The following is a 54,272-nucleotide window of genomic DNA, read 5'->3' on the forward strand; positions in this document are numbered from 1 at the left end:
CACTGTTCGGGAGCAAGAACGGCCTGGTGGTCGCCCTCGTCGGCGATTACCCGCGGCCGTACTTCAGGGCACTGTTCGCCGGCCTCGGTCAGGGCGTCACCCTCGGCCTCGCCCCTGGTGCCGACGAGCAGTTCTTCGCCGACACCGCCCGCGCTCTGGCCTCCGACATGTCCCTCGTCGATCACGGTACGGACGCTTCGTAGTCGTCAGTCGCGATGAGGAGACTGGCTCGGAGCGACGCCGGTCCCGACGTCGTACTCGCGCCGGCGCGCTGCCCGCATCGCCGCTCCCGGGACGGCGGCCCTGACGGTCGCTCCCTTTGATCGGCAGCGCCTTCCGCCTCCGCCGAGTCGATCTTCGTCGCGTTGCCGTGGCGATGCGCTTCCGGACGTACCGGCCGAAGGCCTGAGCCCAGTCGGCCCGGAGGCGGTCGAAGATGCGCGCCGACGCCAGACACTCCGTACCTCGATCGGTGAGTCGTACGATCTTGCGCCGTGCGTCGCGCGGGTCCGTGCCCCGTTCCACGTAGCCCAGGCGCTCAAGCGTGTCGATCGTCTTGCCGGCGGCCGAGCGGATGCCCTGGTCCTGGCCGGCCCGGTCAGGGCAGCAATCGGCGGGTAGAGGTCCAGGCCAAGAGTTGCTCACGGGTGCGTCCAGGTGCCAGGTAGCCGAGCAGGGTCTCCACATGGGCCGTCAGGTTCTTGTGCCACCGAAGCCGGCGGATCTGCTCGATGGCCAGGTCGCGCCACCCGTCGGCGAGCGCGGCAGCCTGGGCGGGTGTGATCGTCAGTGCGTCAAGCGTGTCGGCCGCCAGCGCATCGGGGCTCCAGTCGGGGTCCGTGTCGTCCGGACCGAGCCTGTCGATCACCCACATCCGGAGCATGAAGTCCTGATGGGTCACCCGCGTCCGCGTCAGGTCCCCCTCACCGTCGGCGAGCATGAGCCGGTTGGCGAGCAACGACAGCTTCGCCCACTGGCGGCGGCCTTCTCGCGGGTGGGCGGAGTCGTAGGCATGTCCCTGCGCCGCGACGCGTGCTGTCTCAAGCTGCTGACCACGGGCATTCTGGATGAACGTCGCCAGCTGCTTGAGTGTCCACGTGCTCGGATCGCGCCCGAGGCCTTCTCGGTCTGCGTCGCTGCTCACGGTCCGTGCTCCTACTCGTAGGTATGCCGAGGCCGTTCGGTGCCGTCTGTACCCGCGGGTTGAGCTGGGTTCCATCAGTGGTCCCGTCGATCCTGTCCGCGGGGGTGGCCGATCAGTGAGCGCAGCTTCGGCACTGTGGTTCCGGCCGCACTGAGCCCTGCCAGGACGGCGCCCGCTGTGGGAACGCCGCTCAGCGCGGTGAGGACGCCTGCCACTGTACCGATGGCGAAGGCGACGAGGAGGACCACGGTGGTGTGCAGGGGGAGGAACTGCGGGTCTGCTTCGGGGCCGCCCGGGCCGGGTTGAGCCGGCGGCGGTGTCATCTGCGTCATGCCGGCACCTTCGCCCGAAACATGTGCTGCGCTGCATCAATCGAACAAGGTGAGGTCTAGGTCGACCAGGATCACTCGCCACGGAACATGCCGGTCGTTGTTCTGGGCCGTTCCGTCGTGTTCGGTTCCTTTCCGGACCCTTGGGCCTGACCTGCTGCCCAGAGGGACACCTGGGGGCGGCGTGGCAGGCAGCGGTAACGGTGCGGGTTCGCGGGGCGGTTACGAGGGAGCGCTTCGGAAGCTGGGACAGGAACTCAGAGACCTGAAGCAGGAGCGTCGCGCTCCGTCGTACGACCAGATCTGCGCACGCGGGAAGAAGATGTGCGGCGAGCAATCGGCATGGTCCAAGTCCTCGATGAGCGAGGTGTTCGCGGGACGACGGGCCGGCTTCCCTGGACCGCCTGCTGTGGCTGGTACGTGCCCTGCTCTCCTACGACGACGGCGAAGAGGTGAATCCGCCCGAGCGCCGTGATCCCCAACTGCGGGTCTGGAAGGACTGGTGGGACGCCTTGGAGGACGCGCGTGCCGCTACCCGCCGCCCGCCTGCAGCCGACGACACGAAGGCCATGTCCCGAGCCAATCCGATTCCGGCTGCGGTGATCACCCGCTCCGACCTGCCGGAGCAGGTCCCAAGGCCGCAGAGGGCGATTGGTACCCATCCGGTTCCGCCCGGGGCGTCCTGCCCGCCGTCGCTGGGCGGGCGTGCCCTTCGGGCACATCTCGCTGCCGGAAAACCCGTACAACTCATGCCCTTCCCGTCCGAATGCGGATCCCTCTTGTGCCTGGGTCTCTCTCCGGGCGACGCCCTGATGGCCGCCGGCAGCACGGACGGAGTCGTGCGGTTGTGGGATCCCGTCACCTGCGAACCGGCTGGTGAGTTCCACACCGGACACGATGTGGACGTCCACACAGTGCAGTTCTCGCCGGACGGCGCGCTCCTGGCCGCCGGCATCGCCGACGGCGTCGTCCGACTCTGGAAGGTGGCAGACCGCGAACCCGTCGAACACCCGCCCTTCGGCCAGATCGGTGCCGTGCACGCGGTCGCCTTTTCCCACGACGGCACCCGCTTCGCCGTCGCAGGCGCTGACCTGATGGTGCGGCTGTGGAATCCTGCCACAGGCCAGCTGGCCGGTGAACTCACCAGTGGCCACGACACGGTGTACGCGGCGGCGTTCTCGCCCGACGGTGCTCACCTCGCCACCGGCAGCGCGGAGGGCGGCCCCCGACTGTGGAACGTGGCAAGCTGTCAGCCGGAGGACAAGCCACTCGACACCCCCCTCGGAGCCGCCGTCCGCACGGTGAGTTTCTCACCACCCGACGGCGCTCTGCTGGCCGCGGCGGGTGATGACGGGGTGGTACGTCTGTGGAACATGGCGAGCCGTCAGCCAGTTCGTGAACTCCTCACCGGCAGCGACGAACCCTTGCGCGCGATCGCGTTCTCCCCGGACGGCGGCCTCCTGGCGAGCGCGGGCGACGACGGAATGGTACGGCTGTGGGACCCCGTCTCCGGACGGTCGGCCGGTAAGCTCCCCACCGGCTGCGACGGGTCACTGCGCGCGATCGCGTTCTCCTCCGACGGCAGCCTCCTGGCGAGCGCGGGCGACAGAGTGGTGCACCGGTGGGCGCTGCGGGTCAACGACGCCTGGACACTGCGCCAAACCAGGACCTGAAGCGCAGGCACTGCGCACCTTGGCCAGGTGCACGATTCCGACACTGGCTGGTGCCGAGACACGCCGCCAGGCGGCGGTTGGGCTGAGTCAACTGGTACGGCGATCTTTCCGGCTCGAGCGGGACGCTGCCCGGGTTCGGGGGTCGGCTCCGGTGAGGCAGAGCCCGCCATCCCGGCCGATCCCAGGCGGCCGCCGGTGATCGTCGGTGTGCAGGGGGGTGAGGATGTCCCTGCCTCGGACGTGGCCCACCTCCGTGGCCCAGCTCCTCACCCTTCCGCCTGCCGGGATCCACGCCGGGGTCCGGCTCCCGCCGAGCGGTCGGCGGGAGCCGCTGCCGCTCGGTATGCCCGACCCCCCGTCTGACTCGTACACGTGTTTGACCTCAGGAAGTGGGGGCTACCCGTACCAGGAAGCCTGCGACGCAGCGAGGGACAGCGTCGAGGGGACCACGCAGAACCAGATGACAAGGGGCTGGCCGCGATGACGGTGGCGACGCAGCAGAGTGGTGGGGGCGGTTCCAGCGGCCTCTACGACGTTCTGGAACTCATTCTCGACCGTGGGCTGGTGATCGACGCGTTCATCCGGGTCTCCCTTGTCGGTATCGAGATACTCAAGATCGACATACGGATCGTGGTCGCCAGCGTCGACACCTACCTTCGCTTCGCCGAGGCGTGCAACCGCCTCGACCTGGAAGCGGGGCCGCGCAAACCGGCCGGGCTCACCGAGCTCACGGGGCAGCTCACCGAGTCCGGCGCCCGCGGCAAGACCAAGGGGGCCCTGTCCGGGGCGGCGGAGACGATCTCCGATGCCTTCCAGCAGGCACGGGACGAGGGCCGGGAGCGTCAGGGCGACCGGGCACGCAGAAGAGGGGAATGACAGATGAGCGCCTACGTCTACGGGATCGTCCGAGCCTCGCACCCGCCCCTCCCCGAGGATCTGGACGGCATCGGAGACCCCCCGCGGCCGGTACGCGTGCTGCGCCAGGGCGAGCTGGCCGCCATCGTCAGTGCCGCCCCCGATCAGCTGCGGCCCAAGCGCCGTGACCTGCTCGTCCACCAGCGTGTACTGGACGAAGCCGGAGCGGGAGGCGTGGTACTGCCCATGCGGTTCGCCAGCGTCTCCGCGGACGACGACACGGTGACCACCGTGCTCGCCGAGCGGGCGGAAAACCTCCTCGAGCGGCTACGAGCTCTGGACGGCACAGCGGAGTACAACATCAAGGCCAACCACGACGAAGAGGCCGTGCTCCGCCTGATCATGGCGGACAACGACGACCTCCGGTCCCTGGCGGAAGCGAACCGCGAGGCCGGTGGCGGTACACAGGAGCAGAAGATCCAGCTCGGGGAGCTGATCGCCGCCGCGGTCCAGGCACGCGAGGCGACCGACGCGGAGTCGCTTCAGCATGCGCTGACGCCGATGGCCAAGGAAGTCAGCGCCGGGCCGCAGGGCACCGGCTGGCTGGCCAACCTCTCCTTCCTGGTGGACCGCGGTTCAGCGGAGCGATTCCTGGCGGCGGTCGACGAAGTCCGCCGGGAGCATCCGCATCTCGAGCTGCGGGTCAACGGTCCGCTGCCGCCCTACAGCTTCGTCGACACCCCCTCGTCCCGGCACCCCGAAGGCGACACCGCGCAAGCGTTCGGAGCCACGGCAGCCCAGCCGAACGCGTAAGGCGCGTTGCCGAACCAGGGAACGGCGGGCCCACTCATGGCCGTCTCCAGCTCATTCACGCCGTGAATGACGCCGATCCGGGATTCGGATCGTGCGGAGGATGGCGGCGCGTATCCGGACACCGCATAGTCGTGCCTACCCGCACGCCGCTTCCCGGATCCGTCGCCGGCGTGCTGCCCTCTCTCAGCGCTCAGCATGCCGTGCGCCGTCGGCTCGTGTGACGGCATGCGCGCTTCCGCAGCTGCCCCTGGAGACCCCATGCCCGCTTCCGTGCCCCTGACTTCGGCCAAGGCCGAGCAGACCGGCCCGCCGCCCGTCACCGTGTCGGGTCCGGCTCACCTGCTCAGGGTGACTCTCTTGATGGCGGGCAGCTGTCTGCCCATCCTCGGGGCAGTGCTGCTCGCGCCCGTACTGCCGAAGATGCAGCACCACTTCGCCTCGACGCCGGGCGCCAAGGCGCTGGTACCCCTCGCACTGACCGTTCCGGCCCTGTCGCTGGCGCTGTTGGCTCCGTTCGCCGGAGTGATCGTGGACCGGTTGGGCCGCAAGCGCCTGCTGATCGTGGCGACCGTCCTGTACGCGGTGTTCGGCACGGCCCCGCTCTACGCCGACTCGCTGGGTGTCATCATCGTCAGTCGTGCCCTGGTCGGTGTCACCGAAGCCGCGATCATGACCTGCTGCACCACCCTGATCGGCGACTACTACACGGGTCAGCGGCGCGTGAAGTACCTGGCCCTGCAGACCATGTGCGCCTCCGCCTCGGCCACCGCCTTCTTCGTGGTCGGCGGAGCCGTCGGTGCCGCAGGTTGGCGAGTGCCGTTCTGGATCTACGCCGTAGCCCTGGTGCTCGCTCCGGTCATGGCCGCCACTCTGCCCGGCCCGGTGGCCCGCGAGACCGTCGACGACAGCTCGTCGAGGCCCCGCCGTTCCTCCCCCTGGCGGCAGTTGGCAGGCATCTGCGCGCTCACCTTCTTCGGTGCGATGGTGTTCTACACGGTCCCGGTGGAGATGTCGTACCTGCTCGACGGCCTCGGTGTGACAAACCCCGGCGTGATCGGCCTGGCGACCGCGGTGGCGAGCGCCGCCACCGTGGGGGGAGCGGTCACCTTCGCCCGGCTGAAGCGTTCCCCGGATCCGATGCTGCCCGCCGTTCTCCTGGTCTGCGCGGTCGGCTTCGCGGTGATGTTCCTGGCGAACGGCACCGCGCTGCTGGTCGTGGGAGCAGTGATCAACTGTGTGGGCACGGGCATGCTGCTGCCCGCGCTCCTGACCAGCGCCATGGCCCGTCTGGAGTTCGAGGACCGCGGACGGGGAACGGGGCTCTGGACGGCGGCGTTCTTCGGCGGCGAGTTCGTCTGCCCCCTGGTGCTGTTGGCCGTGGAGTCGGCGGTCGGCTCGCTGGCCGGGGCCGTGGGCGTGCTGGGGCTGGCCGCCTTCCTTGTCGCGGCGGGGCTGTGGGGGGCCCGCCGGCGCGCCAACTCAATGAACCCTCGGTCGCTGCCGGAACAGCCGGCCTGAGGGCATGCCGGCCGACGGCACCGGACGCCGCCGACGACTTCGCAGGTGCCGGCCCGGTCAGGGTCGGGCTGGCACCGACGCCGAGTCGTGTGCCGTCGGCCCGGCACCTTGGGGCACCGGACCAGTGAGCGTGGCGCCTACTTCCGCGGCTTTGTGCCGGAGCCAGATGTGCGCAGCGTCCTGGGCGTGCACCGGGTGCCACCACAGCGCCTGCTGCACGGGCACCGCCTCGAACGGACAGGGCAGGGCACGGACTCCTGCGGAGCGGACCGCTCTGCGGGCCAGGCGCTCCTGGATCATCGCCACCCGGCGGGTGCCCTCGACCATGTGGGGCAGCAGCTGGAAGGTCTGCACGGAGACCTCCACCCGAGGGCTGATGCCCAGCATGCTGAGCTGGCGGGCGGCCGGCGCGTCGTAGGGGCGCTGGTAGACGGCCCAGGGGAGACGCGCCAACTGCTCGAGGGTGAGTTCGTCACCGACCTCGGGGTTGTCGTCGGCAACGAGGCACAGCCAGCGGTCCTGGTGCAGGTCGACGGAGGGGAAGCCGTCGATGACCCCGTGCGGCATCAGCAGTCCGTCGACGGTGCTCAGCACGTTGGCGGTGTTCTCCACGACGGAAGGCGTCGGGTGCTGGAAGGTGAGCCCGATGCCCGGGGCTTCCTCGTGCAGGGCACGGGCGAGGGCGGCGCCGAAGACGGCCGTGCCGTAGTCGGTGGCCAGGAGGGTGAAGTGCCGGTTCTCGGCGGCCGGGTCGAAGTCGGCCTGGCTGGCGAAGACCCGTTCCAGCAGATCGCATGCGGTCGCGCTGCGGTCGCGCAGCGCGGTGCCGAGGGGCGTCAGCTCGTAGGTGTTGCCGGTCCGTGCCAGCAATTCGTCGTCGAAATGGCGGCGCAGCCGGGACAGGGCCGCGCTCATGGCCGGCTGGCTCAGCCCGATGCGTTCGCCGGCCCGGGTGACGTTGCGCTCCTCCAGCAGCGCACGCAGGGCGACGACCAGATTGAGATCGAGTCGGGACAGGTTCACCGGGCACCACCTCGCAGGTAAGAGGCATCCACGTCATGGATCTGGTGCATCCGCAGGATTGATTTCCGCGATCCACCGAACAGGGTCAGAGTAGACCGCAACCCAGCAGGAGGACATCTGATGGCAACGCTCACGCAACCTGTCGGCCCGTTCGCGCTCGGCACATTGTCCGCCGAGGGCGGGGCCGCGTTCCCGGGTCTCGTGACCGCGGGCGGGGTGCTCGACCTGAGCAGAACCCTGGAGTGGGCGCCGGCCGACATACGTGCGGTGCTGGACCGATGGGAGCAGGCCCTTCCTGTCCTGCGGGCCCTCGCGACCGGAGATGCCACACCCTGGCAACCGTTGGAGGGACTGCGGGTGCACGCCCCGGTCGAGCCCCGTCAGATCTTCCAGTCCGGTGCCAACTACCGGCAGCACGTGATCGATCTGGAGGTCGCCCACCGCTCCCCCGACGACCCGCGCACGGTCGAGGAGGCGCGGGCGGAGATCGCGGCGGTCATGGACCGGCGGGCGGCCGAGGACCTGCCGTACGTGTTCATCGGCCTGCCGAGCACGGTCGCCGGTCCGTACGACGACGTCGTGCTCCCCGCCTGGGCACAGCAGCCGGACTGGGAGCTGGAGTTGGCGGCGGTGATGGGCAGGGCCGCACATCGGGTGTCGGTCGAGGAAGCGCTGGAGTACGTCGCCGGGTACACGATCGCCAACGACCTCACCGACCGGGCCACCGTCTTCCGGCGGGACATGAAGGCCATCGGCACCGACTGGTTGCGCTGCAAGAACGCGCCCGGTTTCACCCCGCTCGGCCCGTGGCTCGTACCGGCGGAGTCCATCGCGGACCCGGGCGATCTGCGGGTCACCCTCACACTCAACGGTGAGACCATGCAGGACGAGTCGACCAAGGACATGCTCTTCGGAATCGCCCGCCTGGTGTCGTACATCTCCCAGACCGCACGACTCCTGCCCGGTGACCTCGTGTTGACCGGAAGCCCGGCCGGAAACGGCATCCACTGGGGACGGCTGCTGCGGGACGGCGACGTCATGGAGGGATCCATCACCGGGCTCGGCGTCCAGCGCACGCGCTGTGTGGCGGAGGGCGCCTCGTGAACCGGAACGCCCCCGAGGGGGCGATCGCCGAGGCGGCCAAGTCGTACTCCAACTGGGGTCGTTGGGGGGACGACGACGTGCTCGGCACGCTCAACTTCCTCGACGAGGCCAAGCGTCGCGAGGGCGCGGCCCTCGTACGGCGCGGGGTCAGCTTCTCCCTGTCCCAGCGGTTCGACATGAACGGCCCGCAGAAGGGCTGGCGCCGGCGCACCAACCCGGTGCACACGATGCTGGACACCGGTACCGACGCGGCGCTCGGCAACCAGGGCTTTCCCCACGGCATCGGCGGCGCCGACGACGTGATCGCGATGCCGCTCCAGTGCTCCACCCAGTGGGACGGGCTCGGACACATCTTCGACCACGGGTTCGCCTGGAACGGCCGCCGGGCCGACAAGGTGGTCACCTCCGACGGTGACCTCGTCACCGGCATCGAGCACATGGCGCCGTACGTCGCGGGGCGTGGCGTGCTGCTCGACGTGGGCCGGGTGATCGGCGCGGACGGCGAACTGCCCGACGGCTTCGCCGTCACCGAGGAGCACCTCATGCGGACCGCCGAGGCACACGGGGTGTCCGTGGGACGCGGCGACATCGTCCTCGTCCGGACCGGGCAGCTCTCCCGAGCCCGACGCGACGGCTGGGGAGACTACGCCGGCGGGCCCGCGCCGGGACTGTCCTTCACCACCGCCGGCTGGCTGCACGGCACGGAGATCGCCGCGATCGCCACCGACACCTGGGGCTTCGAGGTACGGCCGAACGAGTTCGAGCACGCCTTCCAGCCGCTGCACCAGGTCGTCATCCCGAACATGGGGCTGCTGATCGGTGAGATGTGGGACCCGGAGACGCTCGCCACGGACTGCGCCGCAGACGGTGTGTACGAGTTCTGGCTCACCGCCGCCCCGCTGCCCATCACCGGCGCGGTCGGCTCCCCTGTCAACCCGATCGCCGTCAAGTGACACCCCCGGCCGCCGGATGCGCCCCTCCACGGACAGCACCGGCGCATCCGGCCCCATCGCACCGCACCCGGCCCGCGTTCCCCACCGGGCGAGTCGCACCCCCGCCGCCCGAAGCCGTGCGGCCCGACCGGGAGGTATCCCTCCATGACTGACTCTCTCAGCCGTTCCGTCCTCGTCATCGGCGGGGGCACCGCCGGCAACGCCGCGACCATCCTGCTGCGCCGCGCAGGTGTCGCCGTGGACCTGGTCGAGGCCAAACCGGACTGGAACGTGGCTGCCGGGTCCGGTATCACCCTCCAGGGCAACGCCCTCAGAATCCTGCGCGAGCTGGGGGTCTGGGAGAAGGTGAAGGCCTCCGGGTTCGCCTTCGGTTCGCTGGGCGTGACCGCCCCGGACGGCACCGTCCTGTTCGTCGCCGAGGACATCCGGACCGGTGGCCCCGACCTGCCGGCCACGCTCGGGATGCAGCGCCCACGACTCCAGCGGATCCTCATCGACGCGGTGCGCGCCTCGGGTGCCGCGTTGCGCCTGGGCACCACCGCCGAGAGCCTGGCTCAGGACGTCGACGGCGTGTCCGTGCGCTTCAGCGACGGCACCGAGGGCCGCTACGACCTGGTGATCGCTGCCGACGGCCTCAACTCGGCGACCCGCGCCGCGATCGGCATCCCGGACCGGCCGGAGCCCACCGGCATGGCCATCTGGCGCATCGCCGCTCCCCGTCCCGACGGCATGGAGCGCACCGACCTCACGTACGGCGGCCCGGCGTACATCGCGGGCTACTGCCCCACCAGCGAGGACACCATCTACGCCTACGTCGTCGAGGGATGCCGCGACCGCGCCTCGATCCCGACGGAGTCGTACGCGGACGAGATGCGCGGGCTCGCGCAGGGCTACGGCGGTTTCTGGCCCGAGATCGTGAAGCACATCGACGACCCGGCCGCGGTCAACTACACCTGGTTCGACCGCCACCTGGTCGAGGGCCCCTGGCACCGCGGGCGGGTCGTGCTGATCGGTGACGCCGCCCACTGCTGCCCGCCCACCCTCGCCCAGGGCGCCGCGATGTCCCTGGAGGACGCCTCCGTCCTGACCGAACTGCTCACCACACGCGGCGACTGGGACGACCAGCTCCTCACCGACTTCCGTTCCAGACGGCTGCCTCGTGTGCGCATGGTCGTCGACGCCTCCGTCCAACTCGGCCAGTGGATGCTCGACGGGGTACGCGACGCGGACGTGCCCGGGCTGATCGGCCGCACCATGACAGCGCTGAAGGAACGCCCGTGACCGCGCCCGCTTCGACACCGACGATCGACGTCCACGCCCACGTCCTGCTCCCGGAGGTCGACGAGGCCGTTGCCGGTCTCCCCGGTCTCGCCGCGGCCCGCGCTCTCGACGCCCGCCGCGGCGGCCCGGCTGCCCTTGCCGTGAACGGGCCCATGGTCGGCGCGCGCGTTCCCCGTCTGACCGACGTCGCCGTGCGCCTCGCGGCCATGGACGCGGTCGGCGTTGACGTGCAACTGGTGAGCCCCTCGCCGTCGCACTACCACTACTGGGCCGAGCCCCGACCGGCCGAACGCGTGTGCAGGCTGGCCAACGAGGGCACCGCCGCGCACTGCGCGAAAGCCCCCGAGCGGCTGCACGGCCTCGGCCTGGTCCCGCTCCAGCACCCCGGCCTCGCGGTCGACTTGCTCGACCATGCTCTGGACCAGGGACTGAAGGGCGTGGAGATCTCGTCGCACGCACCCGGTCGCGAACTGTCGGATCCCGCCTACGAGCCCCTCTGGTGCCGGGCCGAGGAGACGGGTGCCCTCCTCTTCCTGCACCCGTTCGGCTGCACACTGGATGAACGCCTGGACCAGTGGTACCTCTCCAACACCGTCGGCCAGCCCGCCGAGAACGCCGTCGCCCTCTCCCACCTGATCTTCTCCGGCGTCCTGGACCGCCATCCGCGTCTGAAGCTGATGGCCGCGCACGGCGGCGGCTATCTCCCCACCCACCTCGGCCGCTCCGACCACGCCTGGCGAGTCCGCCCCGACGCCCGTGGCTGCGCCCAGGAACCCAGCAGTTACTTGAAGCGCCTGTACTTCGACTCCCTCGTGCACGACCCGCACGTACTGAGGGAGCTGATCCGGGCCGCCGGCCCTGGCCGGGTCCTGCTCGGCTCCGACTTCCCGTTCGACATGGGCACGGAAGATCCGCTCGCCGCGCTGCGCGCGGCTGACCTGTCCGACTCCGACCTTCATGCCGTGCGCGGTGGAAACGCCGCCGTGCTGCTCGGCCTCGCCTGAGGAGAATCCCGTGAGCAATCGTTGGATCACCCATCTGCGGCACGTCGACCTCGCCGTGCCCGACTACGACAAGCAGCTCGACTTCTACGCCGGCGTCTGGGGCCTGACCAAGGTCGCCGAGGACTCCGGGATCTCCTTCCTCGCCGCCGAGGGCAGCCCCGAGCAGTACGTCGTGCGGCTTCGCAAGGCCGACGAGAAGCGACTCGACCTCGTCTCGTACGGGGCGGGCAGCCCGGCCGACGTCGACGCCCTCGCCGAACAACTCCTCGCCCGGGACGTCCAGTTCGTCTCACAGCCGGGCAAGGCCGACACCCCCGGCGGGGGGTACGGCTTCCGCTTCTTCGACGTCGACGGTCGCACCATCGAGGTCCTGGCCGACGTCGAGGCCCGCCGGCACCGCAGGATCGAGGAGAAGGAGTCGATCCCGGTCCGCCTCTCGCACGTGGTCCTCAACTCCCCCGACCTGAACAGGACCCGGGAGTGGTACGAGACCCGTCTCGGCTTCCGGCTCTCCGACACGCTCAGTTCGCCGCACATGGGTGAGGTGATGCACTTCATGCGGATCTCCAGCCAGCACCACTCCATGGCCATCGCCAAGGGCCCGCACACCTCGCTGCACCACGTCTCCTTCGAGATGCGCGGCCTGGACGAGTACATGCGCGGCTCCGGCCGCGTGATGCGGGCCGGCTTCACGAAGATCTGGGGCCCGGGTCGGCACCTGGCGGGTGACAACACCTTCACGTACTTCCTCGACCCGCACGGCAACACGGTGGAGTACACGACGGAGTTGGAGGAGCTGGACGAGGACAGCTGGCACCCGCACGTCTACGACTTCTCCCAGCCCGAGGTCACCGACCAGTGGGGCACCGCGAACCCGATGAACGAGCTGGTCGCCAAGGAGTCGTTCAACGACGTCGACCGCGGCGTGTTCGTCGCCCCGCCGGTCTGATCCCCTCGCCGACAGGAATCCGATGCGCTTCGCCACGTACGAGTACCGCAACCGCCGTCGGGTGGGCGCCGTCAAGGAGGACGGCACGCTCTGTCCGCTGCCCGCCATCACCTCCCTCACCGGCCTCCTCGCCGAGGGCGGCGGCCTGAACCGCCTCCTCGACACGGGCGCGGCGACTCTCGGTGTCCCGGCGGGCCCTCATGTCTCCGAGGTCCGCCTCCTGCCGCCCTTCCAGCCGCCCACCGTGCGGGACTTCGTCACCTTCGAGGAACACGTCGAGGGCGTACGGCGGTCCGTCGACGGCGCCGCCGGAGTGCCCGAACAGTGGTACGCGGCCCCGACCTTCTACTTCGCCAACCCGTACGCGATCCACGGCCCGTACGACGAGATCCCGATGCCGCCGGGGTCGGGTGCACTCGACTTCGAGCTGGAGGTCGCCGCGGTGATCGGGAAGGAGGGCCGTGACCTCACACCCGGGCAGGCCCGTGACCACATCGTCGGCTACACGGTCCTCAACGACTGGTCGGCCCGCGACCTCCAGTCCGCGGAGATGCGCGTGGGCCTCGGGCCGTGCAAGGGCAAGGACACCGCCACCACCCTCGGCCCGTACCTGGTGACCGCCGACGAGTTGGAGCCGCACCGCGACGCGGACGGCTTCCTGCGCCTCGCCCTGACCGCCGAGGTCAACGGCAAGGTGGTCGGCGAGGACCTGCTGTCCAACATGAGCTGGACCTTCGAGGAGATGGCCGCCTACGCCTCGCGCGGCACCTGGGTGCGCCCCGGCGACGTTCTCGGTTCCGGGACCTGCGGCAACGGCGGTTGCCTCGCCGAGCTGTGGGGCGTACGAGGTCTACAGGATCCGGCGCCGCTCAAGCCTGGCGACACGGTCACGCTCACCGTCGAGGGCATTGGCACCATTTCCAACACGGTGGTGGCCGGTACTGGTCCCGTGCCTGTCACGGTCGCCCGGCGCCGTACCCGGGAGCGGCCGTGACCAGGGACATCCATCCCGGGCGGCTCCTCGGCAAGGTCGTCGTGGTGACCGGTGGGGCCCGCGGCCAGGGCGCCGCGGAGGTCGAGGCGCTGACCCGCGAGGGCGCCCGGGTGATCGCCACCGACGTGGCGCGGGCACCGGGTTGCCGCCGCCTCGACGTCACCAGCGAGAGCGACTGGGCGGAGCTCGCCGCCGAGATACGCGAGGCACACGGCCAGGTGCATGGCCTGGTCAACAACGCAGGCGTCACCTGGCGTGCCCGCGTCGACGACGTACGCCCCGAGGACATGGCCCGCGTCCACGCGGTCAACGTCACCGGTCCGCTGCTGGGCATCCAGCACCTGCTGCCGTTGATGCGCCCCGGGGCATCGATCGTCAACATCGGATCCTCGGCGGCGCTGACCGCCCACTACCCCGTCGCGTACACGGCCAGCAAGTGGGCGCTGCGCGGCCTGACGAAGACGGCCGCCATGGAACTGGGGCACCGCGGCATCCGTGTGAACACCGTCCACCCCGGTTTCATCGAGACCGACATGACCGCTTCGGCAGCACCCGCCTTCCGTGAGGTGAACCTCCGCGAGACACCCCTCGGCCGCACCGGCACGGTGGACGACATCACCCCGCTCGTGGTGTTCCTGCTCTCCGACGACGCGTCCTTCATCACCGGAGCGGAGATCCCGGTCGACGGCGGCTTCACCGCGCACGGTGGTGCCAAGGCGATCTCGGACGCCCTGCGCACAGACGCCTGAGCAGCGGCGACCACCGCTTCCTGCATTCGCCCTCCTATGGGCCTGGCGTGGTGATCGCCGCGGAAACCTGGTCTTCCGCAGGTGGGCAGTCAGTGCTGCGGGTGAGGATGCGCGTGGAAGAGGGACCGCCGCTGCCTGGTGGCGGTGCCCCGGGTCAGACGACCGGCTTCGACGCGCAGCTGGATGGCGTGGACCACCTCGACCACACCCAGCACGATCGCCATGATCCCCGTCACGAGAGTGAGGGTGGCGATCGAGCCGAACGGGGCGACGATCAGCACGATGCCTGCCAGCAGGGTGATGACGCCCAGGAACAGCTGCCAGCCCCGCGCCGGCATGTCCGGGGACGACCCCGCGGCAGCCGTCATCATGATGCCGCGCAGCAGCCAGCCGAAGCCGATCCAGAGCGCGAGCAGCAGGATCGATTCCAGGGTGCCCCGGAAGCAGACGAGCCCGAGAAGTACGCACAGTGCGCCCGCGATGAAGTGCAGGGCTCTCAGGTGTCCGGGGACGTGCGTGCCGAACGCCGCAGCCAGCTGGAAGACGCCGCTGACCAGCAGGAAGATGCCGAAGAGTACGCCGACCACCCTTAGCGTCTCACCCGGCCAGGCCAGGACGACGACGCCGAGAGCTATCGATGCGAGACCGACGGTGAACAGGGCCTGCCAGCCGAAGTTCGCCAGGGCACTCAGGGCCTCGGTCCCGGACGGGGTGTTCTGTGGCCGGGGCTCGGCCGATGGGCTGTTTCCGGGGGTTTCAGAGGGGAATGTCATGCCGTCCACCTCCTCCTTCATGGCACAACGCAGCCAAAGTCAGAGCACTATCATCGTCGCCCATTCGGGCCCGTCGTGCCCGGCGAGGAATAGCGGCGGCCAAGCAGAATCGGAGGTTACGCCATCCGGTCCGAGCCGCCCTTGGGCAGGTGGTCGAAGATCGGTACTTGGCCGGTATGTGCCTTGCCGGCCCGCTGCGACACCCGCCGTCGGTACTCCACCGACGGCCGCCCGAGGCCCGACGGAAATCCTCGGCCGCCCGGCGCAGGAGGTCGCGTTCCATCTCCGCGCTCTTGCTCCACTGCCGCAAGATCTCGTGGCTGACGCCGAGTTCCGGGGCGATGCGTGAGATGGTCCGGCCCCGCGAAGGGGCCAGCGCCACAGCGCCGACCCGTGTGCACGCTTTCAGCCTGCGAATCTTTTCGACTGACGAATCATGCGACAGGTATTGACGCCGTTTACCAGTTCCTTATTATCCAGTTGCTCGACACTTCGACCCTTGTTCGGTATTGCGAACGCACGGTACCGGAAGCCGCTTACTCAAGGATGACGAGGTCTCCATGCACAGTTTAAGTTTCAGCCGCAGGCACCTGCCTGTGGTACTCACCGCCGCGGTTGCGGTCCTGGCCGCCTTGGCGGCGATGCTCGTCGCCGGCCCGGCCCAGGCGGCCACCAGCGGCGCCTTACGCGGCGGTGGTTCCGGCCGGTGTCTCGATGTGCCGAACGCCAGCCAGACCGACGGAACGTTCCTGCAGATCTGGGACTGCACGGGCGGGGCCAACCAGCAGTGGACGCTGACGGACAGCGGCCAGCTGACCACCGGCAACAAATGCCTGGACGTCCCGGGCCACGCCACCACGGCCGGGACCAAGGTGGAGATCTGGGCCTGTAACGGCGGCGCGAACCAGCAGTGGCGGGTCAATGCCGACGGCACGATCGTCGGCGTGGAGTCCGGGCTGTGCCTGGACGTTTCGGGTGGCGCTACGGCCAACGGCACGGCCGTACAGCTCTGGTCGTGCAACGGCGCCGACAACCAGAAGTGGAGCGGCCTGTCCGGAGGGGGCAGCACGTGCTCTCTACCGTCGACGTACCGGTGGACCTCGACGGGCGCATTGGCGAAGCCGGCGAACGGGTGGGTCTCGCTGAAGGACTTCACCAACGTGGTGTACAACGGCAAGCACCTGGTCTACGCCTCGAACGTGTCGGGGTCGTCCTACGGCTCGATGGCGTTCGCCCCCTTCACGAACTGGTCTGACATGGCCTCGGCACCCCAGACCGGCATGAACCTGGGCACGGTGGCGCCCACGCTGTTCTACTTCGCGCCCAAGAACATCTGGGTACTGGCGTCCCAGTGGGGCCAGTGGCCCTTCTTCTACCGAACGTCCAGTGACCCCACCAACCCCAACGGCTGGTCCTCCCCGCAGCCGCTGTTCACCGGCAGCATTCCCACCAACGCCCCGATCGACCAGACCTTGATCGCCGACGGCCAGAACATGTACCTGTTCTTCGCCGGCGACAACGGCAGCATCTACCGGGCGAGCATGCCGATCGGGAACTTCCCGGGCAACTTCGGCTCGTCGTACACGACGGTCATGAGCGACTCGACGAAGAACCTGTTCGAGGCGCCGCAGGTCTACAAGGTCCAGGGCCAGAACCAGTACCTGATGATCGTCGAGGCACGGGGGGCGAACGAGCAGCGCTACTTCCGCTCGTTCACCGCCTCCAGCCTGAGCGGTTCGTGGACCCCGCAGGCCGCCACGGAGAGCAACCCCTTCGCGGGCAAGGCCAACAGCGGTGCCACCTGGACCAACGACATCAGCCACGGCGACCTGGTCCGCAACAACCCCGACCAGACCATGACCATCGACCCCTGCAACCTGCAGTTCCTCTACCAAGGCATGTCCCCCTCGGCCGCTCCCCCGGGCACCCCCTACGACCAGTTGCCCTGGCGGCCGGGCGTGCTCACCCTCCAGCACTGACCAGCGTGACCACGGTGGTCGCCATGCGGTGCGGTACGCCGACGGATAGACGACCGGTCTGCGGCGTGGGCAGCTTCACCTGCTGACCGACACCCACCGTCTTGAGGAGCCCAGCCGCCCGCCGGCTGGGCTCCTCTCTTTCGTGAATGGCCGGGCTGCGTGCCCGAAGGGACGGGGTGTCAGATCACGGCGTCACGGCGAGCCGGTCCACCAGCAGCTCCACCCTCGGCTCGATGTACTCCGGCGGCAGCCGTCCGGCCCGGGTCAGGGTCGCCAGGCCGTGCAGGGACGCCCAGAACACCTCGGTGAACAGTCCCGGGTCCACGCCGTCCCCGGCGACCTCGCCCAGACTCTCCAGCAGCGCGGCGAAGGCGTCCTTCAGCGGTTCCGGGGTGTCCTCCTGTGCGTACGCCAGGCCGCCGTCGAGCTGGAACAAGGCGTCGTAGACCGCCGGGTTGCGCTCGGCGAAGTCGAGGTAGGCACGCGCGAGGGCGGCGACCCGCTCGCGCGGGCCGTTCGCGAGGGCGGCCGCGGCCCGCACCGCCGCCGCCAGCTCGGCGGCGCCCTCCAGGGCCACGGCGCCGATGATCTCGCGCTTGCCGCGGAAGTGGCTGTAGAGGACGGGCTGGCTGTACTCGATGCGCTCGGCGAGCCGGCGGGTGGTGACCGCGTCCCAGCCCTGCTGCTCGGCGAGCTCGCGGGCCGTCGCCACGATGAGTCGCTCGCGCTCCGCCCGTTCGCGCCGCTTGCGTTCCTGTACTGACATGAGTCGATCCTAGCACCGCTAGACAAACAAGCGGCAGCAGTACTAGCGTTGCCTCATCAGCTAGCGACGCTAGATCGCGGAGGATCATCATGCTCAGCACACTCGAGGTCGTCACCACCGTCGTCGTCGGCGTCATGGTGGGGGTGGAGTTCTCCGTCGCCTTCGTCATCAACCCGATCCTCAACGCCCTCCCCGAGGACAGTGGCCAACTCGGCCGCGCCCACGGGGGCCGGATGCTCGGCGCCGTGATGCCCTTCTGGTACATCGGCTCACTCGTCCTCGTCGGCGTCTGGGCCGTCGCCGGATGGCACCACCACGGCGCCGGTCTCGTCGTCACCGCCGGTGCGCTGCTGATCCTCAGCGTGATCATGTCGCTGCTGCTGCTCGTCCCGATCAACAACCGGAACAAGACGTGGACCCCGGACAACCGGCCCGCCGACTGGAAGGAGCAGATGAACCGCTGGGACCGCTTCCACTACGTCCGCGTCGCCATCATCATCGCCGCCTTCACCCTGCTGGAAGCCGCCCTCGTCTGAGCCGAGGGCTCACCCTGCCTGGTCGCAAGCCGCACCGCTCGGCCGCAAGTTCCACGAAGCCCACCGAGCCGACGAAGACTCGCAAGGAGAAGAAGAATGTCGCTGAAGAGCATCAACACCGTCCTGGCCACCGCCTTCATCCTCTTCATCCTCTGGTTCGGGACGGAGTTCATCCTCAGTCCGGAGACGACGGCGCCGGGCTTCGGCCTGCCCAGCTGGCCGTCCGGCGACGGTGGCGGCTTCCTGATCGTCAAGGGAATCCGCGACGTCGTCCTGGCCCTGGTCCTGGGCATCCTGCTGGTGACGGGCCACCGCCGGGCGCTGGGCTGGGCGCTGCTGGTGGAGGCTTTCGCCGCGTACGGCGACATGGCCACCGTGCTGGCCCACCACGGCTCCGTGGCCACCGCGCTCGGCGTCCACTGCCTGACCGCGACACTGATGGTGGTCAACGGCCTGCTGATGATGCGCGAAACCCGCAACGTCGCGACCGCCCCGGCGACAACCTCCCCGCAGCCCGCCTGAACCTCATGGCGCATGCAGGTGAACGATCGACGGACGGTGGGTCGGTTGCGGCAGACGGTGCAGGATCGGGGGAAATGCGTTTCGCGCGTTGCCCTGGCGCCCCTACTGTTGCGCGGTGATGACTCAGGTGATCGTTGTCAACGGCGGCTCGAGTTCGGGGAAGTCCGGGATCGTCCGGTGTCTGCAGGCGGTCCTGCCGGATCCCTGGCTGGCCCTCGGGACGGACACGCTGATCGAGGCGATGCCCGCGTCCATGCAGGTGTCGGACGGCGGAATCGATTTCGCCCCGGACGGAGAGGTGATCGTCGGCCCTGAGTTCCGGACGCTGGAAGCGGCCTGGATCGCAGGGGTCGCCGCGATGGCCCGTGCCGGCGCCCGGGTCATCGTGGATGAGGTCTTTCTCGGCGGGGCGTACTCACAGCAGCGGTGGCAGAAAGCGTTGGGGGAACTGCGGGTGCTGTGGGTCGGCGTCAGGTGTGACGCCGCGGTGGCCGCGGGCCGTGAGGTCGCACGGGGCGACCGGACCATCGGGATGGCCGCCTCCCAGGCGGAAGTGGTCCACCAGGGCGTGACCTATGACCTGGAGGTGGACACCACACATGCGGAGGCGATGGAGTGCGCGCGAACCATCGCCGCCCATGTGGCGGTGGAGCCGGATGGCGAGTTCGTCAGGCCGGGAGGGCGGAGCGTGCCAGGGCTCCGAAGTCCATGAAGCGGGCGGTGCCGTTGACTCCGCGGGCCAGGTCGGAGACCAGGCAGCAGACGGCCGCGGCGATCTCCTCGGCCCGGTGGACCGGGTAGGGCTGGCCCTGGAAGCCCTGCTCGCGGTCGGCGGCCAGAGCCGGAGCACACCGCGTCTCCGCCGCACACACAGCCACAGCGGCCTTCGTGAGCGCCGCTCCGGAGCGCACCCGGCGCACGCGCGGAGTCCGGTCCGCTCCGCCGAGCCACCGGAGGGCCCGCGCCTCACAGAAGAGTCCGGGACTCCCCCATGGTTGCGTGGTGCATCAGCCCAGCCTATTGGTTGGTCCCAAACGATTTCTGGATGAACCGGAGGCCCCCGGTGTCCGACCACACACCTCCCTGTTCCGCCGAACGGATCACCCGCCTCGCCGCCGAGCTCTCCGACCGCGGGATCGACCTGGTCCGCGTGCTCTGGAGCGACCTGCACGGCGTGGAACGCGGTCTCGTACCCCCGCCGCCCATCCGCGGCGACCGAGGAGACGAGGGAGCCCCGCTGCCGACCTCGTTCGGTGAGGCGCTGACGGCCCTCGAACAGGACAAGGCGCTCGGCGAGGCACTGGGTGACCGCTTCGTGCGGGTGTTCACCGAACTGAAGCGCATGGAACTCGCTCGCTTCGCGCAGGCCGTCACCGACTGGGAGTTCAACGAGTACTCCTGGATGCTCTGAGGCCCGAGCCGTCCAGAGATGTCCGCATCCCGAACGGAGAATGTACGGACCATGACGACCGCTCCCCGCATGCAACTGGTGCTCAGTGAGAACTGGACGGTGACCGGTGGCCGGGGCGGCCGGTGTCATGGGCAACCCCCGCGACCACGCCCTGCCGGGCAACCAGGACCCGTTCACGCCCTGGCCCACCCGGGGCGGCCCTGGAGCCCGTTCCCGAGCAGCGTGAAGCCGTCCCAGGCCATCCCCGCGACGTTCCCTCGTACAATCTGATCCCGAACGACTCGTCGGTCCAGGAGGTAACACCCGGACCGACGAGAGAACGCAGGAGGGACCGTGCCCGGACATCGATCCATCACCGAAGCGGAGCAGCTCGCCTCGGCCAAGCTCGGCGGCGTCGCGATCCGTCACGACCAGATGGCGGCCGTGGCCAACATCCACAGGGCCGCGTCCGCCGTGCGACAGCATCTGGAGAACTCGGTGCTGCGCGGCTCGGACCTGACGTGGACGGCTTTCGTGGTCCTGTGGGTGGTGTGGGTGTGGGGCGAGTCGGAGACCCGGTACGTAGCCGAGGAGGCGGGGATCTCCAAGGGCACGCTCACCGGCGTGGCACGCACCCTCGAAAGCCGGGGACTCCTGCGCCGCACCGACCACCCCGACGACGGACGGCGCGTGCTGGTCAGCCTCACCGACAAGGGCGAGGAGTTCATGCGGCGGGTGTTCCCGGAGTTCAACGCGGAGGAGGCCTTCGTCACGGAACGGCTCAGCGACGCCGAGTGCCGAAGCCTCGCGGAGTCACTCCGCCGTGTGGTGCTCCAGATCGAGGAGAACGGCGAGGAACGCCGCCGCGAGCTGCTCGACGGCGCGGAACCCGCGCCTCGACGCAGTGGCCGGAGCCGCCGGCCCCAGGCCTGAACCTCTACCGTCAGCCACCGGTCCCGGCGGCCGCACGGACGAGGGCGTCGAAGAGTCCCTGTTGGGCGGGGGCGACGTGGGCGGTGTCCTCGGGATGCCATTGGACGGCGGTGAACCAGCCACGCGCGCCGGGGAGTTCCAGTCCTTCCACCGTGCCGTCGGCGGCGCGCGCGGTGATCACGAGGCCTGTTCCGGGGCGGTCCGTCCGCTGATGGTGGTAGCAGGATGCCTTCACCTCCTCCACGCCGGCCGCCTGCGCCAGCAGCGTGCCGCGCTCGATCGCCAAGTAGCCACGGACACTGGCCATGTCGTCATGCTCCAGGGAGATCAGCAGGGGCGTCGTGTGAGGTTCGGGTCAGGTGTCGGGCGCCCGGCCTACGGCTCACCGCCGGCCGGGCCGCGGTGAGCCGGTGGCGCCCGGCGGGTCATGGGCGGGCGAGCTGCTCCAGACGCCGGTGCAGGTGCTCGACGTAGGTCTCGGATTCGGGCTTCATCAGCACGCTGCGCAGGATCCTCGCGCCGTCGGTGTCGGCGGTGATCTTGGGGTGGCGGGCGGTGAAGCGTTCGGCGCCGAGGCGGAGTGTGCTGAGGAAGACCGGGTCCTGGCTGTCGGTCATGCCCTCCCGCAGGATCCGGTTGCTGGCCGCGTCGATCTGCGACAGCGAGTTGCCCGCGGTGACCGGGAAGTAGCTGACGATGTCGAGCTGCGGGGGCTGGTAGAGCTCCAGGTGCTCGGAGTCCTCGATCAGCTCCGCCCAGCGCAGCGCCGCCCGCCGGCCGGCCGCCAGCACCTGGCCCAGCCCTTCGAGGGTGGGCGGCAGCAGCTGGAAGGTGAGCCACAGCGCGGCGGCCGCCGCACCCGCGCGGGAGCACTCCAGGCTGATCTCGCCCAGGTGCAGCTCGTCGGAGGTGAAGTAGGTGTACGGCGAGTCGTGCAGGTAGAACCGGCCGACGGAGGGGTCGCGGAAGAGGATCGCGCCGCAGCCGTAGGGCTGCAGGCCGTGCTTGTGCGGGTCCACCACGATCGAGTCGGCCTGGGCGACGGCCCGCCAGGGCTCGGCGGGCAGGCCCTCGGGGCCGTCCGCGTCGGCCAGCAGCGTGAAGAATCCGCCGTAGGCGGCGTCGACGTGGATGCGCACGCCGTAGCGCTCGCGCAGTGCCAGCGCCTCGTGGACCGGCTCGATCGCGCCGAGCCCGGTCGTGCCGGTGGTGAGGACGACCGTGCCGACCTTGCCGCCGCGCAGCAGGTCCTCCAGGGCGTCCAGGTCCATGCGACCGAGGTCGTCGGTGGGGACGGCGAAGCCCTCCATCCCGAGGACACCGCACATGCGGCCGTGCGTGTAGTGCGCCTCGGTGCTGAAGGCGACGCCCTTGTCGGGGTGCAGTTCGCGGGCGACGAAGAGGGCTTCGAGGTTGGCGATGGTGCCGCTGGTGGTCAGGTGCCCGAGGTGGGTGTCGTAGCCGAACATCGTGGCGAGCTGCTGGACCACCTCGCGCTCCATCGTGGCGGTGGCGGGGCCGCCGTCCAGAGCGTGGTTGTTGGGGTTGACCAGCATCGCGGTCAGGTAGCCGACCACGGCCGCCGGGTGCGGCGGCTTGAGCATCTGGCCGGCGTAGCGGGGATGGAAGAAGGGGTAGTTGTCCTTCAGCCGCTCGGTGAAGACCTCGAACGCGGCGCCGAACCGGTTGTCGTCCACGGCCTGCGCCGGGTGCGGGTCGAAGGCGCCGAAGGCCGTCGCCCAGTCGGCGTTCGACGCCACGGCCTCGGCCAGCCATGTGGTCAGATCCATCTCGTCACTCCTCCGTGGTCTCGCGTGTTGACGTCGTTCGGGCTCAGCGCCTGGGCGGGCGGATGCCGCGGAACTCCCAGTCGCCGCCGAGGGCGGTGGACAGCACTTCCTCGGACTCCGTGGGCTGGGCGCCGACGTCGCCGCGGATGGCGGTCGGGCCGGTGACGATGTGGTTGGTGAGGCGGCCGAGGCCCTCGACCTCGACCTCGACGACGTCGCCGGGCTGGACGGGGCGCGAGTTCGCGGGGGTACCGGACAGGAGTACGTCCCCCGGGTGGAGGGTGATAGTACGTGCGATGTCGGCGACGAGGTAGTGCATGTCCCACTGCATCTCGTCCGTCGAGCCGTCCTGGACGACTGCGCCGTTGACGTATGTGCGAAGCGTCTTGCCGTGGAAGTCCCAGTCGGTGACCAGGCCGGGGCCCAGGGGGCAGAGGGTGTCGGAGCCCTTGACGCGGAGCATGGAGCCGACGTCGGTGTCGCGGAAGTCGTGCAGCCCGTAGTCGTTGGCCACGGTGTAGCCCGCGATGTACTCGCCGGCCTCGGACGGGGAGATGTTGCGGGCCGTCCTGCCGATGACGATGGCGACCTCGCCCTCGTAGTTGAGCCACTTGCAGCCCTCGGGGCGGACGATCGCGCCCTGGTGGGAGTTGAGGGACGAGGTCGGCTTGTGGAAGTAGGTGGGGGTGGCCGGGAGATCGGTCCCGAACTCGTCGACGCGGCTGCGGTGGTTGAGGTGGACGGCGATCACCTTGGACGGGACGACCGGCGGCAGATGCCGGGCGTCCTCGGTCTTGACGCGGCGGCCGTCACCGGAGACCAGTTCGTCGCCGGAGACGGTGACCTGGACGGCGGCACCGTCCAGCAGGATGCGGCGGTACTCGGGCATGGAGTGGCTCCTAGATACGGCTGTGCGCAGAGCGGGGGGTCGGGGAGGCGGGCAGGCCGGTGCCGGTCCAGCCGTCGGCCGGGCGGTCGAACCAGAGGTGGACCTGGCCGGTGCCGACCGAGTTCTCGTACTCGCCGTATTGGCGGCCCTTCGCCCCGCACGCCTGCTCGCCGAGGGCGCCGGCCATCATCAGGTAATGGAAGAACTTCGCCTCGGGCTTGTACTTCCAGAACTCGTCCATGGCGTCGAGGACCTTGTCGTGGCGGCCCTCCTGGAACCAGGCGATGCGCTCGTGGTCGGCCTCGCGGGCCTCCGGGGTGAAGATGTGCACCGGGTCGCTGGCCTCGTGGTCGCGGATCTCGCGCAGCGGCCAGAAGGAGTGCGACAGCGCGCCGGAGGCGATCACGACGACCCGGCGGCCGGGAGTGGCGGCGATGCCGTCCGCGAGTGCGCGGCCGAGACGGAGGTGGTCCTCCATGTCGCCGGTCTGGCACACGCCGATGGTCACCCACCGCTTGTCCGGCAGTCCCTCACCGAGGAACTTCCACAGGTTGATGGTGGCGTAGTAGACCGGCAGACAGTCGTCGTCGATCGCGGTGATCCAGGTGCCGTGCCTGTCGGCGAACGAGCCGATGTTGTGGGCGAGTTCGGGGTCGCCGGGGAAGTCGTACGGCATCCGGCACATGCCGCGCGGCAGTTCCTCGGAGGTGAACAGACCCACCCGCCGGTCCTGCGCCGTCACCACGAACTCCACGGTCGTCGCCCAGTGCGAGTCCAGCACCACGACCGTGTCGTAGTCGGCGCGTTCGAAGACGTCCCGGCGGAGTTGTTCCAGGCCGGTGACGAGGGTGATCTCCTTGCCCTCGTTCAGCGCCAGCCGTTCCTCCTTCGGGAGCACGATGGTGGGGACGTGGGCGAGCAGGCCCGCGCCGACGATCTCGCCCATGGTTCGTCCATCCCTTCGGGGCGGTGACGGTGTTCTTCAGGTCGCAGTAGAAGTCGAAGCTCCAGGTGCCGCCCTCCCTGCCGACCCCGGACTGCCGGGAACCACCGAAGGGGGCCTGAAGGTCGCGGACGAAGAAGCAGTTGATCCAGACGGTCCCGCGACGAGCTGTGCGCTGACGCGCTCGGCGCGCTCCGGGGTGCCGGTGGTGACCGTGGCGGCCAGCCCGAAGCGGGTGCCGTTGGCGAGCCGGACGGCTTCCTCCTCCGTGGTGAAGGTCTGCAGGGTCAGGACCGGGCCGAAGACCTCTTCCTGCACGATCTCCGAGTCCTGGGCGACGTCCGTGAGCAGGGTCGGCGCGTAGTACTGACCGTCCTTGCGGTGGCCGCCGACGACCGCGCGGGCCCCGGCCGCGAACGCGCGCTGCACGAAGCCGTCGATCTTCGCCAGCTGGCGGGGGTGGATGGTGGGGCCGATGTCGGTGGCCTCGTCGCGCGGATCACCCTGCTTCAGGGCGATCGCCTTCTCCACGAAGCGGCGCGTGAACTCCTCGACGATCGACTCCTCGACCAGCAGCCGGGTGCCCGCCAGGCACACCTGCCCGGCGTTGTCGTACTGCTCCACGGCGAGGTTGACGGCGAGGTCCAGGTCGGCGTCGGCGAACACCAGCTGTGGTGACTTGCCGCCGAGTTCGAGGCTGAGGGGGGTCGGGCCGGCGGCAGCCGAGGCCGAGATCCGCTTGGCCGTGGGCACGGAGCCGGTGAAGCTGATGCGCCGTACGTCGGGGTGCGAGGTCAGCGCGTCGCCGATCTCGGAACCGTAGCCCTGCACGACATTCAGCACCCCGGGGGGAAGACCGGCGTCGGCGGCGATGTCCGCCAGCAGCGAGGCGGTCAGGGGGGACCACTCGGCGGGCTTGAGGATCACCGTGTTGCCGGCGGCGAGGGCCGGCGCCACTTTCCAGGTGGCCAGCATCAGCGGGGCGTTCCACGGGGTGATCAGCACGCAGGGGCCGACCGGGTCCCAGCTGACGTGGTTGCCGTGGCCCCGGGTCTCGAAGTCCTCGTGGTCAAGGGTCAGCAGCCGGTCGGCGAAGAACCGGAAGTTGTGCGCGACGCGTGGCATGACACCGCGGCGGTGGGAGCGGAGCAGGGCGCCGTTGTCGTACGTCTCGACGATCGCCAGGTCTTCCAGCCGCTTCTCCACGCCGTCGGCGATCGCGTGCAGGATCCGGGCGCGTTCGGCGCGCGAGGTGGCGGCCCAGCCGGGAAACGCGGCCTTCGCGGCGGCCACCGCGGCCACGGCCTCCTTCGCGGTGCCCCGGGAGATCTCCCCCAGAACGCTGCCGTCGATCGGTGAGATGTCGGTGAACGTCCCGGTCGAGGCGACGCGCTCGCCTCCGATCCAGTGCCGGGCGTCAACGGTCACCCCGGCGATGACAGTGACTTGGGGTTCGCGGGTCATGCCCCCACCTCCGATTCGTTTGAACCCAAAAAAACAGCGAACCGCTTGAGGTGTCAAGGGTGGCCGTGGAATTTTATTTGGCCTCAAACATCAAAGGTGGGGGCGCACTGTCGCGGCGGGAGGTCGGCGGTCCGGGACAGCGCGGACAGCCGGAGCCGCCGGCGGCGCGGCCGCGGGCGCGGGCGGCGGCTGTCCGCGCATGCGGGACCAGCTTCTCGCCGGCGAGCGGTTCCCGTCGGCTCCGCTCGCCGCGCTCGTCGACCCGGCCGACGGCTGCGCGCGGACCGTCGGCGAGCCGGAGGTACTACTCGGGGCCCAGTGGGGCGGAGACGAACGCCTCCTCGGCGACCGGCCGGGAAGCTGCGGGTCGAGGGCTTCTGCCGGGCCGCGGCCTGCCGAGGCCCCGACGTGTCGTCATGACTGCCGCCAGTTCGCCGCGAACGCGCGCGCCGGGTTCTCGGTGAAGATCGCGGAGGCGATGTCGAGGCCCAGCTCCTTCTCGATCCGCGGACGCAGCCCCGTCAGCAGGAACGGCATTCCCGGGCCGTCCGCATCGGATCTGGCCGTCGATGTGACCGTGTCACCTCCGAGCAGGACTTGGTGGATGTGGCCTGCGTCCGCGAGGACGGCGAGGGAGTCCAGCAGGCGCCAGTCGGTCGCGTGGTGCGCGCGGGACGGGCCGTCGAATGCCAGGAAGGCGCCCGCTTCGGCGGCCTGCCGGTGGATCCCGGTGTCCGGGAACCGGTGCAGGTGGCCGAGAATTACGCTGCGCGGTTCGACCCCGTGCGATCCGCACAGGAAGCCGAGCACGTCCAGGGCGGCGGTTCCGGCCTCCAGGTGGACGGCGATGGGGGCGCCGGTGGCGTGGTGCGCTTCGGCGGCGGCGGCCATGACGTGCCGGGCGTGATCGTCGAGGCGGTGATAGGCCCCGGCGACTTTGATCAGTCCGGCCTTCACCGGGGCTCTGGTCAGCTCGTGCACGAACAGCTCGGCCAGCCCGTCGCGGACAGTGTCCAGCTGGTGGTGGTCGTAATGCCGTGCCTGGTGCAGTCCGGTGGCGTGGACGACGTGAACGCCGGACCGCCGTGACAGGCCGGGGAGTTCTTCGGCCCGTGACCCCATCCCCCAGGGCGTCCACTGCACGACCGCGCCACCGCCGAGCGCGGCGAAGGCTTTCAGCTCGGCGAGGGCGGCTTCGGCGTCGTCCAGTTCCTTGCCCGGCAGCGCGGGCGAGCTGATGAACAGGTGGTCGTGGGCGTCGCACGTGCCCAGTTCCTCGGGCGATACGTCCCCGAGCACGGTCCGGATCGCGGGGCTCATCGTGCGTCCTCCCGCTGGGTGTCGGCGAGCGCCTCGGCTGCGACGCGCAGTCCGGCCAGTGCCCTGGGCACGCCGACGTAGGGCGCCAGGTGGACGAAGACCTCGACGATCTGCTGCTGGGTCATCCCGATGCGCAGCCCGGTCCTGACGTGGCCGCCCAGCTGCGGGTCCACCCCGCCGAGCGTGGTGAGCGCGGCCAGATTGACCAACTGCCGGTCGCGCAACGACAACCCCTCGCGCAGGTAGGTGCCGCCGAACAGGGCGGTGATGATCCAGTCGGCCCATCCGGGGGCGATCTGCTCCAGTCCCGGCAGGGTCGCCTGCTGGGTGGCCTCGTCCTGGAGGAGTTGCAGCATCCGGTAACCCTCGTCGCGATCCAGTCGCGACCGGGTCAGGATGTCCGACAGTGCGGAATTCGTCCTCATGACCGTTCCCTCCCTCTCTATGTAACGCGTCAGGCGTTACAAGGAGGATAGTAAGAGTAACGGGTGAGGCGTTACAATCACGTCATGGCCAAGGAGGACAAGTTCGCTTTCCGCTTCGACTGCGGTGCCGTCTGGTTGAACCTGCTCGCCACCAAAGGCCGCTCGTTCAGCGCCGAGCCGGTGGAGCGGCTCGCTACGCCCGCCCGGCTCGCCGAGTGGCTGGAGCGGTGCGAGCTGGCCCCGGCCCGGCCGCCGGGCCGGGGCGACCTGGAGCAGGCACGCCGACTGCGGGAGATCCTGCGCGTCCTGGCGCTGGCGACCGTCGACGAACACCCGCCGCCCGCGGATGCCGTGGCGGCCCTGGCCGGGTTCCTGTCCGAACACGACGACCCGGTCCGGCTGACAGTGGACGGCCGGCTGCGACGTGAACCGCCCACGACAACCGTGGACGCTCTGGCCCGCGTCGCCCGTCAGGCCGTGGATCAACTGAGCGGCCCGGACCGGCTGGCGTTGAAGAGCTGTCCGGAACACGACTGCCGGGGCATCTTCGTCGATCCGCCCGGACGTCGACGCTGGTGCCCGTCCCCGTCGTGTGCGAGCCGTGGCAGGGTCCGTGCCCTGCGCGCCCGCCGCAGCGCCGCCGCCGAGGCGAACGATGATCAGGTGATCACCCCGGGCGCTTGAACGGCCCACTGCGACACGGCGGACAACGTCACACGCTCGTTCCCCGAGGCCGGGCCGGGCTGTCGGGCAATGAGCCAACGGACACCCCGTGGATCCGGCGCCGCCCTGCGAGGCCATGCCACATGTCCTGCGGGCCTGAGGCCGGTAAAGAGCGGGCCGACGTCAGTCAGCCTCGAAAACCACGTACCCCCAGCCGCTGCGCCTCCCTACGCTTCCCGCCATGGACAGCACCTGGGCCGGGAGCCTCGTCAACGTCGTGGACATCGAAGCGACGTGCTGGGCCGGTTCCCAGCCGCCCGGCGAGGTCAGCGAGATCATCGAGATCGGGCTGACCGTCATCGACCTGGACGCCGGCGAGCGCCTCGCCCGCCACCGAGTTCTGGTGAAGCCCACTCGGTCCAACGTCAGCGAGTTCTGCACGGAGCTGACCGGCCTCACCCAACATGAGGTCGATCAGGGGGTCACCTTCGCCGAGGCGTGCCGACTACTGGCGGCCGAGCACCGCGCAGGCGTCCGGCCATGGGTCAGCTGGGGCGACTACGACCGCCACCAGTTCACACGGCAGTGTCGGGCCACACGGACGCCCTACCCCTTCGGCCGCCACCACACCAACGCCAAGGCCGTCTTCACCGAGGCATACGGTCTGCGCAAACGCCCCGGCATGGCACAGGCCCTACAGATCGCCGGACTGCGGCTCGAAGGCCGTCACCACCGGGGCGAAGACGACGCCTGGAACATCGCGGCCCTCGTGCTTCACCTCTCCGACCAGGGAGTCTGGCCGGTCGCGGGAGAACACCCCGCCTGACGCCTCCACCCTTCCCGCAGGTACCCAGACGATCAACGTGAAGTACCCGGCGGAGGCCACTTCGCCACTTGGTGCAACCGACCCCGGGACTCGCGGCGCGGGCCGCAGCGCACGCACGAGAGGAAACGCTGCCGGTTTCGGGCAGCATCCCTGCGCATCACGGGTCGCCCGGCGGGCCCCGGAGCACGTCGCCGCTCGCCGGCCACGCGTCAGCGCGAGCCCCTCGGAGCACAAGGAGATCATGGCGTCGCACGTCGCCCTCATCGCCGACGGAGGTGGGCTCGCGGCGGCCGCACTGGCCCCCGTCCACGGGGCCGAACTCGTGGCGAAGACGCTCGCCGGCCCGGACCGGCCGAGGCCCAGGTCTCGACGGTGCGGCTCAGCGGCGCCCCGCTGGATCCCGCTCGAGTCCGCCAGCGGACGGGGCCGTCGAGCGGCTGCGACCGTGATAGATCCCATCTATTTCACCTGAGCGCACTGACTGCAGGGCTACGGCGGGGAGTTTTTCAATTTCTGTCCTCAACTCTAGACAAGACGCGAGGATGTGACCCTTAATACATCCGATGTCTCTGCTTTCACCTTCCCTTCCCTCCCCTGGACGCTGTCCGGTGGACCGACAGTCGCCGTCCTCACGACGGCGGGGTCCTCGTCCGCCGGGCATTCCGGCCCTCCCGGCAGGAGCACCAATGCCGTTGTTCCGTTCCAGAGCCACCGGCCTCTACGGTGTGCTGGGGACAGTGGGCGCGATCGTCTGCGCCGCGCTCTCCTCGGCCGGCCCGGCGTATGCCGCCACACCGACCGTGTTGTACGCCTCACCCTCCGGCTCCGGCAGCACCTGCTCGCTGAGCGCTCCGTGCAGTCTGGACGGCGCCAAGAGCAAGGTGGCGGGCCTTGCCCCCGGCATGGCCGCCGACATCGACGTCTATCTGCGTGGCGGTACCTACCGTCTGTCCCAGGCTTTCGCCCTGGGCGCCTCCGACTCCGGGCGGAACGGCTTCAAGGTGGTCTACGCCGCCTACCCGGGCGAGAAACCCGTCCTCAGCGGGGCGACCAAGGTCAGCGGGTTCTCCCTCTTCGACAGTTCGAAGGGCATCTACCGCGCCGCCGTGCCCGCCGATACGCAGAGCCGGCAGCTCTTCGTCAACGGCGTGCGGGCCCAGCGCGCACGCGGTCCGCTGAACCCCTCGGGTTTCACCCTCTCCGGGTCCAGTTTCACCACCAGCGACTCCTCCTACACCTCGTTCACCAACGCCTCCTCCATGGAGATCGTGAACAACAACTCCTGGAAGCAGATGCGCTGCCCGCTGGCGAGCATCACCGCGCCCAGCGGCGGCGGCTCCAGCCTCAACGTCGACCCGACCTGCTTCCGGAACAACAACACCTCCGTGCCCAACCGCGGCTTCCCCTTCAACGGCGCCGGACTGCCGAAGCTGAGCTCGATCACCTACGTGGAGAACGCCTACCAACTGCTCGACTCCCCGGGCGAGTTCTACCTCGACAGCTCGGCGGGCTTCCTCTACTACAAGCCACGCAGCGGAGAGGACCTCAGCACCGCCGACGTGGAACTGCCCACCACCGAGACGCTGCTGAACGTCAGCGGCACCCCCGGCCACCTCACCCCGGTCAACGACACCGACCCGGCCATCGCCTACACCGGCTCCTGGAGCTCCTCCAGCGGGCGCGGCCTGGGTGACCTCTACAACGACGTGCACGCCACCACCGCCAACGGCGACTCGGTGAGCTACACCTTCACCGGCACCGGGATCGACGTGCTCTCGGAGACCAACAGCGACGAGGGAAGCTTCGACGTCTACATCGACGGCACGAAGACGAAGAGCCCCTCGGCTGCCGGCTCCTCACGGCTCGCCCAGCAGGTCGTCGCCTCCGTCAGCGGCCTGGCCAAGGGCCAGCACACCATCAAACTGGTCAAGACCGGCGGAACGTACGTGGTCCTGGACGGCTTCACCGTGGTGCCGGACGCGATCACACCCGCGCACGACATCACCTTCCAGGGCCTGACCTTCTCCTACACCACCTGGACGCTGCCCTCCACGGCCGGCTACATCGACAACCAGGCCGGCGTGCTGTGGGACACCAGCCACTCCAACGCCCCCATCCGCATCCCCGCCGCCGTCCAGGTCCACCGCGGATCCAACATCACCTTCACCGGCGACGAGATCACCCACACCGGCGGCACCGGCATCGACCTCGCCGACGGCACCCAGGACTCCACGATCACCGGCAGCTTCATCCACGACACCTCCGGCGGCGGCGTCTCCGTCGGCGAGGTCGACGACTACTACCTCACCGACACCAGCCGCATGACCACCGGCGACACCGTCTCCCAGAACTGGATCTCCGACGTCGGCCAGGACTACTCCGACGCGGTCGGCATCTGGGCCGGCTACACCCGCACCCTGACCGTCTCGCACAACGACATCGGTCACACCCCCTACTCGGGCATGTCGCTCGGCTGGGGCTGGGGCTACGCCTCACCGTGTTCCATGCAGTCCGCCCAGGGCCTGAGCACGTGCCAGCACGGCACCATCTACGCCGGCGACAACCAGATCCTGGACAACCACGTCCACGACGTGATGAACATCCTCTATGACGGTGGTCCCATCTACACCAACGGCGGCCAGGGCAACGGGGACGGCTCCACCACCTCCGTGCTCGCCGGAAACCTCGTCGAGGTCGGCAACCACACCAACAACAGGCTGTACCAGGACGAGGGCAGCTCGTACTGGAACACCCACGACAACGTCACCCGCATCGGCGGCGGCAACTGGATCGGCATGTGGACGCCGACCATCCACGACATCAACATCCACGACAACTACTCCGACATCTCCGCCACCCTCAACCACGGCACCAACATCACCTTCAACCAGGCCACGATCGTCTCCGGCGGTGCCTGGCCCACCGCCGCCCAGGCCATCATCGCCGCCGCCGGCCCCGACGCCGCGCATGAGCCGCTGACCGGCAGGATCGACGACGACGACACCGCGATCTCCTACACCGGCAGCTGGACGGCGAACGGCAACCGCGGCGTGGGCGACTACGAGGACGCCGTACATGCCACGGGGACCAACGGCGACACCGCGTCGCTGACGTTCACCGGCACCGCCGTCTCGGTCATCGGCGAGAAGAACACCGACCAGGGACAGGTCGAGATCTTCGTCGACGGAACCTCCAAGGGCCTGATCGACACCAGCGCCACCACCCGCCAGACCCAGGCGGTCATCTACAGCACCAGCGGACTGAGCGCGGGCAGCCACACCGTCCAGTTCGTCAAGCGCAGCGGCACCTGGGCCACCCTGGACGGCTTCGAGGTCACCGGCGTCCACAACGACACCGACACCTCCATCGCCTACACCGGCGGGTCCTGGCACTACTACCCCGGCCGCGGTTTCGGCGACTACCAGGACGACGTCCACGCCGCCACGGCCAACGGCGACTCGGCCACCGTCACCTTCACCGGAACCGGGATCAGCCTCGTCACCGAGACCAACTCCGACGAAGGCACCATCGCGGTCTCCCTCGACGGCACCTCCCAGGGCACCGTCAACGCCTCCTCCGCGAGCCGCCAGGCCCAGCAGACCGTGTACACCGTCAGCGGCCTGCCACTAGGACGGCACACCCTCACCCTCACCAAGACGGGAGGCAGCTGGCTGGTCGTCGACCGGTTCGACGTGAGGTGACCGGCACCGTCCTGACCGACACCGGAAAGCAACGTCCGCGGCATGCGGGAGCCGCCAGCGGCTCCCGCATGCCGGCCACCGTACGGGTGGAGCCGGTGCCCGAGAAACCGGGCCACCGCCTCATTCCGGAAGAATGCGGAACTCGAATTCGGGACGGTCCCACGGCACGGCGGGCGGGTTCGCGAACGCGGTCCCGGTCCGCACCGCACCAACGCGGTGGTAGAAGTCCTCAGCGGGAAGATGCGACACGACCTTGACACGGTCGATCCCGGCGGCACGGGCCTCGGACTGCATGTGCGCTACGAGCAGCCTCCCAATACCCCGTCCTTGCACTTCGTCGGCGACGAACAGCAGGTCGAGCTCCGGTGGAGCGAGGACGAGCGAGTAGAACCCGAGGACCCGGCCTCCATTCTCGTCGGCGCCGACGGCCACGAAGGTGCGGTGGGCCTCGATGTAATCAGGACCGACCCGGTAGCCCGCGACTGCCGACGCGTACTTACCCTCATAGGCGCCTGAGCCACGCACGAGCCGCGTGAGCCGCTTGGCGTCCCGCGCGACGGCCCTCCGTATCGTGATCGGCTGGCTGACCGGGGAAGTGCGTGACCTCATCGTGAGAGTATTTCGCACCGGGCAGTGCCGTCCTGCGGCGGGTCGGCTGCTCGGGCAGACGTACGGCTGTCGCAGACCGATGTCCCCGCCGTCCCGTATGGACACTCCTCCGGTCGGACCCTGCTGACCGACCAGGGCATCGATGCCCAAGTCACCCCAGTCCCACGAAGGTCGCGTCCGTCGGCGGTCGGGTTGCGTCTGGATCAGTTCTGCCCGGCCGTGGGTGCTATGACCGCCATCAGCAGGCGGTTGGCCAGCGGGGTCGGAGCCCCGAAGTCGAGGCTCAGGTTGGAGACCGAGTAGATGCCGCGTAGGGACAGGTCACGGGTCGCGAACATGCCGTTGGCGTAGCCGAAGTCGTGGCCGGTCTTGCCCCAGAGCACGCCCCCATTGGGCAGCGGGGTGGACATCAGGGCGGCGCCGAAGCAGGCCACTTTCTGGCAGCTGGTGCCGATGAACGGTACGAGCTTGCCCTCGGCGTCCTTGGGGAGGCTGAACATTTCGTCGAGCTGGGCGGGGGGCAGCAGGCGGCCTTGGAACAGGGCGGTGATGAAGCGGTCCAGGTCGGCCGGGGTGGAGATCATGTTGGAGGGGTCACCGCCCTGCTCGCTGACGTCCACCGCCCTGCCGTGGCTGTCGGTCACGTACCCGTGGAGGTAGGGCCGGGGCATCACGGGGTCGTCCTCAGGTACCGAGGTCTGTTCGAGCCGCAGCGGCTTCAGGATGCGTTCGGTGACCTCCTCCTTGAACGAGTGGCCGGTGATCTGTTCGATGAGCCTGCCCGCTATCCGGAAGCCAAGGGAGTTGTACTCCTGCTCTGTTCCGGGCGCGAAGTGCGGGCCGGGCCAGGGGCGGTCGGCGGGGCGCAGGGTGGTCCTGATGATGTCGTCGAAGGTGCGGTACTCGTAGCGGTTGGCTATCGTCTCGTCGGCGCCCTGTGCGGGCTTGCCCTCGTCCACATCCGGCAGTCCGCTGGTGTAGTTGATGAGCTCGCGGACGGTGATCGGCTGGAAGGTGTCCGGGAGCAGACCGGGCATGTACTGCTGAACGGTCCGGTCGAGGACGATCCGGCCCTCGGCGGCGAGTTGCAGGACGGCGGTGGTCTCGAAGACTTTTGAGATGCTGCCGATGTGGAAGTGCGCGTTCGCCGGGATCTTTCGCCCGGTCTGGCTGTCGACGGTCGACCCCTTCCACAACCGGCCCGGCTCGCCGACCCTGGCGATCGCGCCGGAGGCACCGTCGGCGGGCTGGGGTTCGATGGCGGCTTGGAGGGCGGGCGGGTCCAGCGGCGGGAAGACGTTCGTAGCGTCGGGACGAGCGTCGCTCACAGCGAGGGCCTGCGCGCCCGAACCGGCTCCAATGCCGAGGAGAGCGGAACCGGCGAGGCCGAGGACAGCGACGCGGCGAGCCAACAACTTCATCTGAGACTCCATGAGATTCCTTGCGCTGAATGGTCTGTGCCGACACGATCGATCATGGTCGACCACGGACCGACCGGCATCAGGGCCAACCCTGATCCGCCCCCCGAGCCAACCCCGGCTCCGGCGTCCCGTACGCCGCTCGCCCGCACCACAAGCGCACTACAGCGGGCGGTGAACAGCATTTCGTGCCGTAGGCGATGTCACCCCACCCCTCCGGGCCCGTGCGATCATCACCTCGGAACCCGAATACGCAACGCGACGGGAGTGGACATGGACAAGGTCGGCCTGTACGTCAAGTTCCGCACGCAGCCAGGACAACGCGACACCCTGGTCAAGATCCTCCTGCGAGCAGCGGAACTCGGGCAGGACGCTCCCGGGTGCGAGCTGTACATCGTCAACACCGCACCCGACGAGGAAGACATCGTGTGGGTCACCGAAATCTGGCGCAGCGCGGCCGACAAAGCCGCCTCGCTGTCCGCGACCGGAGCCAGTGAACTGATCGGGCAGGCCCTGCCCCTCCTGGCAGGGCCGCCCGAGCGGATCGAACTCCGCCCCGTCGGCGGGACCGGGCTGCGCGGATGAAAACCCCGGGGCAGTGATCGCCACAACAGCAGCCGCCTTGGCCAGCGTGTAGGCGCCCCTGCGGACGCGGGCGGGGCTCGGCCGGCCGGTCCCGTCCTGACGCATTCTCAACGCGTGGGCCGAGGGAGCAGGAGGGGCGAAGGGCAGGGGGGCGATGTGTGCGGCCCACTCCGGCTCGCCGACCGCCTCCAGGACGGCGCGGACGCGGGCGAGGGCGGCTTCCTCGTCGTCATCGACGGCTGCGGCGTCGTATACGACGATCTCCCGAGGGTTCGCGGAGGCGGCGGGGCCCAGGTTGCCCAAGGAAGCGGTGATGTAGGGGGCGCTGCGGGCTCGGCCAGGAGGAGGCCGTCGGCGACCTCGCCCGCGGCCGCCTGCGACTTGGGGCCGCGGACGCCGAGTACGACCGGGGGCACGGCGTCCGGGATCTCGGTGAGAACGACGCCTTCGCAGCGTACGTACCGGCCGTTCGCGGGGCCGGGTTCACCGGCGAGGAGCAGGCGCAGCGCTCTCGCGTACTCCTTGATCAGCGTCAGGGGGCTGGCGGGCCAGGGTCCGGCCGGCCTGGCGCATCCAGCCGGGCATGCCGTGGCCGATTCCCGCGATGAGCCGGCCGGGGTGGAGCTGCGCGAGGGTGGCCAGCTCCACCGCGGCGAAGCCCACGTTGCGGGCGCCGGCGGGCATGATGCCGATCCCGACGGTGAGCTTCGTGGTGGAGGCCAGGACGGTGGCGGCCTGTGCGACACCACCGCGCCAGCCGAGGTCCTCCACCACCCAGACCTGATGGAACCCCAGCTCCTCGGCACGCCGGGCATAGGGCAGCACGTCGCCGACGGGGAGATCACGGGGCAGCATGACACCGACACGGCCGCGTGCGGGCACTGCGTGGGACTCGGACATCAGTGGCTCCTTCGGTCAGCTGAGGCTTCCCTCACCGGTCCTGGTGACCGGGAGGATGAGGGCTTGTGCGGCACGGTGGTCAGGGACCGTGCCGCACAAGCGGTCAGTGGCCGCCGGCTGCCATCTCGCGCCGGCGGGTGCGGTCGGATTCGGTGCGCAGGACGCGGGCGCCCGCGGCGGTGGTCACACACAGCAGCGCCCAGTGCCAACGACCGCCCGTGCAGCCGAGGCCCCCGACTGCACGGGCGGCAGGCGCTGGAGGTTCCGGAGGTGCCATTTCATCGGCTTTCGGTGCCGCCTGGTACGGCAGTTCAGTGACGGTTGGGCCGGCCCCAGGGGCGTTTGAGTGTCACCGCATCCCTCCCTTGGCAGCGGGTGAAGTGCTGATCGGGCGACTGCTCTTCGCCCTGAAGCCGTTACCTGGCCGTGGCGTCGGGAACGAGCGGCTGATCCGGGTCCGGGGCCGATGGACGCTGCCGCGGGAGCATCATGGTCGTGGTCACTGCTGTGCCGAGGATGAGCATGGCGGCGAGGCAGAAGGCGTTACGGGCGCCGGTGAGCGCGGCCGCGCCCTCGGTGCGGTCGCCGACAGCGGCTGCGTGGAAGAAGGTGCTGCCGAGCAGGGCGATGCCGAGAGTGCCGCCGAGCTGTTGCACCGCGTTGAGCAGGCCGGCGGCGGAGCCCGTCTCGTGTGGGCGGACCCGGTGCAGGGCGATGGCGAAGAACGGAACGGCGTACAGGCCCTGACCGATCCCGGCCACGGCCAGCGCGGGCAGCAGCAGCCACGGGTAGCAGGCTGGTGGGCTGGTGGCGTACACGACAGCGGCCGATACGACTCCGGCGAACAGCGCCAGCAGGCCGGCGCCCATGATCCGGGCCCCGTAACGGGGTACGAGCCAGGCGCCGGCGGCCCAGGAAGACAGCGCCATCGCCGCGGACCAGGGCAGCAGCGCGAAACCGGCCGAGAGGACGTCCCGGTGCAGGCCCAGTTGCATCTGCAGCACGGCGACCAGCATCAGGCCGCTTACCACCGCGAAGAACAGCGCGCTGGACACCAGCGCGGCGGTGAAGCCGCGGTCGACGAACAGGCCCGGCTCGACAAGCGGGCTGCGGCCGTTGCGGGCCCGTCGCCGCTGATGTGCGGCGAAGCCCGCCAGCACCGCGCCCCCCGCGGCGAGCATCGCCCAGCACCAGCCCGGCCAGCCATGGGTGCCGCCCTGGATGAGGGGATAGACCAGCAGGCTGCTGCCCAGTACCGCCAGCACCGTGCCGACGTGGTCCAGCCGCGGCCGGAGCGCGGCACGGTCCTCGCTCAGCAGCGGCGTGGCCGCCAGCACGGCGGCGCCCAGGGGGACGTTGACGAGGAAGACCGAGCGCCAGGAGGAACCCAGCACATCCGCTTGGGTCAGCGCGCCGCCGACCACCGGGCCGGTGACCGCGGCAAGCCCCATGACCGGGCCGATGGCACCCATGGCCCGCGCCAGTTCAGGGCCGGCGAACATGGTACGTATCATCCCGATGGTCTGCGGAATGATCAGCGCTGCCGCCGAACCCTGCAGCGCCCGCAAGGCGATCAGCGCCGCCGTGGACGGCGCGAGCGCGCACCCCAGTGAGGCCAGGACGAAGCCGGCCATGCCGAGGCGGAACACCCGACGGCGGCCGACGATGTCACCCAGTCGCCCGCCGGTGAGCAGGAAGACGGCGAACGGCAAGGTGTACGCGGCACTGAACCACTGGATGCTGGAGGCAGGGCCGCCCAGACCGGCGCGGATGACGGGTGCGGCGACGGTCATGATGGTGGCGTCGAGAAGGTTCATGGCCTCGGCGACCAGCAGCACGGCGAGTGCGACCCAACGCCGCTGAAGGCGCGGGGTGGTGGTGGAGTTCGACATGCGCCCCACAGTGCGTGCCGCCGCCGGGCCACCTCCACTTTCGGCGGCCGGATTGCTGAATCATTCCATCACCATGCTTCCGGTGCATGATTCTCACATGCTGGACGACATCGACCGTGGTCTCATCCACGCCCTGCGCATCGACGGCCGGGCGCCGTTCAGTGCGATCGCCGACGTCCTCGGCGTCTCGGCACAGACGGTCTCCCGCCGCTACCGGCGGCTGTCTGCGGACGCCGCACTGCGCGTGGTCGGCCTGGCCGAGCCGCAGCGCAGCGACCGCACCCAGTGGCTGCTGCGGCTGACCACGGGCCCGCGCGCCGCCCAGGACCTTGCCGACGCGCTCGCGCGCCGCTCCGACACCTCATGGGTCAAGCTCGCCTCCGGCGGCACCGAGATCGTCGCGATCGTGGACAGCTCCAGCACCGACGGCCCGTCCGGACACGCGCTGCTGTTGCACGACATCCCGCGCACGGCCGGCATCACCGCGGTCTCCGCACATTGCGTGCTGCACACCTACCTCGGTGGGCCCACCGCGTGGTCCGGCCATCAACGGGCCCTCGACGCCACGCAGCAGCGCCGCCTGCGCACCGCCGTGGCCGGGGCGCCGTCCGTCACCGCCGCCTCTGGGGTGCGGACGTCCCCTACCGGTGCCGATTCCGACCTGCTCACTTCCCTCCAGCGCGACGGCCGGGCGAGTCTGGGCAGCCTGGCCGCGGCCACCGGATGGTCGCCCGCCACCGTCGCGCGACGACTGGAGCAACTGCGGGCCGACGGCCAGCTCTTCTTCGACGTCGAACTCGACTCCGCCCTGCTGGGCGTCACCATGCAGGCGCTCCTGTGGATGTCCGTCGCCCCCGCCCACCTCGACCGGGTCGCCCGTACGCTGGCCCGGCATCCCGAGCTGGCCTACGTCGCCGCGGTCACCGGCCCCCACAATCTCACCGCCCACGCCCTGTGCCCCGACCCGGCGGCGCTGCACCGCTACCTCACCGAACGCCTGGGCACCCTGAAGGCGATCCACACCCTGGAAACCTCGCCCGTGCTGCGCACGATCAAGATGGCCGGACCGCTTGCGGTCACCGACAAGCCACCCATGCGCCGCCGCCAGCTCGTGCCCGACGATGCGCGGCCGTGTCATGGGAGGAAGCGCTTCGGGTCATGACGGAAGCCGGGGCCGTGGCGGCCAGGTGCCCCGGCCCCGGCTGTCGCGGACGCCCCGGGCGCGGACGTCCGCGTCGGACATGGGCTCTACCGGCGGACCGCCGAGATCAGTCCGCCGGGCCGCTCCTCGCCCTGCGGCGGAGTGCTGATCGGGCGGCCGTAGGCGGCGGCGCGCTCGCGCAGGGTGTGGGTCTCGGCCTCCCAGCCGTGCCCGGCCAGCCAGCCCACCGGATCGTCGGGCATCTCCGAGACCCACATGGACGCCGCCGAACCCGGCACGGCGTCCGCGCTGAAGCGCTCGATCACGCCGCGCGAGCCCAACGTCAGCCCCATACGGCTGCCTGCCGCCGACTGGGCGCTGATCCGGGCCAACAGCAGCTCCACCGCGTCCTCGGGCAGATAGATCAGCAGCCCTTCGGCGATCCACACGGTCGGCGCCGCCGGGTCGTGCCCTGCGGCGGCCAGCGCACCTGGCCAGTCCTCACGCAGATCCACCGCGACGGTGATCCGCTCGCAGCGTGCGACGGCCCGCTCCCGACGCAGCACCGCGGCCTTGAAGTCCAACGGCGCGGCCGTGTCCACCTCGAACAGCCGGGTGCCCTCGGGCCAGTCCATCCGGAAGGCCCGGCTGTCCATGCCTGCGCCGAGCAGCACGACCTGCCGGACCCCGGACGCGGAGGCCTGCTCCAGCAGGTCGTCGAGGAATTTCGTCCTGATGACGATGGAGAACGCCACGCCCAGCCGACGGCGTCGTGCGGCCTCGTCCCCGGGCAGCGGCGGCGGGGAGGAGGGCCCCAGACCGCCGGCGGTGGCGAAGGCCTGTGCCAGCGGGTCGCGGAACAGCGCGTTCTCCCGCTCGGTCTCCAGCGCCCGCACCCTGGCTACACCCACCGCCGTGGCCCACACTCCCGACGGCTGCACCCGTTCCTGTTCTTCAGTCACCGCGCCAGCTTAGACGTCACACCATCGGTTCCTCGTAGTCAGGACCTTCGTCGCCGGACTCCAGCCCCGACTTCGGGAAATGCGGAGTCAGTTGAGGTTGAGGTGAATCACTTCGTCTGTGACGGGCATGAGGCATCGGCTCTCACTGCAGGCCCCGTAGCTGACGATCACGTCGGCTACGTGGGAGCCGGTTTGCCGGACCGGCATGGTGAACGTCACCGGGCCGTCCGGATAGACGGGAATCTCCGTCTGGAGCCCCGCTGGTCGAAGGAGCCGGGTCACGAGCTTCGTTGACGGTGGCTTGCCGACGGCGGTGAGATCGCCGTGGACGGAAAGCCTGGTGGGGATGCCCAGTCCGTCGACGCCTTGTGGGGGGAGGTCGATGCTGTAGATGTGGAAGCCAGGCCTCTGCGGGCTGAAGGTCGCCCGCAGTTCGCGCTGACCGTGATCTGGGGCCAGCAGGGTGACAGTGACCGTGACTCCGTTGGCCGTGGCGTGCTCCGTGGGTTCGGAGACTCGTTCTTCGCCGCAGCCGCTGACGATGAGAAGCGCTGCGGCGGCTGAGCCGAGGGCGACACCGCGCCGACGTGGGGTGGTCACCGGCTTCCGCTGGGCGCCCAGCGGGTCAGGAACGCGCTGACCTGATTCGGTTCCATGGTTCGGGCGTTGGAGAAGGAACCGTCGTTGGTGGCGGTCCGCAGGGTGCCGTCGGACTTCAGGACGACCAGGGCCGGAATCCCGCTCGTCTGCAGATCGACGTACCGGCCGGCGAGATCGAGGTTGTGATTGAACTGACCCACATCGACGGCGACCGTGACGTAGCCCTTCTGGAGCAGCGGTTCGACCTGAGCCGAGCGGAACATCACATCCAGAGACCTGCAGTCCGGACACCAGTTGGCGCCGAAGTCGATCAGCACTTCCCGATGTTCCTCTGCCGCTTTCCCAAGGGCGGCCTTGATGTCCGCCTTCGCGTTGCGGGTGGCGTCGTATCCGTCCGGAAGTGCCTCAGGGGTTGCCGATCTTGCCGCTGGTCTGGGACTGGGAGTGGGGGTGCTGCTGGTGGATGCTGTCGCGGTGGGCTTCGTCGGGGTGGCAACCGGGGCCTGGGCGGTGGTGGTGGTGGTGCTCGAGGCACATCCTGCGGTGAGCGCAGCGGTTGATATCGCGGCAGCCAGACCAAGGTGTACTGGGCGCATGGGGTTCCCTCGTGTAAGTGATCAGTTGCAGGAGGATAGCGGTAGCCGGCGTCCAGGTCGGCTCGCCGCTGAAAGAGGGCACATCCCGGCCGCCGAGTCCGAGCGCGAGTAGTCCCGTGGCTCGGACAGCCGTCCCTCGCCGAAGGTACGGGTCCTGGTGGCCTCGCGCCTCCACCTGGACGGCGCCGGCCGCGCCCCTTCCGCTTGTCGGGCCAGCCGGCCGGTGCGCCTCCACCTACTCGCCCCCAGCCTGCGAAATGGCGAGGCCGCGGGTGCTTCGGAAGGCGTGGGTATGGCGCGAGGGCGGCGGGGTAGGCGTGCCCACCGGATGCTTCCGCGCCGCCCCTGGGAAGCGCGTCACGCACGGTAGCGTGACCACTACAGGGACGGCGGATCGAGCAAGGAGAACAAACATGAAGCTCACCCGCCGTATAGCGTTCGCAGGTGTCACAGCCCTCATCGCCGGAGGCGCCGTCGTGGCCGGTGGCGGCTCTGCCATGGCGGCTTCTCCCCAGGAGAGCGCGCACCTCCCGGTCCAGAGCACCGCCGTAGGCACCGGGCAGGGCGCCGACGGCCAGCGGACTGCGCGCCGGGCCACAGACCCGTGGATCGCGGACCAGCTGGCGATGTTCTTCCCGCCGGCGAGTGGGCGTGCCGCGGTGTTCGACCCTTGGGTGAAGGATCAGATCGCCCTGTTCCAGTCCACCCTGAGCAGCTCGCCGTCCAGGCAGGCGCCTTCGGCCCGGTGACCACGCGCCAGCCGCACCCTCACGGGCGTACCGAGCCGGGCTGCTGCGGGCCGAACGGGCCCACCGTCGACGATCCGGAAGGACCCGACATGCGGCTCCCCCGGCCCCAACCTCGTCGGCCTCGCGCGGAGGCCCATCACGACCGGGCCGGGCCGGTGCGCGTGCACAGCTTCGGGACCCCTCAGCTCCAGGGACGACGGCATCTGGTGGTCCTCGTCCCGGGCCTCGGAGCGCCGGGCTACCTGCTTTCCACAGCCGGCCGCTGCGCCCGGTCCGGACCGGTACGTGTACTGGACGTCCCCGGATTCGGAGATCCGCTGGAGCCGGCGTGCGCCGCGGCGCTGGAACCGCTCGCCGACACGGTGGCGCGATGGCTGGCGGAAGTCGCACCGGAACCCGTGCGTGCTCCCTACTCCTGCGCGGCGCACTCCGGCACGCCGAGAGTGGTCGATCGCCACGGGCGCGGTGAGGGGGGCGCCGCCGCCTCCGCCTCTTGATCGCGGCCGTTGCTCCGAACAAACCGCACACAATCCGTTTGAGGCGATCGGGCGGCGTCTCTAAGGTGCGGACGTGACCATCGAGCTGCCCTTTCGTCCGCTCCCCGTCGACCAGCAAGACGTTCGCTACGCCTACGGGCCCGATTCGGAGAGACAGCCGGGCGTTCCCGTCGGCTCGACCGTGGAGTTCGACTGGTGCGAGAGCACGATCTACCCCGGCACCGCGAGGAGGTACTGGGTTCATGTGCCGGCGCAATACGACCCCTCGGTACCCGCGTCGCTGATGGTGTTCCAGGACGGATGGTGGTACCTGGACCCGGACGGTGAAGTCCGCGGCGCCATCGTGTTGGACAACCTCATCCACCGCGGCGAGATCCCGGTCACTGTCGGCGTCTTCGTCGACCCCGGCGTCCTCAGGAACGCCGAACACCCGAAGAACCGCAACGCCGAGTACGACGCGTTCGACGACCGCTACGTCACCTTTCTGCTCACGGAGATCATCCCCCAGGTCACACGGCGCTACTCGATCGCCGAAGGGGCAGACCAATGGGGCGTCTGCGGGGGCAGCAGTGGCGGCAACTGCGCCTTCACGGCTGCGTGGATGCGCCCGGACAGGTTTCGTCGAGCCATCTGCTTCCTCTCCAGCTTCACGCAGATGCCGAACGGAAACCCGTACCCTGTACTGATCCCCGGCACCCCTCGCAAACCGCTGCGCGTCTTCATGCAAGCAGGCCATCGCGACCTCAACTGGAACGGCCCCGAAAGCAATTGGCTCGCCAGCAATCTGCGCGTGGCGGCCGCCCTCGCGGAAGCGGGCTACGACTTCCGTCTCGTCCTCGGCGACGGTGGCCACAGCCCCAACCACGGCGGGGTTCTGCTGCCCGATGCGCTCCGCTGGCTATGGCACTCGGCCACGGCCTGACGAAACCCGTCCGAATGGTCAGGGCCGACAGGCCGTGGAGCACGGCGACGTGATCGTCCTGGCCGTCCGCAGGAACGGTGGGTTCATCCGACTGTGCCATCATGCGGCCGTGACAGCACCTGCCAGCCCCTCGTCGGGTGAATCCACCGCCGAGCACAGCGCCAAGCCCTCCGGCTTCATGGCCGAGTTCAGGGACGCCGTCACCCTTCGGGCCTTCGGGCTCGTGCTGGGTGTCCTGCTCGTCCAGATCGCCTTCGTCGTGTCCTACGTCGGGGCCTTCCACTCCCCCACCCCGCACCGGATTCCGGTGGCGGTAGCCGCTCCCCCACAGGTGTCGGGGAAGATCGTCGCCCGACTCGACGGCCTCGACGACGACCCGGTCAAGGCGATGGCGGCGCCGAGCGCCGCGGTCGCCCGCAGTTGGGTCCTGGAGAGGAAGACGGACGCCGCCTTCGTCTTCAACGCGACCGGAACCAAGGACACCCTCCTGGTCGCCTCCGCGGCCGGCCCGTCGGTGTCACAGACGGCCGCGCAGATCGCACAGAAGATCGAGGCGGCGCAGAAGCGGCAGATCACCGTCACCGACATCCGGCCACCGAACGCCAAGGACGGGCGCGGCATGACGCCTTTCTACCTGGTCCTCGGCTGGGTGATCGGCGGCTACCTGACCGCGACGATCATGGGCATGGCAGCGGGTTCCCGGCCCGCCAGCCGGCACCGGACCCTCATCCGCCTCGCCGTCCTCGTGCCGTACGCGATCGTGTCGGGCATCGCCGGAGCAGTCATCGTCGGGCCCCTGTTCGGCGCGCTCAGCGGCCACTTCTGGACACTCAGCGGCATCGGTGCCCTGATCGTCCTGGCCGCCGGCACTACCGCGCTCGCCCTGCAGACCTTGCTGGGACTGCTGGGTACCGGTGTCGTCATCCTGCTCTTCGTGGTACTGGGCAACCCCAGTTCCGGCGGTGTCTACCCGGCGCCACTGCTGCCGTCCTTCTGGAGCGCGATCGGACAGGCGCTGCCACCCGGCGCCGGTACCACCCTGGTCCGCAACACGGTGTACTTCTCGGGTCACGCCACCGCCGCGGCTCTCTGGGTGCTCGGCTTGTACGCGGCGGGCGGCGCGGTGCTCGCATGGGCGGCCGCCTGGTGGCGCGAGCGCCGGCAAAACACTCCCGAGGCGGCAGAACTCCGTTGACATCCGCTGACATCCGCTGACATCCGCGAAGAACGTCTCGACTACCGGTGAAGTTCGAGGACCCGGTATTCCGCTCCGATCCGCACCGACTTGATCGTCGTTCGTCGGCCTCAGGCTGGTCGGCCGTCCGTTGCGGATCCGTGTACCAGGTCCTTGCCGAGCCGAGTCGGGGTGTGGTGGACGCTTTGGCCGTTGCGGATGGTGGCGACGAGCCCGGACTCGCGCAGGACGGAGGCGTGTCGGGAGGCGGACGCGTCGGACACGCCGAGGGCCAGCGCGAGCCGTCCGGTGGTCAGGGCGGGTGTCCTGACCACCGCGACCAGTGCCGCTGCCCTTGTCGCCCCCAGAAGCGACACCAGCGCCGGGGGCGGGGCGTCGAGGTAGGGGTCGCGCGTGATGGCGCCGCCGGTTGCGGGGTAGATGATGATCACGGAGTCCGCCAGTGGGTCGAACACGATGCGTGTGGCCAGTGCCGTGGGCTGGAAGATCAAGGGCCGCCCGTCGAGGGACTCCTCGGCGTCGATGGTGGTGTTCAGACGCAGTTCTCGACCGTCCCAGCGAGTGGAACCACGACGCCGGTCACTCATCGGCGGACTTCGACAGGCGGGAGCCGTAACGCGGCCTCGGCGTCTGTTCGTCATGCACCGTGAATTCGGAGGGGATCCCATGCGCATAAGAACTGGACGTCGCACGGCCAAAGTCGCGACGGTGGGCGCACTGACCCTCGGCGCGATAGGCCTGGCGACGGGGGCGCGTACGCCGCCGGCCCGGGCGGGGCCGAGACATGCCCGAACGGAAGCGTGTGCCTGTACTACAACTCGCAGGCCAAAAACTGGGGCTCGTTCGAGAACTGGTCGCCCAACCAGGCCGTCAACCTGTACGCCGCCAAGTTCGCCCACTGGGGGAACGGCTCCGGCTATGGCGTCGTGGTGGGCGGAAATGCCGCCTCGATCGTCAACAACACCGATCACACGGTCGAGGTCGACCTGGCCAACGGCGGCAATCCAGTCTTCTTCGACCCGCAGTATTCGGGGTCGCTCAATGCCGCATGGAACAATGACGCATACATGTGGACCTGACACGCCCGACAGCCGCTCGACAGGGCTCGGGCAAGGAGGTTGCTCGTCGGGGCCACGTGTGACCCGCCGGCGGGAGCGTTGACGCTCCCCGCCTTCGGGCACCGGGGCCCCGGCACTCTCGCGGTCAGCGCACCCTGACGGTCTCGGTGGGCGTGACCATCTGCAGGTGGAGCTTGTTGGAGCCCCAGTCCGCCTCGTAGAGGGCACCGCGGAACTGCAACCTGCCACGGTGCTTCGCCTTCACCCAGGTGTCGACCGAGCCGCCGTCCCACACGGCTCCGTGGGCGCACTTCACCGTCCGCCACGACCCATGGCCGCCTTGTCGCTCCTGCACACAGAACCTCTGGAAGAGGTCGCTGTCGTTCATGGCGTACCCCTTTACGTGAACGCGCGCGCCGGCCTTCACGGTGTGCGGGCTCACCCTGAAGTCGTAATCGACCTTCGCGGACGCCGTCGCCGCTCCCAGTGCGAGTGCCGATACGCCGACTGCCGTCACGACGGCCGCACGCGCAGCACGCCGCTTGAAAACACCCATCGTCTGTTTCCCCCTTCGGATGGTCCGCGGCCTACAGCCGCTGTCACCGGTTCACCGCCGGCAACCCGTCAGAGGGAGAACGGGGGAACGCCGTTGCCCCTCAATTCACCATTTTTCGGCCGGCCTCGATGAACCGGCCCCCGAGTCGGGGCCGACGGGCGGACCGTGACCCAGTCCCTGTTCGAGGGCGTTCGATCAATGCGCCGGAAGGGCGCACGTCGTCATAGAGAGTCATCGGCCCCGGCTTGGTACTGCTGCGGTGACAGGCCGGGGCCTTCGGGCACAATTGACCTCTGAGCTTCTCGATGCGGCGGCGCGGTGGGCGCAAATGATCTGCAAAGGATTGTTGGCGAACCCTTGTCCGCAACCTGCCCGGTTGCTCGGTCTCCACCGCCTACGGTGGCCGTGGCGGGCGGCGGTCGCTCGCTGAGATCTTCGATCAGGTGGGGGCGTTGATGACACCCAGTCGCCGGGTGGTCCTGGCGGCCATGGCGGGGGGCTTGCTCGCTGGTTGCGCGGGCCAGGACAAGACGAGGGGCGGCGGGGCCGTCTCCTCCGGCCCGCCCTCCCCCGCGGCGACCACCGCCCAGGGCAAACCGGCCTCCGGCCCCACGGGCGGCTCTCCCACCAGAACGCTTTCGGTCACCCGGTCCGAGATCGTGGCCCGCTACGGGCGCATGGCCCCGCACAGCTGGGGCTTCGAGGCGCCGGGAGTCGTGCACGCGCTGCCGGGCGGGCACAGCGGGATCGCGCTGACCTTCGACGCGTGCGGCGGGCCGGGTGGTAGCGGCTACGACAGCGCACTGATCGACTTCCTGCGCAAACGGGAGGTGCCGGCGACCCTGTTCATCAACTCCCGCTGGATCGACGCCAACCCGGCGCTGTTCCGCCGCCTGGCCGCGGAGCCGCTTTTCGAGATCGCCAACCACGGCACCCGGCACCGGCCCCTGTCGGTCACCGGCCGCTCCGCCTACGGCATCCCCGGCACGCGCAGTGCCGGTGAGGTGTACGACGAGATCACCGGCAACCGGGCGAAGCTCACCCACCTGCTGGGTGCCCCGCCGCGCTTCTTCCGGTCCGGTACGGCGTTCTGCGACGACGTGGCCGCCCGGATCGTCACCGACCTGGGCGAGCGGTTCACCAGTTTCTCGGTCAACGGTGACGGTGGCGCCACCTTCACCCCCCACCAGGTGCACAGCGCCGTCGCGTCCGCCCGCGGTGGTGACATCGTGATCTGCCACATGAACCATCCCCGCGGTGGCACTGCCCAGGGCATCGCCGCCGCCGTTCCCCGCCTGCTGGCCGACGGCCACAGCTTCGTCCGTCTCTCCGACGCGCTGCACTGAAGAAGGTTCCTGCCGCCCGGCTCGAAGGGGTCGGGCAGGTCACCTGCAGCCGGTCGCGCCAGGCTGGTGCCCGGGCCCGGACGTCACCCCAATGGCCGGCGCTTCAGTAGCTGTCGTAGCTGGGATTACCGTTCGGCCGGTAGACGCCGACGACGGTGCCGCCCTTCGTCGTCGAGACACTGACCGGCTGCAACGCAGTGGGGATCGCTCCGTCGGCGAACAGCCGCTTACCGGTACCGATGATCACCGGGTGGATGGTCAGCCGGTACTCGTCGACGAGGCCGTGCCGCATGAGGGTCTGGGCGAGGTCGCCGCTGCCGACGACGTTGATGCTGCCGCCGTCGGACACCTTCAGCTTGCGTACGGCATCGACGACGTCCCCCTCCAGCAGCGTGGAATTCTGCCACTCGACGGACGTCAGGGTCCGGGACGCCACGTACTTGTGCATGCTGTTCATCCGATCGGTGAACGGGTTGCCGGGATCGGCGGCCGGCCAGTACGACGCGAAGATCTCGTACGTCTTGCGGCCGAGCAGCATCGCGTCGGAGTGCTCGTACCAACCGGCGATGGCCGTGCCCACCTCGTCGTCGGCCACCGGTTTCTGCCAGCCGCCGTACTCGAAGCCGCGCTCGGCGTCCTCGTCCGTACCACCCGGCGCCTGCATGACGCCGTCCAGCGTAAGGAACGTGCAAACAATGATCTCGCGCATGGTGCGCTCCCTTCGTCGACGGGTAGACCACATGACCGCCCAAAACTCATCGGTCGAACCGTCGGCGACGACGCGCCGCAGAGACTGGCTGCCGGGCGACTGTTCAGAACCTCGACGATCTCGCTCGGCTGCATGGTTCGGTCCCGCCCGCTCAGCGCAATTGCTCGGCCAGTCCGAGGATGATGCTCACCGATGAGATCGGCGCCGTGACGGCGCAGGCGGGCAACCGTGTCCTCGATGTCGTCGACGGCGAACATGACGCGGTGCGTGCCCAGAGTGTTGCGCGGCCCGGACGGTCGCCTGTGGAACCTCCAGGCTCCCGCCGAGAACTGACCACGAACGCAGGGGGAACACCATGACACACGAGCAGACGGAGCAACCGGACAACACGGCAGTGCGGACCGCCCTCTGGCGGGCGATGCACCTCCAGTGCGACCCGCACCCGCACGTGATCGAGGACGAGATCGGCCTTCAGCTTGTGGCGCCCGGCGATGGCTGGCGGGACCGACCGGACATGAACCCGCAGGCCACCAGCGGGTTCCGGGCAGCCATCGTCGCCCGCGCTCGATTCGTCGAGGACCTGATCGCTGAGCAGGCCGACCGGGGCGTGACCCAGTACGTCATCCTGGGAGCCGGTCTGGACACCTTCGCCCAGCGCAGGCCCGACCTCGCCTCCCGCCTTCAGATCTTCGAGATCGACCAGCCCGGCACCCAGGCCTGGAAGCGCCACCGGCTGGTCGAACTCGGCTACGGCATCCCCGACCGGCTGCACCTGGTGCCGGTCGACTTCGAGGCCGGCGCGTCCTGGCCCGAGCAGCTGTCCGCCGCCGGCTTCGATCCCGGCCGGCAGGCGGTCATCGTCTCCACCGGCGTCACCATGTACCTCACCAGACACGCCACGGCCGCCACCCTGCGCCAGATCGCCGGACTCGCACCCGGCTCAACGCTCGCCATGACCTTCCTGCTGCCGGCCGAGCTGGTCGACGACGCCGACCGCCTCGGCCTGCGGAGCAGCCAGGAAGGCGCGCGAACATCGGGAACGCCGTTCATCAGCTTCTACACCCCACAGGAGATGCTGACGCTCGCACGCGAGGCCGGCTTCAAAGACGCCCGGCACGTGCCGGGGACGTCGCTCGCCGAGCGCTACTTCGCCGACCGCACCGACGGCCTCCGCCCGTCAAGCGGAGAGGACTTCCTGCTGGCCACCACCTGATACCGGCATGCCGGTGACCCGGCACCGTTGGTCGGCACAGCTAGAGCGAGCGAAGGGCGTAGCCGAGGTCAGGGCCGTAGTTGCCCCAGCACTCGATATCACCGCTGTCGGATACGAGATCGCACCGAGATACCAGTCGCCGTCGTCGGCCCGCACCACGCAGCCCCTTCACGTCGATCGCGCAGTCGGCTTGGAGGGGTTCGCCGTGCAGGGTGACGGTACCGAGGGTGGTGAGAACCTGAGCCTCTGGGCAGCCGGTGACCCGCCGAACGTCGGCCGTGGTCCACGGCTCGGGCAGACGCTCGTCGTGGGGCTCGGCAGCGGGGAGCAGTTCCACGACGGCGTACCCGAGGCACGGCCGGATCCACTCACCGTCGCGTTCTGTGCCGAGCACACCGCCGAGGAAGGCCATCGCGCGTGTTCCGGTGGGCGTCTCCCAGCGGAACGGGACGCGGGAGACGCGCGAAGGGAAGTCCTCCACCTCAGTGGTTCCCGGGCCGAACGACTGCTTGGGAAGCGGTCCTTCGTCGGTGTACCGGTGGGCGAAGAAGGCGGTGATCCAGCCGGTGACCCTGTCGCCGCCGGACGCCGACTCCCACTTGTAGAGCGAACGCCAGAACTTCTGGTCGATGCCCCACCCCGAGGCCGCCGCGCTGATCGAGTCCAGCACCGGGTGCAAGGCGGCGAACCACGGCCGTAGGCCTTCGAACCATCCTTCCAGTTCCCGCACCCGGCCTGCGAGCAGGCGCCAGTCCGGCCTGCCGCGTGCGCCGTGGAAATGACGAGGAGGTCCCCGGGGGCGGCCGGGTGAATGTCCATGAAGGCGAGGACCTGCGCGTCCTCGTGCACCCGGCTCGCGCGCACCCGGCCGGCGACGATGCCGCAGAAGACGCAGGTCGGATCCGTAGCGCACCATCCCATGGCGCCAGCATGAGGCATCCGTTTTCCTTCCGCCCCGGTGGCAGGAGCCCGCTTCGGGCGAGGCCGCGCGGCCAGCCGTTGAAGGTGATCCGTGGGTGGCGGGAACAGTTGGCGCGGCCGACACTGTTGCACCGGCCAAGAGACCGGCGTCGCGCGGGCGTGGAGCACGGAGGCCAACAGGCCGTCGACGTTGCCCGGGGCCCTCGGGCCCGTGATAAGCGCGGCGCGGCCTCGGGCCGAGGCCTTTTCGCACCAGGAGGATCGTTTCATGACTGACTCGCCCTTGACGCTCATGGCGGTACACGCCCATCCCGACGACGAGGCCACCGGAACAGGAGGAGTCCTCGCGCGGTATGCGTCGGAGGGCATTCGTACGGTCCTCGTGACGTGTACCGACGGGGGTTGCGGTGACGGACCGGGAGGCGTCAAGCCGGGCGATCCCGGGCACGATCCAGCGGCCGTCGCCTCGATGCGCCGGCAGGAACTCGAGGCGAGCTGCGAGGTCCTGAAGGTCGGTCATCTGGAGACGCTGGACTACGCCGACTCCGGAATGATGGGCTGGCCGACCAATGACGCCCCCGGGTCCTTCTGGCAGACCCCCGTGGAGGAGGGCGCCGCCCGGCTCGCGGAACTCTTGCGGCGCTACCAGCCCGATGTGGTCGTCACCTACGACGAGAACGGCTTCTACGGCCACCCCGACCACATCCAGGCCAACCGCATCACGATGGCGGCGTTGTCGATGACCGGTCTGACACCGAAGGTGTACTGGACGACGGCACCCCGCTCGATGATGCGGCGGTTCGGGGAACTGATGCGTGAGTTCGGTACGGACGCCCAGGAGCCGGATCCCGCCGAGGCGGCCGCGCTGGCCGAGATCGGGCTCCCCGACGAGGAGATCACCACCTGGGTGGACACCACCGCCTTCGGTGACCAGAAGTTCGATGCGCTGGCCGCGCACGCCAGCCAGGGCGAGAACATCTTCTTCCTCAGGATGGGTCAGAAGAAGTTCACCGAGTTGATGGGCGTCGAGACCTTCGTCCGCGTCCAGGACGGTACCGGCGCTGCCGTCCCCGAGAACGACCTCTTCGCCGGACTGCGCTGATCCGCCCGCCCCGCCGGGGGCAGAGACCACTCCGCCAGGCCTTCGCGCGCCGGAAACACGCCAGCACTCACGGTGCGTGAAGGATGGGCACACGCTTCGTAATATGAATCGATGATCAGGTCCAAGCAGCGGAGCGCCCGGCGTCACGGGTGGCGGAAGACCGTGCATCGTCGCCGCCCGCTTGCTCTCGGCCTGGTCGGGATCAGCGTGGTCATCACGGCGTTCGTCTTCCGCGACGGCTCCGCGGAACCGGCCCCCGTCGACTCCGCGCGCACTCCCCCACGGACATCCCGGTCCACCTTCTCCGGGTCACCGGCCGCCGCACCGCCGCGACCCGCCGGCAGCGTGCGGATCGCCGCCGTGGGGGACATCGTGATGGGCTCGCTGCCGGACGACCTGCCGCCGGACGACGGCGCCTCGTTCTTCGACCCGGTCGAGGACCTGCTCGCCGGCGACGTGGTGCTCGGGAACCTGGAGGGCACGCTCACCGACGGCGGCTCCAGCAAGTGCGACGACAACGACAGCCCGCACTGCTTCGCGTTCCACGTCCCGCCGTCCTACAGCCACTGGCTCAGGAAGGCCGGGTTCACGGTCCTGAACGTGGCGAACAATCACATCGACGACTTCGGGGCGCAGGGGCGGCGCGAGACGTTCGCCGCGCTGCGCTCCGCCCATCTGCCGTACACCGGCCGTCTGGGCCAGATCACCGTCCAGCGGGTCAACGGCCTCCGGGTGGCGGTGATCGGGTTCGCTCCCGACCGGGGCGCGAACGACCTCACGAACGTGCCCGCCGCACAGCGGCTCACGGCCCGTGCCGCGAAGATGGCGGACATCGTGATCGTCACGATGCACGCCGGCGCGGAGGGCTCGGACCGGACCCATGTGGAGCCCGGGACCGAGTACTTCCTCGGAGAGGACCGCGGCGACTGCTACCGGTTCAGCCGTGCGGTGATCGACGCCGGCGCGGATCTCGTCGTCGGCAGCGGCCCGCACGTGATGCGGGGGATGGAGTTCTACAAGGGCAGGCTGATCGCCTACAGCCTGGGCAACTTCTCCGGCTACAAGGTCCTGGGGCTCGGCGGCACCCTCTCCACCAGCGGCGTTCTGCGGGTCACCCTGCGCGCCGACGGCACCTACGTATCCGGGCGCCTGCACCCGACCCGGATCGTGGAGCCGGGCACGCCGGAGCCGGGCGGCGACGGGATCGATCTCGTCGCGGGCGTGTCGGAGGAGGACTTCGGCTCGCACGCGGCCCGCATCTCGTCGGACGGGGCGATTCGACAGCCGTAGCCGGGAGATCCGTTAGCATCTCGTCGCATGACGAGGCGGGGGTGGCGGCTGGGCGCCGCGGTGGGGGTCACGGTGCTGGTGGCGTTATGCGCCTCCGGTCCAGAACCCGGGGAGATGATCCGCTCGGAGTCGGACCTCGGTCCCCTCCCGGCCGACCGCTACGGCTTCACACCACAGGACTACCAGCGCTCCCAGCGGGCAACGGCGTTGCTGGTCCGGCAGTGCATGGCGGACCACGGCCACCAGGACTTCCCGCTCGACCCCCGCTACCCCGGCGACCCCGTCGTCGCCACCCTGGTCGCCACCGACTACGGCGCCCTCGATCTCGACACCGCCCGCCGGTGGGGCTACGGCTGGGATCCGGCAAAGGCCCCCTTCCCCCAGCCCAAGGGACGCCGGATGACCTCCGCCGAGTACGCGGATCTTCCCACCTGCGGCGCCGAGGCGGAACGACGGCTGATGCGCGGCATCGACCTCAAACGGGACTGGCTCTACGCGGCCACCCGGGCGGTCGAGGTCGACAAGGCGGTCAAGCGCGACCCGCGCCTCCGCGCGGCCTGGGACGTGTGGTCGCGCTGTGTGGCAGGTCGAGGATTCACCCGCTATCCCGACCCCGCCGCGGCGTACGCGGACCCTGCCTGGCACCGGGGCAGCGACGGCAACACCCGGCACACCGAGCTGGAGCGGGCCACCGCCGTCGCG

56 protein-coding genes and 6 pseudogenes (2 of these 62 cut by a window edge) are annotated in these 54,272 nt (G+C 69.8%); 34 read left to right on the top strand and 28 right to left on the bottom strand.

Annotation, left to right across the window (positions count from 1 at the left end; genetic code table 11):
- Positions 1-203, top strand: a pseudogene (locus tag ACFYMM_RS26950) (TetR/AcrR family transcriptional regulator); its annotated part reaches 130 nt to the left of the window's first position; the annotation flags it as partial.
- On the opposite strand, the gene ACFYMM_RS26955 reads toward ACFYMM_RS26950, so the two are convergent.
- The 3 genes from ACFYMM_RS26955 to ACFYMM_RS26965 form a co-directional block, all read right to left on the bottom strand.
- A complete protein-coding gene (locus tag ACFYMM_RS26955) occupies positions 97-687 on the bottom strand; it encodes a MarR family winged helix-turn-helix transcriptional regulator (protein ID WP_388390834.1) in 591 nt (196 codons plus the stop codon). The pseudogene ACFYMM_RS26950 and the gene ACFYMM_RS26955 sit on opposite strands and share 107 nt — an antisense overlap.
- On the bottom strand, positions 599-1,144 hold the full coding sequence (locus ACFYMM_RS26960; protein ID WP_388390836.1) for a hypothetical protein: 546 nt from the start codon (positions 1,142-1,144) through the stop codon (positions 599-601). The genes ACFYMM_RS26955 and ACFYMM_RS26960 overlap by 89 nt, the downstream gene beginning before the upstream one ends.
- Before the next feature lie 74 nt (positions 1,145-1,218).
- A complete protein-coding gene (locus ACFYMM_RS26965; RefSeq protein ID WP_388390838.1) occupies positions 1,219-1,476 on the bottom strand; it encodes a hypothetical protein in 258 nt (85 codons plus the stop codon).
- Between the two features lie 746 nt (positions 1,477-2,222).
- Here ACFYMM_RS26965 and ACFYMM_RS26970 point away from each other — a divergent pair.
- From ACFYMM_RS26970 to ACFYMM_RS26990, 5 genes and pseudogenes are all read left to right on the top strand, one after another.
- Positions 2,223-2,315, top strand: a pseudogene (locus ACFYMM_RS26970) (hypothetical protein); the annotation flags it as partial.
- Between the two features lie 57 nt (positions 2,316-2,372).
- Entirely contained in the window at positions 2,373-3,146 is a 774-nt protein-coding gene (locus tag ACFYMM_RS26975) for a WD40 repeat domain-containing protein (RefSeq protein WP_388391003.1), read from the top strand.
- A 480-nt stretch (positions 3,147-3,626) separates the two neighbouring features.
- On the top strand, positions 3,627-4,022 hold the full coding sequence (locus tag ACFYMM_RS26980; RefSeq protein WP_388390840.1) for a gas vesicle structural protein GvpA: 396 nt from the start codon (positions 3,627-3,629) through the stop codon (positions 4,020-4,022).
- Between the two features lie 3 nt (positions 4,023-4,025).
- Complete coding sequence (locus tag ACFYMM_RS26985; protein ID WP_388390842.1) at positions 4,026-4,814, top strand: GvpL/GvpF family gas vesicle protein; 789 nt, start codon at positions 4,026-4,028, stop codon at positions 4,812-4,814.
- A 258-nt stretch (positions 4,815-5,072) separates the two neighbouring features.
- Positions 5,073-6,332: an MFS transporter gene (locus ACFYMM_RS26990; protein ID WP_388390844.1), complete on the top strand. Its 1,260-nt coding sequence runs from the start codon at positions 5,073-5,075 to the stop codon at positions 6,330-6,332.
- Positions 6,333-6,389: 57 nt separating this feature from the next.
- On the opposite strand, the gene ACFYMM_RS26995 is transcribed toward ACFYMM_RS26990, so the two are convergent.
- Positions 6,390-7,355 carry a LysR family transcriptional regulator gene (locus ACFYMM_RS26995; RefSeq protein WP_388390846.1) on the bottom strand — a complete coding sequence of 322 codons (966 nt, stop codon included), beginning with the start codon at positions 7,353-7,355 and terminating at the stop codon, positions 6,390-6,392.
- A 120-nt stretch (positions 7,356-7,475) separates the two neighbouring features.
- On the opposite strand from ACFYMM_RS26995, the gene ACFYMM_RS27000 reads away from it, so the two are divergent.
- The 7 genes from ACFYMM_RS27000 (at position 7,476) to ACFYMM_RS27030 (ending at position 14,389) form a co-directional block, all read left to right on the top strand.
- A complete protein-coding gene (locus tag ACFYMM_RS27000; RefSeq protein ID WP_388390848.1) occupies positions 7,476-8,459 on the top strand; it encodes a fumarylacetoacetate hydrolase family protein in 984 nt (327 codons plus the stop codon).
- Entirely contained in the window at positions 8,456-9,412 is a 957-nt protein-coding gene (locus tag ACFYMM_RS27005) for a cyclase family protein (protein ID WP_388390850.1), read from the top strand. The genes ACFYMM_RS27000 and ACFYMM_RS27005 overlap by 4 nt, the downstream gene beginning before the upstream one ends.
- A 144-nt stretch (positions 9,413-9,556) precedes the next feature.
- Positions 9,557-10,693: an FAD-dependent oxidoreductase gene (locus ACFYMM_RS27010; protein WP_388390852.1), complete on the top strand. Its 1,137-nt coding sequence runs from the start codon at positions 9,557-9,559 to the stop codon at positions 10,691-10,693.
- Positions 10,690-11,697, top strand: a complete 1,008-nt coding sequence (locus ACFYMM_RS27015; protein WP_388390854.1) for an amidohydrolase family protein — start codon at positions 10,690-10,692, stop codon at positions 11,695-11,697. Before ACFYMM_RS27010 ends, ACFYMM_RS27015 begins: the two co-directional genes overlap by 4 nt.
- Before the next feature lie 10 nt (positions 11,698-11,707).
- Positions 11,708-12,646: a VOC family protein gene (locus ACFYMM_RS27020; RefSeq protein WP_388390855.1), complete on the top strand. Its 939-nt coding sequence runs from the start codon at positions 11,708-11,710 to the stop codon at positions 12,644-12,646.
- A gap of 22 nt (positions 12,647-12,668) precedes the next feature.
- Positions 12,669-13,640: a fumarylacetoacetate hydrolase family protein gene (locus ACFYMM_RS27025; RefSeq protein ID WP_388390857.1), complete on the top strand. Its 972-nt coding sequence runs from the start codon at positions 12,669-12,671 to the stop codon at positions 13,638-13,640.
- On the top strand, positions 13,637-14,389 hold the full coding sequence (locus ACFYMM_RS27030; protein WP_388390858.1) for an SDR family NAD(P)-dependent oxidoreductase: 753 nt from the start codon (positions 13,637-13,639) through the stop codon (positions 14,387-14,389). The genes ACFYMM_RS27025 and ACFYMM_RS27030 overlap by 4 nt, the downstream gene beginning before the upstream one ends.
- 89 nt (positions 14,390-14,478) lie before the next feature.
- On the opposite strand, the gene ACFYMM_RS27035 is transcribed toward ACFYMM_RS27030, so the two are convergent.
- Together ACFYMM_RS27035 and ACFYMM_RS27040 are read right to left on the bottom strand one after the other, a co-directional pair.
- Positions 14,479-15,162 (bottom strand): HdeD family acid-resistance protein, encoded by a 684-nt coding sequence (locus tag ACFYMM_RS27035; protein ID WP_388390859.1) that lies wholly within the window; start codon positions 15,160-15,162, stop codon positions 14,479-14,481.
- Entirely contained in the window at positions 15,146-15,607 is a 462-nt protein-coding gene (locus ACFYMM_RS27040; protein WP_388391005.1) for a transposase, read from the bottom strand. Before ACFYMM_RS27040 ends, ACFYMM_RS27035 begins: the two co-directional genes overlap by 17 nt.
- A gap of 115 nt (positions 15,608-15,722) precedes the next feature.
- Here ACFYMM_RS27040 and ACFYMM_RS27045 point away from each other — a divergent pair, with 115 nt between their 5' ends.
- Entirely contained in the window at positions 15,723-17,141 is a 1,419-nt protein-coding gene (locus ACFYMM_RS27045) for a non-reducing end alpha-L-arabinofuranosidase family hydrolase (RefSeq protein ID WP_388390860.1), read from the top strand.
- Positions 17,142-17,325: 184 nt separating this feature from the next.
- Here the strand turns inward: ACFYMM_RS27045 and ACFYMM_RS27050 are convergent, their stop codons facing one another.
- Positions 17,326-17,907: a TetR/AcrR family transcriptional regulator gene (locus ACFYMM_RS27050; protein WP_388390861.1), complete on the bottom strand. Its 582-nt coding sequence runs from the start codon at positions 17,905-17,907 to the stop codon at positions 17,326-17,328.
- A gap of 89 nt (positions 17,908-17,996) precedes the next feature.
- Here ACFYMM_RS27050 and ACFYMM_RS27055 point away from each other — a divergent pair, with 89 nt between their 5' ends.
- The 3 genes from ACFYMM_RS27055 (at position 17,997) to cpt (ending at position 19,677) form a co-directional block, all read left to right on the top strand.
- Positions 17,997-18,443 (top strand): anthrone oxygenase family protein, encoded by a 447-nt coding sequence (locus ACFYMM_RS27055; RefSeq protein WP_388390862.1) that lies wholly within the window; start codon positions 17,997-17,999, stop codon positions 18,441-18,443.
- A gap of 96 nt (positions 18,444-18,539) precedes the next feature.
- Positions 18,540-18,965 carry a DUF4267 domain-containing protein gene (locus ACFYMM_RS27060; RefSeq protein ID WP_388390863.1) on the top strand — a complete coding sequence of 142 codons (426 nt, stop codon included), beginning with the start codon at positions 18,540-18,542 and terminating at the stop codon, positions 18,963-18,965.
- 118 nt (positions 18,966-19,083) lie between these two features.
- Complete coding sequence (gene cpt, locus ACFYMM_RS27065; protein ID WP_388391007.1) at positions 19,084-19,677, top strand: chloramphenicol phosphotransferase CPT; 594 nt, start codon at positions 19,084-19,086, stop codon at positions 19,675-19,677.
- Here the strand turns inward: cpt and ACFYMM_RS27070 are convergent.
- Positions 19,634-19,843 (bottom strand): hypothetical protein, encoded by a 210-nt coding sequence (locus tag ACFYMM_RS27070; protein ID WP_388390864.1) that lies wholly within the window; start codon positions 19,841-19,843, stop codon positions 19,634-19,636. The genes cpt and ACFYMM_RS27070 overlap by 44 nt on opposite strands.
- A 167-nt stretch (positions 19,844-20,010) precedes the next feature.
- Here ACFYMM_RS27070 and ACFYMM_RS27075 point away from each other — a divergent pair, with 167 nt between their 5' ends.
- Complete coding sequence (locus tag ACFYMM_RS27075) at positions 20,011-20,376, top strand: hypothetical protein (RefSeq protein WP_388390865.1); 366 nt, start codon at positions 20,011-20,013, stop codon at positions 20,374-20,376.
- A gap of 333 nt (positions 20,377-20,709) precedes the next feature.
- Positions 20,710-21,288, top strand: coding sequence for a MarR family winged helix-turn-helix transcriptional regulator (locus tag ACFYMM_RS27080; RefSeq protein ID WP_388390866.1), 579 nt, complete (start codon positions 20,710-20,712; stop codon positions 21,286-21,288).
- A gap of 10 nt (positions 21,289-21,298) precedes the next feature.
- On the opposite strand, the pseudogene ACFYMM_RS27085 reads toward ACFYMM_RS27080, so the two are convergent.
- The 7 genes and pseudogenes from ACFYMM_RS27085 to ACFYMM_RS27115 form a co-directional block, all read right to left on the bottom strand.
- Positions 21,299-21,574 (bottom strand): annotated as a pseudogene (locus ACFYMM_RS27085) (gamma-glutamyl-gamma-aminobutyrate hydrolase family protein); the annotation flags it as partial.
- 139 nt (positions 21,575-21,713) lie between these two features.
- Positions 21,714-23,078, bottom strand: coding sequence for a pyridoxal phosphate-dependent decarboxylase family protein (locus ACFYMM_RS27090; protein ID WP_388390867.1), 1,365 nt, complete (start codon positions 23,076-23,078; stop codon positions 21,714-21,716).
- Positions 23,079-23,121: 43 nt separating this feature from the next.
- Positions 23,122-23,967 (bottom strand): fumarylacetoacetate hydrolase family protein, encoded by an 846-nt coding sequence (locus tag ACFYMM_RS27095; RefSeq protein ID WP_388390868.1) that lies wholly within the window; start codon positions 23,965-23,967, stop codon positions 23,122-23,124.
- A gap of 10 nt (positions 23,968-23,977) precedes the next feature.
- The gene (locus tag ACFYMM_RS27100; RefSeq protein ID WP_388390869.1) at positions 23,978-24,913 is read right to left on the bottom strand and encodes a 3,4-dihydroxyphenylacetate 2,3-dioxygenase; all 936 of its coding nucleotides are present in this window, start codon (positions 24,911-24,913) and stop codon (positions 23,978-23,980) included.
- Positions 24,909-26,374 (bottom strand): annotated as a pseudogene (locus ACFYMM_RS27105) (aldehyde dehydrogenase); the annotation flags it as partial. The gene ACFYMM_RS27100 and the pseudogene ACFYMM_RS27105, both read right to left, overlap by 5 nt.
- Positions 26,375-26,788: 414 nt before the next feature.
- Positions 26,789-27,694, bottom strand: a complete 906-nt coding sequence (locus ACFYMM_RS27110) for a phosphotriesterase (protein WP_388390871.1) — start codon at positions 27,692-27,694, stop codon at positions 26,789-26,791.
- Positions 27,691-28,119 (bottom strand): carboxymuconolactone decarboxylase family protein, encoded by a 429-nt coding sequence (locus ACFYMM_RS27115; RefSeq protein WP_388390873.1) that lies wholly within the window; start codon positions 28,117-28,119, stop codon positions 27,691-27,693. Before ACFYMM_RS27115 ends, ACFYMM_RS27110 begins: the two co-directional genes overlap by 4 nt.
- An 84-nt stretch (positions 28,120-28,203) precedes the next feature.
- Here ACFYMM_RS27115 and ACFYMM_RS27120 point away from each other — a divergent pair, with 84 nt between their 5' ends.
- The 4 genes and pseudogenes from ACFYMM_RS27120 (at position 28,204) to ACFYMM_RS27135 (ending at position 33,309) form a co-directional block, all read left to right on the top strand.
- On the top strand, positions 28,204-28,803 hold the full coding sequence (locus ACFYMM_RS27120) for a CGNR zinc finger domain-containing protein (RefSeq protein WP_388390875.1): 600 nt from the start codon (positions 28,204-28,206) through the stop codon (positions 28,801-28,803).
- Positions 28,804-29,023: 220 nt separating this feature from the next.
- The gene (locus tag ACFYMM_RS27125) at positions 29,024-29,608 is read left to right on the top strand and encodes an exonuclease domain-containing protein (protein ID WP_388390877.1); all 585 of its coding nucleotides are present in this window, start codon (positions 29,024-29,026) and stop codon (positions 29,606-29,608) included.
- Between the two features lie 235 nt (positions 29,609-29,843).
- Positions 29,844-29,951, top strand: a pseudogene (locus ACFYMM_RS27130) (RNA polymerase subunit sigma-24); the annotation flags it as partial.
- Positions 29,952-30,300: 349 nt separating this feature from the next.
- The gene (locus ACFYMM_RS27135) at positions 30,301-33,309 is read left to right on the top strand and encodes a hypothetical protein (RefSeq protein WP_388390879.1); all 3,009 of its coding nucleotides are present in this window, start codon (positions 30,301-30,303) and stop codon (positions 33,307-33,309) included.
- Positions 33,310-33,429: 120 nt separating this feature from the next.
- On the opposite strand, the gene ACFYMM_RS27140 is transcribed toward ACFYMM_RS27135, so the two are convergent.
- Complete coding sequence (locus ACFYMM_RS27140) at positions 33,430-33,918, bottom strand: GNAT family N-acetyltransferase (RefSeq protein ID WP_388390881.1); 489 nt, start codon at positions 33,916-33,918, stop codon at positions 33,430-33,432.
- A 203-nt stretch (positions 33,919-34,121) separates the two neighbouring features.
- Positions 34,122-35,339, bottom strand: a complete 1,218-nt coding sequence (locus ACFYMM_RS27145) for a serine hydrolase domain-containing protein (protein ID WP_388390883.1) — start codon at positions 35,337-35,339, stop codon at positions 34,122-34,124.
- A gap of 270 nt (positions 35,340-35,609) precedes the next feature.
- Here ACFYMM_RS27145 and ACFYMM_RS27150 point away from each other — a divergent pair, with 270 nt between their 5' ends.
- On the top strand, positions 35,610-35,921 hold the full coding sequence (locus ACFYMM_RS27150; protein WP_388390885.1) for a putative quinol monooxygenase: 312 nt from the start codon (positions 35,610-35,612) through the stop codon (positions 35,919-35,921).
- A 107-nt stretch (positions 35,922-36,028) separates the two neighbouring features.
- On the opposite strand, the gene ACFYMM_RS27155 is transcribed toward ACFYMM_RS27150, so the two are convergent.
- The 3 genes from ACFYMM_RS27155 to ACFYMM_RS27165 form a co-directional block, all read right to left on the bottom strand.
- Positions 36,029-36,457 carry an LLM class flavin-dependent oxidoreductase gene (locus ACFYMM_RS27155; RefSeq protein WP_388391009.1) on the bottom strand — a complete coding sequence of 143 codons (429 nt, stop codon included), beginning with the start codon at positions 36,455-36,457 and terminating at the stop codon, positions 36,029-36,031.
- A complete protein-coding gene (locus ACFYMM_RS27160; protein ID WP_388390887.1) occupies positions 36,405-36,821 on the bottom strand; it encodes an LLM class flavin-dependent oxidoreductase in 417 nt (138 codons plus the stop codon). Before ACFYMM_RS27160 ends, ACFYMM_RS27155 begins: the two co-directional genes overlap by 53 nt.
- A gap of 416 nt (positions 36,822-37,237) precedes the next feature.
- On the bottom strand, positions 37,238-38,713 hold the full coding sequence (locus tag ACFYMM_RS27165) for an MFS transporter (protein ID WP_388390889.1): 1,476 nt from the start codon (positions 38,711-38,713) through the stop codon (positions 37,238-37,240).
- Positions 38,714-38,810: 97 nt separating this feature from the next.
- Between ACFYMM_RS27165 and ACFYMM_RS27170 the strand changes: the two genes are divergently transcribed.
- Entirely contained in the window at positions 38,811-39,875 is a 1,065-nt protein-coding gene (locus tag ACFYMM_RS27170) for an Lrp/AsnC family transcriptional regulator (RefSeq protein WP_388390891.1), read from the top strand.
- 86 nt (positions 39,876-39,961) lie between these two features.
- On the opposite strand, the gene ACFYMM_RS27175 is transcribed toward ACFYMM_RS27170, so the two are convergent.
- The 3 genes from ACFYMM_RS27175 to ACFYMM_RS27185 all read right to left on the bottom strand — a co-directional run bounded on the left by ACFYMM_RS27175 (position 39,962) and on the right by ACFYMM_RS27185 (position 42,012).
- Positions 39,962-40,780 carry a class I SAM-dependent methyltransferase gene (locus tag ACFYMM_RS27175; protein WP_388391011.1) on the bottom strand — a complete coding sequence of 273 codons (819 nt, stop codon included), beginning with the start codon at positions 40,778-40,780 and terminating at the stop codon, positions 39,962-39,964.
- Between the two features lie 123 nt (positions 40,781-40,903).
- Entirely contained in the window at positions 40,904-41,416 is a 513-nt protein-coding gene (locus ACFYMM_RS27180; protein WP_388390892.1) for a hypothetical protein, read from the bottom strand.
- Positions 41,413-42,012 carry a thioredoxin family protein gene (locus tag ACFYMM_RS27185; protein ID WP_388390894.1) on the bottom strand — a complete coding sequence of 200 codons (600 nt, stop codon included), beginning with the start codon at positions 42,010-42,012 and terminating at the stop codon, positions 41,413-41,415. The genes ACFYMM_RS27180 and ACFYMM_RS27185 overlap by 4 nt, the downstream gene beginning before the upstream one ends.
- Positions 42,013-42,425: 413 nt before the next feature.
- Between ACFYMM_RS27185 and ACFYMM_RS27190 the strand changes: the two genes are divergently transcribed.
- From ACFYMM_RS27190 to ACFYMM_RS27200, 3 genes are all read left to right on the top strand, one after another.
- On the top strand, positions 42,426-42,761 hold the full coding sequence (locus ACFYMM_RS27190) for a hypothetical protein (RefSeq protein WP_388390896.1): 336 nt from the start codon (positions 42,426-42,428) through the stop codon (positions 42,759-42,761).
- A 570-nt stretch (positions 42,762-43,331) separates the two neighbouring features.
- Positions 43,332-44,180 (top strand): alpha/beta hydrolase, encoded by an 849-nt coding sequence (locus tag ACFYMM_RS27195; RefSeq protein WP_388390898.1) that lies wholly within the window; start codon positions 43,332-43,334, stop codon positions 44,178-44,180.
- A 109-nt stretch (positions 44,181-44,289) separates the two neighbouring features.
- A complete protein-coding gene (locus tag ACFYMM_RS27200) occupies positions 44,290-45,375 on the top strand; it encodes a DUF3533 domain-containing protein (RefSeq protein ID WP_388390900.1) in 1,086 nt (361 codons plus the stop codon).
- A 110-nt stretch (positions 45,376-45,485) separates the two neighbouring features.
- Here ACFYMM_RS27200 and ACFYMM_RS27205 read toward each other — a convergent pair whose 3' ends face one another.
- Complete coding sequence (locus ACFYMM_RS27205) at positions 45,486-45,962, bottom strand: ArsR/SmtB family transcription factor (protein ID WP_388390902.1); 477 nt, start codon at positions 45,960-45,962, stop codon at positions 45,486-45,488.
- 213 nt (positions 45,963-46,175) lie between these two features.
- Here ACFYMM_RS27205 and ACFYMM_RS27210 point away from each other — a divergent pair, with 213 nt between their 5' ends.
- Complete coding sequence (locus ACFYMM_RS27210; protein WP_388390904.1) at positions 46,176-46,454, top strand: hypothetical protein; 279 nt, start codon at positions 46,176-46,178, stop codon at positions 46,452-46,454.
- 124 nt (positions 46,455-46,578) lie between these two features.
- On the opposite strand, the gene ACFYMM_RS27215 is transcribed toward ACFYMM_RS27210, so the two are convergent.
- Positions 46,579-46,821 carry a hypothetical protein gene (locus ACFYMM_RS27215; protein WP_388390906.1) on the bottom strand — a complete coding sequence of 81 codons (243 nt, stop codon included), beginning with the start codon at positions 46,819-46,821 and terminating at the stop codon, positions 46,579-46,581.
- 623 nt (positions 46,822-47,444) lie between these two features.
- Between ACFYMM_RS27215 and ACFYMM_RS27220 the strand changes: the two genes are divergently transcribed.
- On the top strand, positions 47,445-48,335 hold the full coding sequence (locus ACFYMM_RS27220; protein ID WP_388390908.1) for a polysaccharide deacetylase family protein: 891 nt from the start codon (positions 47,445-47,447) through the stop codon (positions 48,333-48,335).
- 103 nt (positions 48,336-48,438) lie between these two features.
- On the opposite strand, the gene ACFYMM_RS27225 is transcribed toward ACFYMM_RS27220, so the two are convergent.
- Both ACFYMM_RS27225 and ACFYMM_RS27230 read right to left on the bottom strand, forming a co-directional pair.
- Entirely contained in the window at positions 48,439-49,044 is a 606-nt protein-coding gene (locus tag ACFYMM_RS27225) for a dihydrofolate reductase family protein (RefSeq protein WP_388390910.1), read from the bottom strand.
- Positions 49,045-49,229: 185 nt separating this feature from the next.
- A pseudogene (locus ACFYMM_RS27230) lies at positions 49,230-49,331 on the bottom strand (VOC family protein); the annotation flags it as partial.
- A 68-nt stretch (positions 49,332-49,399) separates the two neighbouring features.
- Between ACFYMM_RS27230 and ACFYMM_RS27235 the strand changes: the two are divergent.
- Positions 49,400-50,257 carry a class I SAM-dependent methyltransferase gene (locus tag ACFYMM_RS27235; RefSeq protein ID WP_388390912.1) on the top strand — a complete coding sequence of 286 codons (858 nt, stop codon included), beginning with the start codon at positions 49,400-49,402 and terminating at the stop codon, positions 50,255-50,257.
- Between the two features lie 40 nt (positions 50,258-50,297).
- On the opposite strand, the gene ACFYMM_RS27240 is transcribed toward ACFYMM_RS27235, so the two are convergent.
- The gene (locus ACFYMM_RS27240) at positions 50,298-51,488 is read right to left on the bottom strand and encodes a DUF4419 domain-containing protein (protein ID WP_388390914.1); all 1,191 of its coding nucleotides are present in this window, start codon (positions 51,486-51,488) and stop codon (positions 50,298-50,300) included.
- Between ACFYMM_RS27240 and ACFYMM_RS27245 the strand changes: the two genes are divergently transcribed.
- The 3 genes from ACFYMM_RS27245 to ACFYMM_RS27255 form a co-directional block, all read left to right on the top strand.
- Positions 51,447-52,280, top strand: coding sequence for a PIG-L family deacetylase (locus tag ACFYMM_RS27245; RefSeq protein ID WP_388390916.1), 834 nt, complete (start codon positions 51,447-51,449; stop codon positions 52,278-52,280). The two genes, ACFYMM_RS27240 and ACFYMM_RS27245, sit on opposite strands and share 42 nt — an antisense overlap.
- A 111-nt stretch (positions 52,281-52,391) precedes the next feature.
- The gene (locus ACFYMM_RS27250; protein ID WP_388390918.1) at positions 52,392-53,570 is read left to right on the top strand and encodes a CapA family protein; all 1,179 of its coding nucleotides are present in this window, start codon (positions 52,392-52,394) and stop codon (positions 53,568-53,570) included.
- 114 nt (positions 53,571-53,684) lie between these two features.
- Positions 53,685-54,272, top strand: the 5' portion of a protein-coding gene (locus tag ACFYMM_RS27255) for a hypothetical protein (protein ID WP_388390920.1). 168 nt of this gene lie beyond the right edge of the window; only the first 588 of its 756 coding nucleotides appear in the window; its start codon is at positions 53,685-53,687; its stop codon lies beyond the right edge, outside the window.

The organism is Streptomyces sp. NPDC006739 (assembly GCF_042869815.1).
Classification (GTDB): Bacteria; Actinomycetota; Actinomycetes; order Streptomycetales; family Streptomycetaceae; genus Streptomyces.

Excerpts from the sequence above, each read along its gene's own strand:
- ACFYMM_RS27150 (WP_388390885.1), top strand. The coding sequence starts at position 35,610 with ATGGACAAGGTCGGCCTGTACGTCAAGTTCCGCACGCAGCCAGGACAA.
- ACFYMM_RS27145 (WP_388390883.1), bottom strand. The coding sequence starts at position 35,339 with ATGAAGTTGTTGGCTCGCCGCGTCGCTGTCCTCGGCCTCGCCGGTTCC.
- ACFYMM_RS27045 (WP_388390860.1), top strand. The coding sequence starts at position 15,723 with ATGCACAGTTTAAGTTTCAGCCGCAGGCACCTGCCTGTGGTACTCACC.
- ACFYMM_RS27225 (WP_388390910.1), bottom strand. The coding sequence starts at position 49,044 with ATGCGCGAGATCATTGTTTGCACGTTCCTTACGCTGGACGGCGTCATG.
- cpt (WP_388391007.1), top strand. The coding sequence starts at position 19,084 with ATGACTCAGGTGATCGTTGTCAACGGCGGCTCGAGTTCGGGGAAGTCC.
- ACFYMM_RS26990 (WP_388390844.1), top strand. The coding sequence starts at position 5,073 with ATGCCCGCTTCCGTGCCCCTGACTTCGGCCAAGGCCGAGCAGACCGGC.
- ACFYMM_RS26980 (WP_388390840.1), top strand. The coding sequence starts at position 3,627 with ATGACGGTGGCGACGCAGCAGAGTGGTGGGGGCGGTTCCAGCGGCCTC.
- ACFYMM_RS26955 (WP_388390834.1), bottom strand. The coding sequence starts at position 687 with ATGTGGAGACCCTGCTCGGCTACCTGGCACCTGGACGCACCCGTGAGC.
- ACFYMM_RS27115 (WP_388390873.1), bottom strand. The coding sequence starts at position 28,119 with ATGAGGACGAATTCCGCACTGTCGGACATCCTGACCCGGTCGCGACTG.
- ACFYMM_RS27190 (WP_388390896.1), top strand. The coding sequence starts at position 42,426 with ATGAAGCTCACCCGCCGTATAGCGTTCGCAGGTGTCACAGCCCTCATC.
- ACFYMM_RS27140 (WP_388390881.1), bottom strand. The coding sequence starts at position 33,918 with ATGAGGTCACGCACTTCCCCGGTCAGCCAGCCGATCACGATACGGAGG.
- ACFYMM_RS27170 (WP_388390891.1), top strand. The coding sequence starts at position 38,811 with ATGCTGGACGACATCGACCGTGGTCTCATCCACGCCCTGCGCATCGAC.
- ACFYMM_RS27235 (WP_388390912.1), top strand. The coding sequence starts at position 49,400 with ATGACACACGAGCAGACGGAGCAACCGGACAACACGGCAGTGCGGACC.
- ACFYMM_RS27250 (WP_388390918.1), top strand. The coding sequence starts at position 52,392 with ATGATCAGGTCCAAGCAGCGGAGCGCCCGGCGTCACGGGTGGCGGAAG.
- ACFYMM_RS27215 (WP_388390906.1), bottom strand. The coding sequence starts at position 46,821 with ATGAACGACAGCGACCTCTTCCAGAGGTTCTGTGTGCAGGAGCGACAA.
- ACFYMM_RS27245 (WP_388390916.1), top strand. The coding sequence starts at position 51,447 with ATGACTGACTCGCCCTTGACGCTCATGGCGGTACACGCCCATCCCGAC.
- ACFYMM_RS27220 (WP_388390908.1), top strand. The coding sequence starts at position 47,445 with ATGACACCCAGTCGCCGGGTGGTCCTGGCGGCCATGGCGGGGGGCTTG.
- ACFYMM_RS27110 (WP_388390871.1), bottom strand. The coding sequence starts at position 27,694 with ATGAGCCCCGCGATCCGGACCGTGCTCGGGGACGTATCGCCCGAGGAA.
- ACFYMM_RS27125 (WP_388390877.1), top strand. The coding sequence starts at position 29,024 with ATGGACAGCACCTGGGCCGGGAGCCTCGTCAACGTCGTGGACATCGAA.
- ACFYMM_RS27095 (WP_388390868.1), bottom strand. The coding sequence starts at position 23,967 with ATGCCCGAGTACCGCCGCATCCTGCTGGACGGTGCCGCCGTCCAGGTC.
- ACFYMM_RS27060 (WP_388390863.1), top strand. The coding sequence starts at position 18,540 with ATGTCGCTGAAGAGCATCAACACCGTCCTGGCCACCGCCTTCATCCTC.
- ACFYMM_RS27185 (WP_388390894.1), bottom strand. The coding sequence starts at position 42,012 with ATGCGCCCAGTACACCTTGGTCTGGCTGCCGCGATATCAACCGCTGCG.
- ACFYMM_RS27205 (WP_388390902.1), bottom strand. The coding sequence starts at position 45,962 with ATGAGTGACCGGCGTCGTGGTTCCACTCGCTGGGACGGTCGAGAACTG.
- ACFYMM_RS26965 (WP_388390838.1), bottom strand. The coding sequence starts at position 1,476 with ATGACGCAGATGACACCGCCGCCGGCTCAACCCGGCCCGGGCGGCCCC.
- ACFYMM_RS27120 (WP_388390875.1), top strand. The coding sequence starts at position 28,204 with ATGGCCAAGGAGGACAAGTTCGCTTTCCGCTTCGACTGCGGTGCCGTC.
- ACFYMM_RS27100 (WP_388390869.1), bottom strand. The coding sequence starts at position 24,913 with ATGGGCGAGATCGTCGGCGCGGGCCTGCTCGCCCACGTCCCCACCATC.
- ACFYMM_RS27035 (WP_388390859.1), bottom strand. The coding sequence starts at position 15,162 with ATGACATTCCCCTCTGAAACCCCCGGAAACAGCCCATCGGCCGAGCCC.
- ACFYMM_RS27165 (WP_388390889.1), bottom strand. The coding sequence starts at position 38,713 with ATGTCGAACTCCACCACCACCCCGCGCCTTCAGCGGCGTTGGGTCGCA.
- ACFYMM_RS27025 (WP_388390857.1), top strand. The coding sequence starts at position 12,669 with ATGCGCTTCGCCACGTACGAGTACCGCAACCGCCGTCGGGTGGGCGCC.
- ACFYMM_RS27090 (WP_388390867.1), bottom strand. The coding sequence starts at position 23,078 with ATGGATCTGACCACATGGCTGGCCGAGGCCGTGGCGTCGAACGCCGAC.
- ACFYMM_RS27240 (WP_388390914.1), bottom strand. The coding sequence starts at position 51,488 with ATGGGCGTGTACCGCCATGAGCGTCAAGGGCGAGTCAGTCATGAAACG.
- ACFYMM_RS27010 (WP_388390852.1), top strand. The coding sequence starts at position 9,557 with ATGACTGACTCTCTCAGCCGTTCCGTCCTCGTCATCGGCGGGGGCACC.
- ACFYMM_RS27075 (WP_388390865.1), top strand. The coding sequence starts at position 20,011 with ATGAACCGGAGGCCCCCGGTGTCCGACCACACACCTCCCTGTTCCGCC.
- ACFYMM_RS27000 (WP_388390848.1), top strand. The coding sequence starts at position 7,476 with ATGGCAACGCTCACGCAACCTGTCGGCCCGTTCGCGCTCGGCACATTG.
- ACFYMM_RS27160 (WP_388390887.1), bottom strand. The coding sequence starts at position 36,821 with ATGTCCGAGTCCCACGCAGTGCCCGCACGCGGCCGTGTCGGTGTCATG.
- ACFYMM_RS26985 (WP_388390842.1), top strand. The coding sequence starts at position 4,026 with ATGAGCGCCTACGTCTACGGGATCGTCCGAGCCTCGCACCCGCCCCTC.
- ACFYMM_RS27050 (WP_388390861.1), bottom strand. The coding sequence starts at position 17,907 with ATGTCAGTACAGGAACGCAAGCGGCGCGAACGGGCGGAGCGCGAGCGA.
- ACFYMM_RS27055 (WP_388390862.1), top strand. The coding sequence starts at position 17,997 with ATGCTCAGCACACTCGAGGTCGTCACCACCGTCGTCGTCGGCGTCATG.